General features: G+C 68.2%; 50 protein-coding genes and 1 riboswitch. Of the genes, 24 read left to right on the forward strand and 26 right to left on the reverse strand.

Translation table 11 applies throughout. The annotated features are described in order from the left end of the window. Positions 1 to 849 (reverse strand): LysR family transcriptional regulator (locus N7590_RS10660; protein ID WP_279935476.1); only part of this gene is annotated, 849 nt, incomplete at its 3' end. Between the two features lie 96 nt (positions 850 to 945). On the opposite strand from N7590_RS10660, the gene N7590_RS10665 reads away from it, so the two are divergent. From N7590_RS10665 to N7590_RS10675, 3 genes are all read left to right on the forward strand, one after another. Further along, the gene (locus N7590_RS10665; RefSeq protein ID WP_032128753.1) at positions 946 to 1,356 is read left to right on the forward strand and encodes a DoxX family protein; all 411 of its coding nucleotides are present in this window, start codon (positions 946 to 948) and stop codon (positions 1,354 to 1,356) included. Positions 1,357 to 1,387: 31 nt separating this feature from the next. Beyond that, a complete protein-coding gene (locus tag N7590_RS10670) occupies positions 1,388 to 2,176 on the forward strand; it encodes a class III extradiol ring-cleavage dioxygenase (protein ID WP_164242044.1) in 789 nt (262 codons plus the stop codon). A 117-nt stretch (positions 2,177 to 2,293) separates the two neighbouring features. Further along, on the forward strand, positions 2,294 to 3,943 hold the full coding sequence (locus N7590_RS10675; RefSeq protein ID WP_008267158.1) for a Na+/H+ antiporter: 1,650 nt from the start codon (positions 2,294 to 2,296) through the stop codon (positions 3,941 to 3,943). Positions 3,944 to 4,027: 84 nt separating this feature from the next. On the opposite strand, the gene N7590_RS10680 is transcribed toward N7590_RS10675, so the two are convergent. Next, positions 4,028 to 4,276, reverse strand: coding sequence for a DUF3297 family protein (locus N7590_RS10680; protein ID WP_012509930.1), 249 nt, complete (start codon positions 4,274 to 4,276; stop codon positions 4,028 to 4,030). Positions 4,277 to 4,366: 90 nt separating this feature from the next. Between N7590_RS10680 and N7590_RS10685 the strand changes: the two genes are divergently transcribed. After that, entirely contained in the window at positions 4,367 to 4,909 is a 543-nt protein-coding gene (locus N7590_RS10685) for a hypothetical protein (protein WP_053509770.1), read from the forward strand. 122 nt (positions 4,910 to 5,031) lie between these two features. Here the strand turns inward: N7590_RS10685 and N7590_RS10690 are convergent, their stop codons facing one another. The 5 genes from N7590_RS10690 to msrB (N7590_RS10710) all read right to left on the reverse strand — a co-directional run bounded on the left by N7590_RS10690 (position 5,032) and on the right by msrB (N7590_RS10710) (position 8,297). After that, complete coding sequence (locus tag N7590_RS10690) at positions 5,032 to 5,307, reverse strand: DUF4031 domain-containing protein (RefSeq protein WP_004153991.1); 276 nt, start codon at positions 5,305 to 5,307, stop codon at positions 5,032 to 5,034. Between the two features lie 13 nt (positions 5,308 to 5,320). Beyond that, entirely contained in the window at positions 5,321 to 5,833 is a 513-nt protein-coding gene (locus N7590_RS10695; RefSeq protein ID WP_164242042.1) for a hypothetical protein, read from the reverse strand. 108 nt (positions 5,834 to 5,941) lie between these two features. After that, positions 5,942 to 6,880, reverse strand: coding sequence for a flagellar motor protein MotB (motB, locus tag N7590_RS10700; protein ID WP_164242040.1), 939 nt, complete (start codon positions 6,878 to 6,880; stop codon positions 5,942 to 5,944). A gap of 3 nt (positions 6,881 to 6,883) precedes the next feature. Beyond that, positions 6,884 to 7,738: a flagellar motor stator protein MotA gene (motA, locus tag N7590_RS10705; RefSeq protein WP_008264562.1), complete on the reverse strand. Its 855-nt coding sequence runs from the start codon at positions 7,736 to 7,738 to the stop codon at positions 6,884 to 6,886. A 91-nt stretch (positions 7,739 to 7,829) separates the two neighbouring features. Further along, positions 7,830 to 8,297, reverse strand: coding sequence for a peptide-methionine (R)-S-oxide reductase MsrB (msrB, locus tag N7590_RS10710; RefSeq protein WP_004153995.1), 468 nt, complete (start codon positions 8,295 to 8,297; stop codon positions 7,830 to 7,832). A gap of 138 nt (positions 8,298 to 8,435) precedes the next feature. On the opposite strand from msrB (N7590_RS10710), the gene N7590_RS10715 reads away from it, so the two are divergent. Further along, positions 8,436 to 8,807: a classical arabinogalactan protein 4 gene (locus tag N7590_RS10715; protein WP_164242038.1), complete on the forward strand. Its 372-nt coding sequence runs from the start codon at positions 8,436 to 8,438 to the stop codon at positions 8,805 to 8,807. Positions 8,808 to 8,913: 106 nt separating this feature from the next. Beyond that, positions 8,914 to 9,096, forward strand: coding sequence for a hypothetical protein (locus tag N7590_RS10720; protein WP_053448666.1), 183 nt, complete (start codon positions 8,914 to 8,916; stop codon positions 9,094 to 9,096). Between the two features lie 55 nt (positions 9,097 to 9,151). Here the strand turns inward: N7590_RS10720 and N7590_RS10725 are convergent, their stop codons facing one another. Beyond that, a complete protein-coding gene (locus tag N7590_RS10725) occupies positions 9,152 to 9,631 on the reverse strand; it encodes an Lrp/AsnC ligand binding domain-containing protein (protein WP_004140558.1) in 480 nt (159 codons plus the stop codon). A 149-nt stretch (positions 9,632 to 9,780) separates the two neighbouring features. Here N7590_RS10725 and N7590_RS10730 point away from each other — a divergent pair, with 149 nt between their 5' ends. Together N7590_RS10730 and alr are read left to right on the forward strand one after the other, a co-directional pair. Further along, positions 9,781 to 11,085: a D-amino acid dehydrogenase gene (locus N7590_RS10730; RefSeq protein ID WP_053448667.1), complete on the forward strand. Its 1,305-nt coding sequence runs from the start codon at positions 9,781 to 9,783 to the stop codon at positions 11,083 to 11,085. Further along, complete coding sequence (gene alr / locus N7590_RS10735) at positions 11,064 to 12,134, forward strand: alanine racemase (protein WP_164242036.1); 1,071 nt, start codon at positions 11,064 to 11,066, stop codon at positions 12,132 to 12,134. Before N7590_RS10730 ends, alr begins: the two co-directional genes overlap by 22 nt. 191 nt (positions 12,135 to 12,325) lie before the next feature. Here the strand turns inward: alr and N7590_RS10740 are convergent, their stop codons facing one another. Continuing rightward, positions 12,326 to 12,892, reverse strand: a complete 567-nt coding sequence (locus tag N7590_RS10740; RefSeq protein ID WP_008264508.1) for a DUF3016 domain-containing protein — start codon at positions 12,890 to 12,892, stop codon at positions 12,326 to 12,328. A 251-nt stretch (positions 12,893 to 13,143) separates the two neighbouring features. Between N7590_RS10740 and N7590_RS10745 the strand changes: the two genes are divergently transcribed. Together N7590_RS10745 and N7590_RS10750 are read left to right on the forward strand one after the other, a co-directional pair. Next, a complete protein-coding gene (locus N7590_RS10745) occupies positions 13,144 to 15,129 on the forward strand; it encodes an ATP-binding protein (RefSeq protein ID WP_230078925.1) in 1,986 nt (661 codons plus the stop codon). Between the two features lie 43 nt (positions 15,130 to 15,172). Then, on the forward strand, positions 15,173 to 15,466 hold the full coding sequence (locus N7590_RS10750; protein WP_164242032.1) for a DUF3247 family protein: 294 nt from the start codon (positions 15,173 to 15,175) through the stop codon (positions 15,464 to 15,466). A gap of 78 nt (positions 15,467 to 15,544) precedes the next feature. On the opposite strand, the gene N7590_RS10755 is transcribed toward N7590_RS10750, so the two are convergent. Then, positions 15,545 to 15,808 (reverse strand): hypothetical protein, encoded by a 264-nt coding sequence (locus tag N7590_RS10755; protein ID WP_005407925.1) that lies wholly within the window; start codon positions 15,806 to 15,808, stop codon positions 15,545 to 15,547. Between the two features lie 157 nt (positions 15,809 to 15,965). Between N7590_RS10755 and N7590_RS10760 the strand changes: the two genes are divergently transcribed. Genes N7590_RS10760 through N7590_RS10770 form a run of 3 tightly spaced genes read left to right on the forward strand, consistent with a single transcriptional unit; the run spans position 15,966 to position 18,408 of the window. Next, entirely contained in the window at positions 15,966 to 17,030 is a 1,065-nt protein-coding gene (locus tag N7590_RS10760) for a class I SAM-dependent methyltransferase (RefSeq protein WP_164242030.1), read from the forward strand. Continuing rightward, positions 17,027 to 17,728 carry a pseudouridine synthase gene (locus tag N7590_RS10765; protein WP_099484190.1) on the forward strand — a complete coding sequence of 234 codons (702 nt, stop codon included), beginning with the start codon at positions 17,027 to 17,029 and terminating at the stop codon, positions 17,726 to 17,728. Before N7590_RS10760 ends, N7590_RS10765 begins: the two co-directional genes overlap by 4 nt. Further along, on the forward strand, positions 17,725 to 18,408 hold the full coding sequence (locus N7590_RS10770) for an HAD family phosphatase (protein WP_164242028.1): 684 nt from the start codon (positions 17,725 to 17,727) through the stop codon (positions 18,406 to 18,408). The genes N7590_RS10765 and N7590_RS10770 overlap by 4 nt, the downstream gene beginning before the upstream one ends. A gap of 112 nt (positions 18,409 to 18,520) precedes the next feature. Here the strand turns inward: N7590_RS10770 and fabB are convergent, their stop codons facing one another. Then, entirely contained in the window at positions 18,521 to 19,729 is a 1,209-nt protein-coding gene (fabB, locus tag N7590_RS10775; protein ID WP_008268699.1) for a beta-ketoacyl-ACP synthase I, read from the reverse strand. After that, complete coding sequence (gene fabA, locus N7590_RS10780; protein WP_004154008.1) at positions 19,729 to 20,244, reverse strand: 3-hydroxyacyl-[acyl-carrier-protein] dehydratase FabA; 516 nt, start codon at positions 20,242 to 20,244, stop codon at positions 19,729 to 19,731. Before fabA ends, fabB begins: the two co-directional genes overlap by 1 nt. 191 nt (positions 20,245 to 20,435) lie before the next feature. Between fabA and dinB the strand changes: the two genes are divergently transcribed. Then, complete coding sequence (gene dinB / locus N7590_RS10785; protein ID WP_053448674.1) at positions 20,436 to 21,530, forward strand: DNA polymerase IV; 1,095 nt, start codon at positions 20,436 to 20,438, stop codon at positions 21,528 to 21,530. 293 nt (positions 21,531 to 21,823) lie between these two features. Here the strand turns inward: dinB and N7590_RS10790 are convergent, their stop codons facing one another. Further along, the gene (locus N7590_RS10790) at positions 21,824 to 22,735 is read right to left on the reverse strand and encodes an MBL fold metallo-hydrolase (RefSeq protein ID WP_164242464.1); all 912 of its coding nucleotides are present in this window, start codon (positions 22,733 to 22,735) and stop codon (positions 21,824 to 21,826) included. Between the two features lie 103 nt (positions 22,736 to 22,838). Next, positions 22,839 to 23,477, reverse strand: coding sequence for an NAD(P)H-binding protein (locus tag N7590_RS10795; RefSeq protein WP_164242465.1), 639 nt, complete (start codon positions 23,475 to 23,477; stop codon positions 22,839 to 22,841). A 108-nt stretch (positions 23,478 to 23,585) separates the two neighbouring features. Between N7590_RS10795 and N7590_RS10800 the strand changes: the two genes are divergently transcribed. The 3 genes from N7590_RS10800 to gph all read left to right on the forward strand — a co-directional run bounded on the left by N7590_RS10800 (position 23,586) and on the right by gph (position 26,024). Next, the gene (locus tag N7590_RS10800) at positions 23,586 to 24,515 is read left to right on the forward strand and encodes a LysR family transcriptional regulator (RefSeq protein WP_164242466.1); all 930 of its coding nucleotides are present in this window, start codon (positions 23,586 to 23,588) and stop codon (positions 24,513 to 24,515) included. After that, entirely contained in the window at positions 24,512 to 25,303 is a 792-nt protein-coding gene (locus tag N7590_RS10805; RefSeq protein WP_164242467.1) for a class I SAM-dependent methyltransferase, read from the forward strand. The genes N7590_RS10800 and N7590_RS10805 overlap by 4 nt, the downstream gene beginning before the upstream one ends. A 64-nt stretch (positions 25,304 to 25,367) precedes the next feature. After that, positions 25,368 to 26,024, forward strand: a complete 657-nt coding sequence (gene gph / locus N7590_RS10810; protein ID WP_164242468.1) for a phosphoglycolate phosphatase — start codon at positions 25,368 to 25,370, stop codon at positions 26,022 to 26,024. 99 nt (positions 26,025 to 26,123) lie between these two features. On the opposite strand, the gene btuB is transcribed toward gph, so the two are convergent. After that, entirely contained in the window at positions 26,124 to 27,968 is a 1,845-nt protein-coding gene (btuB, locus tag N7590_RS10815) for a TonB-dependent vitamin B12 receptor (RefSeq protein ID WP_164242469.1), read from the reverse strand. A 116-nt stretch (positions 27,969 to 28,084) separates the two neighbouring features. After that, positions 28,085 to 28,308, reverse strand: a riboswitch (cobalamin riboswitch). 141 nt (positions 28,309 to 28,449) lie between these two features. Between btuB and N7590_RS10820 the strand changes: the two genes are divergently transcribed. Beyond that, positions 28,450 to 29,028 carry a histidine phosphatase family protein gene (locus tag N7590_RS10820; RefSeq protein ID WP_164242470.1) on the forward strand — a complete coding sequence of 193 codons (579 nt, stop codon included), beginning with the start codon at positions 28,450 to 28,452 and terminating at the stop codon, positions 29,026 to 29,028. A 91-nt stretch (positions 29,029 to 29,119) separates the two neighbouring features. Here N7590_RS10820 and N7590_RS10825 read toward each other — a convergent pair whose 3' ends face one another. Both N7590_RS10825 and N7590_RS10830 read right to left on the reverse strand, forming a co-directional pair. Continuing rightward, positions 29,120 to 29,482 (reverse strand): TfoX/Sxy family protein, encoded by a 363-nt coding sequence (locus N7590_RS10825; protein ID WP_053509731.1) that lies wholly within the window; start codon positions 29,480 to 29,482, stop codon positions 29,120 to 29,122. Beyond that, positions 29,479 to 29,961 carry a GAF domain-containing protein gene (locus N7590_RS10830; protein WP_004154035.1) on the reverse strand — a complete coding sequence of 161 codons (483 nt, stop codon included), beginning with the start codon at positions 29,959 to 29,961 and terminating at the stop codon, positions 29,479 to 29,481. Before N7590_RS10830 ends, N7590_RS10825 begins: the two co-directional genes overlap by 4 nt. Before the next feature lie 68 nt (positions 29,962 to 30,029). On the opposite strand from N7590_RS10830, the gene bioD reads away from it, so the two are divergent. After that, positions 30,030 to 30,707 carry a dethiobiotin synthase gene (bioD, locus tag N7590_RS10835; RefSeq protein ID WP_164242471.1) on the forward strand — a complete coding sequence of 226 codons (678 nt, stop codon included), beginning with the start codon at positions 30,030 to 30,032 and terminating at the stop codon, positions 30,705 to 30,707. 65 nt (positions 30,708 to 30,772) lie between these two features. Here the strand turns inward: bioD and N7590_RS10840 are convergent, their stop codons facing one another. Genes N7590_RS10840 through msrB (N7590_RS10855) form a run of 4 tightly spaced genes read right to left on the reverse strand, consistent with a single transcriptional unit; the run spans position 30,773 to position 35,413 of the window. Next, entirely contained in the window at positions 30,773 to 32,221 is a 1,449-nt protein-coding gene (locus tag N7590_RS10840; protein WP_164242472.1) for a PLP-dependent aminotransferase family protein, read from the reverse strand. Between the two features lie 44 nt (positions 32,222 to 32,265). After that, the gene (msrA, locus tag N7590_RS10845; RefSeq protein WP_279935479.1) at positions 32,266 to 33,054 is read right to left on the reverse strand and encodes a peptide-methionine (S)-S-oxide reductase MsrA; all 789 of its coding nucleotides are present in this window, start codon (positions 33,052 to 33,054) and stop codon (positions 32,266 to 32,268) included. Positions 33,055 to 33,068: 14 nt separating this feature from the next. Next, positions 33,069 to 34,835 carry a cytochrome c biogenesis protein CcdA gene (locus N7590_RS10850; RefSeq protein ID WP_164242473.1) on the reverse strand — a complete coding sequence of 589 codons (1,767 nt, stop codon included), beginning with the start codon at positions 34,833 to 34,835 and terminating at the stop codon, positions 33,069 to 33,071. 2 nt (positions 34,836 to 34,837) lie between these two features. Further along, on the reverse strand, positions 34,838 to 35,413 hold the full coding sequence (gene msrB, locus N7590_RS10855; protein WP_164086235.1) for a peptide-methionine (R)-S-oxide reductase MsrB: 576 nt from the start codon (positions 35,411 to 35,413) through the stop codon (positions 34,838 to 34,840). A 143-nt stretch (positions 35,414 to 35,556) separates the two neighbouring features. On the opposite strand from msrB (N7590_RS10855), the gene N7590_RS10860 reads away from it, so the two are divergent. Both N7590_RS10860 and N7590_RS10865 read left to right on the forward strand, forming a co-directional pair. Next, complete coding sequence (locus N7590_RS10860; protein WP_053448687.1) at positions 35,557 to 36,276, forward strand: response regulator transcription factor; 720 nt, start codon at positions 35,557 to 35,559, stop codon at positions 36,274 to 36,276. Then, entirely contained in the window at positions 36,273 to 37,742 is a 1,470-nt protein-coding gene (locus tag N7590_RS10865) for a HAMP domain-containing sensor histidine kinase (protein WP_164242474.1), read from the forward strand. The genes N7590_RS10860 and N7590_RS10865 overlap by 4 nt, the downstream gene beginning before the upstream one ends. On the opposite strand, the gene N7590_RS10870 is transcribed toward N7590_RS10865, so the two are convergent. Both N7590_RS10870 and N7590_RS10875 read right to left on the reverse strand, forming a co-directional pair. After that, positions 37,739 to 39,085, reverse strand: coding sequence for an ATP-binding protein (locus tag N7590_RS10870; protein ID WP_164242475.1), 1,347 nt, complete (start codon positions 39,083 to 39,085; stop codon positions 37,739 to 37,741). The genes N7590_RS10865 and N7590_RS10870 overlap by 4 nt on opposite strands. After that, a complete protein-coding gene (locus N7590_RS10875; protein ID WP_164242476.1) occupies positions 39,082 to 39,771 on the reverse strand; it encodes a winged helix-turn-helix domain-containing protein in 690 nt (229 codons plus the stop codon). The genes N7590_RS10870 and N7590_RS10875 overlap by 4 nt, the downstream gene beginning before the upstream one ends. 346 nt (positions 39,772 to 40,117) lie before the next feature. Between N7590_RS10875 and asnB the strand changes: the two genes are divergently transcribed. Next, on the forward strand, positions 40,118 to 42,019 hold the full coding sequence (asnB, locus tag N7590_RS10880; RefSeq protein WP_053448691.1) for an asparagine synthase (glutamine-hydrolyzing): 1,902 nt from the start codon (positions 40,118 to 40,120) through the stop codon (positions 42,017 to 42,019). 904 nt (positions 42,020 to 42,923) lie between these two features. Here asnB and N7590_RS10885 read toward each other — a convergent pair. Beyond that, complete coding sequence (locus N7590_RS10885; RefSeq protein WP_049455872.1) at positions 42,924 to 43,271, reverse strand: phasin family protein; 348 nt, start codon at positions 43,269 to 43,271, stop codon at positions 42,924 to 42,926. Positions 43,272 to 43,386: 115 nt separating this feature from the next. After that, positions 43,387 to 43,749 carry a 6-carboxytetrahydropterin synthase QueD gene (gene queD / locus N7590_RS10890; protein ID WP_053448692.1) on the reverse strand — a complete coding sequence of 121 codons (363 nt, stop codon included), beginning with the start codon at positions 43,747 to 43,749 and terminating at the stop codon, positions 43,387 to 43,389. Between the two features lie 193 nt (positions 43,750 to 43,942). Between queD and N7590_RS10895 the strand changes: the two genes are divergently transcribed. Together N7590_RS10895 and N7590_RS10900 are read left to right on the forward strand one after the other, a co-directional pair. Beyond that, the gene (locus N7590_RS10895; protein WP_164242477.1) at positions 43,943 to 46,582 is read left to right on the forward strand and encodes a TonB-dependent receptor; all 2,640 of its coding nucleotides are present in this window, start codon (positions 43,943 to 43,945) and stop codon (positions 46,580 to 46,582) included. Between the two features lie 74 nt (positions 46,583 to 46,656). Next, the gene (locus N7590_RS10900) at positions 46,657 to 49,251 is read left to right on the forward strand and encodes a M14 family metallopeptidase (RefSeq protein ID WP_164242478.1); all 2,595 of its coding nucleotides are present in this window, start codon (positions 46,657 to 46,659) and stop codon (positions 49,249 to 49,251) included. 516 nt (positions 49,252 to 49,767) lie between these two features. On the opposite strand, the gene N7590_RS10905 is transcribed toward N7590_RS10900, so the two are convergent. Then, positions 49,768 to 51,183, reverse strand: a complete 1,416-nt coding sequence (locus N7590_RS10905) for a DEAD/DEAH box helicase (protein ID WP_053448695.1) — start codon at positions 51,181 to 51,183, stop codon at positions 49,768 to 49,770. Positions 51,184 to 51,539 lie beyond the last annotated feature (356 nt).

The following is a 51,539-nucleotide window of genomic DNA, read 5'->3' on the forward strand; positions in this document are numbered from 1 at the left end:
GCTGCGCACCTTCGGTGCCAGATGGCTGCGGCTGGTATAGACCGCGAAAATGCCGATCGGCGAGGCCTCCCACTCCGGCAGCACGCGCACCAGGCGGCCATCGGCCAGCGCGTCTTCCAGCAGGAAGTCCGGCTGCAGGATCACGCCCATGCCGGCGATCGCCGCTTCGCGCAGCACGTCGCCGTTGTTGGCGTGCAGCAGGCTGCTTACCGCCACCTTCACTTCACCGCCGGGCCCCTGCAGCGGCCAGTGATCGCCAGCGGCCCAGTAGCTGTAGCTCAGGCACGCGTGTGCCGGCAGATCCTGCGGGGTCTGCGGTGTGCCACGCGCCGCCAGGTACGAGGGTGCGGCACACAGGCTTACCCGCGATTGGCCCAGGCGGCGCGCGATCAGCGTCGGCCCGGGCTCGCGGGTGATGCGGATGGCCACGTCGTAGCCTTCCTCGACCATGTCCACCAGCCGGTCGGACAGGGCCAGGTCCAGCTCCACCTGCGGGAAGCGTTCGCGGTAGCTGGCCAGCAAGGGCCCGAGGCGGGCGATGCCCCAGCTGACCGGTGCGTTGATGCGCAGCGTGCCCGACGGTTCCAGCGCCTGCGCGCCGATGCTGGCTTCCAGCGCATCGAATTCGGCCAGCAGGCGCACGCACTGGGCGTAATAGGCCGCGCCGGCGCTGGTCGGGCTGACCCGGCGCGTGGTGCGGTGGAGCAGGCGGGTGGACAGGCGCTTCTCCAGCGCGGCGACCTGGCGGGTCACCCCGGCCGTGGACAGGCCCAGCGCCTGCGCGGCGGCGCTGAAGCCGTTGCGCTCGACCACGGCCACGAACACGCGCATCGCCTCAAGGGTGTCCATTGTTGCGCCTTTTGAAATAAATATGGTCAAACGATCGTATTTATCGGCCCGTGAAGGCGCAATAACCTGTGCCTACTCCCTTCAAGGTGCTTTCCGATGCACACCACGACCGCTCCTGTTTCGCCGCTGGCACCGTACGGCGCCACCCTGCTGCGCCTGGCCTTGGGCGTGCTGTTCCTGGTCCATGCACTGACCAAGCTGCTGGTGTTCACCCCGGCCGGTACGGCGGCGTTCTTCGAGTCGCTGGGCCTGCCCGGCGTGCTCGGTTACCTCACCATCGGCGTCGAACTGGTGATCACCGCCGCGCTGCTGCTGGGCATCTACGCGCGCTGGGTCGGCCTGGTCGGCGTGCCGCTGCTGCTGGGCACCATCGTCACCGTGCATGGCGCCAACGGCTTCGGTTTCGCCAATGCCGGCGGCGGCTGGGAATACCCGGCGTTCTGGGCGCTGGCGCTGGTGGTGCTGTTCCTGGTCGGCGATGGCAAGTGGACCCTGCGTTCGCGCTGATCGCCGCCTGACCCTGCAACTGGAGAATTCCATGTCCCGCCTGCCTTCGTTGTACATCTCGCATGGTTCGCCGATGACTGCCCTGCATCCGGGCCAGGTCGGCGTGCGCCTGGCCGAGCTGGCGCAGGACCTGCCGACGCCGCGCGCCATCGTGATGGCCTCGGCGCACTGGCTGGGCCGGCAGCCGCTGGTCGGTGCGCATCCGCAGCCGCCTACGATCCACGACTTCGGTGGCTTCCCGCGCGCGTTGTTTGAACTGCAGTACCCGGCGCCGGGTGATCCGGCGCTGGCCGAAGAGGTGGCCGACCGCATCGCCGCCGCCGGCCTGCCGGTGGCCCTCGACCCGCAGCGCGGCCTCGATCACGGCGCGTGGGTGCCGCTGCGCTTGCTGCGCCCGCAGGCCGACATCCCGGTGGTGCCGGTGTCGATCCAGCCGCTGCTCGGCCCCGAGCACCAGTTCGCGCTGGGCCGCGCGTTGGCGCCGCTGCGCGAGCAGGGCGTGCTGCTGGTCGGCTCGGGCAGCATCACCCACAACCTGCACGACTGGGGCGACTGCCAGGACGGCAAGGAAGCGCCGTACGTGCGGCCCTTCATCGAGTGGGTCGAGCAGCGCCTGGCCACCGATGATCGCCAGGCCCTGTTCGACTACCGCAGGCAGGCGCCGTTCGCCGAACGCGCGCACCCGACCGACGAGCACCTGTTGCCGCTGTTCTTCGCGATGGGCGCGGCGGGCGAGGGCGGCTTCGGTGCCCAGCGCATCGATGCCGGTATCGATGCCGGATTCCTGGCCATGGACCTGTATCGCTTCGACGGGGCATGAGCCGGGGCTGACGCGCGACGGCCGCGTTGGTCGCGGCCGCGGCGGCGTGTGGTAGTTTTTCCCGGGTTTCCGGCGCTGGCTCCCGAGCCTCCCCGCGCGCCGCTTCCTGGAAGAAGCATGCATACCATCGAAGTCGTCCTGGCGATGCTGGTGGCCGTTGTCGCCAGCGGCTACCTGGTTCGTGTCCTGCCGTTCTCGTTGCCGCTGCCACTGGTGCAGATCGGCCTGGGCGCGGTGATCGCCGGGGTGTTCAACCGCGGCCACGCGCTGGAGCCGGAAGTGTTCTTCCTGCTGTTCCTGCCGCCGCTGCTGTTCCTCGATGGCTGGCGCATTCCCAAGCAGGGCCTGTTCCGCGACAAGGGCGCGATCCTCGAACTGGCCTTCGGCCTGGTGGTGTTCACCGTCATCGGCGCCGGGTTCCTGATCCACTGGCTGATCCCGGTGATGCCGCTGGCGGTGTGCTTCGCGCTGGCGGCGATCGTGTCGCCCACCGATCCGGTGGCGGTCGGTGCGATCGCCTCCAAGGCGCCGATTCCCAAGCGCCTGATGCACATCCTGGAAGGCGAGTCGCTGCTCAACGATGCGTCCGGCCTGGTCTGCTTCCGCTTTGCGGTGGCGGCGGTGATGACCGGCACGTTCTCGCTGGCCACCGCCTCGCTGACCTTCGTGTGGGTGGCGGTGGCCGGCCTGGCGGTGGGCGTGGCGGTCACCCTGGGCGTATCGACCTTCCAGCGCTGGCTGTGGCGCCGCTTCGGCGAAGAGCCGGGCGCGGCGATGCTGGTCAACCTGCTGATCCCCTTCGCCGCCTACCTGCTGGCCGAAGAGATCCATGCGTCGGGCATCCTCGCCGCGGTCGCCGCCGGTATCGCGATGAGCTACGTGGAGCTGACCGGCCGCGTCTCCGGCAGCATGCGCGTGCAGCGTGCCGGGGTCTGGAACATGCTGCAGTTCAGCTTCAACGGCATCATGTTCGTGCTGCTGGGCGAGCAGCTGCCGGGCATCGTCGAGCGCGCCACCACCACCATGAACGAGAGCGGCCACCAGAGCGCATGGTGGCTGCTGGTGTACGTGGTGGTGATCAACCTGGCCCTGGTCGTGCTGCGCCTGCTGTGGGTGTGGCTGTCGCTGCGCTGGAACCTGCTGCGCGCACGGCGCCGCGGCCTGGAGCGGGGCGAGGCGCCGAACTGGCGCATCGTGGTCGCGACCTCGGTGGCCGGCGTGCGCGGTGCGATCACCCTGGCCGGTGTGCTGACCCTGCCGCTGTTCCTGCCCGATGGCAGCGCGTTCCCGGCCCGCGACCTGGTGATCTTCCTGGCCGCGTCGGTGATCCTGTTCTCGCTGCTGGGCGCCAGCATCGCGCTGCCCCAGCTGTTGAAGGGCCTGCAGCTGCCGGCCGATTCGGGCGAACGCAAGGAAGAGGACCTGGCACGCCGGCTGTCGTCGAAGGCGGCGCTGGCCGGGGTCGAACGCATGCGCCAGCAGATGGTGATGAACCAGAACACCGAGAACGTGCAGCTGTACAACGACGCCGCTTCGCGGGTGAGCCTGCTGTACCAGCGGCACCTGGAAAAGGACAGTGACGGCCCCGACGTGGACCCGGACAAGGTACGCCGCATGGAACAGGGCTATCGCCAGCTGCGCAGCGCCGGCCTCAATGCCGAGCGCGAGGAACTGTTCCGGCTGACCCGGCGCGGGGTGATCTCCGACGAGATCTCACGGCGCCTGATCCGCAACCTGGACCTGCTGGAATCGCGCAAGCGCGAATGACCCTGAAATGTAGAGTCGAGCCATGCTCGACTGCTCTTCTGGTGCAAAGAGCAGTCGAGCATGGCTCGACTCTACAAGATCCGGTTACTCCGGCTTCGTTTCCAGGAAATACGCCTCGACCTTGCCCTTGACCTTGATGGTCATCGGGTTGCCGCGGCGGTCGCGGGCCTTGCCGGCCTGCACGCGGATCCAGCCTTCGCTGACCGAGTATTCCTCGACGTTGTCGCGCTCGACGTCGTTGAAACGCACGCCGACGCCGCGCTCCAGCGCCTGCGCATCATGGAAGGGGCTGGCCGGATTGATCGCCAGGTGGTCGGGAGGGGTATCGCTCATCGCTTCATTCACAGTGACGGCCACCAAGGCCGGCTTCAGTGGCACAGGATAAACCGTAGAATGCCGGCCTGCCCCAGAGGAAGTTCCGCCATGCCCGACAACAGCGACTATTTCGACTTCGAGGAAGACATCCACGACTTCGACGAGGAGGGCTTCGAGGCGCGGGTCTGGAACCTGCTGGTGCTGATCAACCCGGGCGATGAGGAGCTGGCGCTGCAGCAGTTCAACCGCTGGCGCGAGCAGCTGGCCGAGGACGGCCAGCCGCTGGAAGCGGACAGCGACTGGCTGCCGGCGCTGTTCACGGCCATCGCCTGGCAGTCCGGTTTCGAGGTGGAACGCGACGACCTGGAATCGCTGCAGTCGGCAGTGAACGAGCTGTCGGCGCGCTTCAACCTGCAGCTGGACTGGGGTGGCGACCTCGACGACGAGGACTTCGCCGAAGGCCTGGACGGCGTGCAGCTGATGTCCACCGCCTTCGACCGCCTGCGCGAGCACAACTACACGCTGTGGAGCGTGGATGCTGGCAGCGACGGCTTCAGCGGCGTGATGGCGCTGACCCGCGACGATGACGCGATGTTGGCGCTGTGCTCGCTGCTGAACGTGGAAATCCGGCTGGGCAGCGACCCGTTCTGAGCGGGGGAGGTGGGGGCGGAGCCCGCCCATGGGTGGATGCCAACCTTGGTCGGCATGCCCTGTGCCTGATGTGCGGACCAAGGTCCGCACCCACCACAGCAAGTGGTAGCCACCAACGCAGCCTACGGCCGGTACTGCGCCCGGGCGTTGGCGATCACTGCCTTGACCAGTTCGCGGTCGGCGTGCCGGGAAATGGCCCGTGCACCGAGCGCGATCGCCTGCGCGCGCAGCTCTGCTGTGACATCGTAGTGGGCGCCGCTGGCCTTGTTCTGGAAGGCCCGCGGCGGAATGCCGAGCTGCGCCGCCATCGCGTGCAGCTCGGCCAGGGTGTCGGCCATCAGGTGCGCCCAGCGCTGACCGCGCCAGGGATGCACCGCGTCATCGACGTAGACCGTCACCGCCGCGGCCGGTTCAGGCCTGCGGCTTGCTGTCGCTGTCAGCGGCCGGGGTGGCCTCGGCGTCGGCAGCAGCGGCTTCGGCCACGTCGCCTTCAGCGGCTGCGTCTTCCTCGCCTTCGGCGTCTTCCTCGCCCTCGGCGGCTTCGACGCCCTCGAACTCGGCGACCAGCTTGCCCAGGTACTCGTCAGCGGTCTGGCCGGACTCTTCGGCCAGGGTGTCCAGCAGCTTCTGCAGCAGCTCGGAGTATTCCAGGTTGACCTTGCGGCCTTCCTTCTCCTGCACGTTGGCCAGGTGCTTGAGCATGGCCAGCATCGGCACCGGGTTTTCGGCATTGCCCATGGTCTGGCCGCCGATGGCCAGCAGCCACTCGCGGCCCTGCAGGCCGATGGCGGCGACCACCTGGCCGTCTTCGCTGGTCAGCACGGCGTGGTTCTGCACCTGCTGCTGGGCGTTCAGACGGAGGAACGGGCGCTTGCCCTGCTGCTTCTTGCGCTTGTCGCGCTTGGCCTTGGAGTTCTGGGACATGAGGTGGGGTCACCTGGATACGGAAAGACCGCCATTGTAGCGGGTGCTGCAGGGTGCGCTCGCCGGCCATGGCTTGGGTGGGTGCGGACCCTGGTCCGCACCCACAGATTACTTTGCCGGCCCCTGCGCAGCCTGCACATCCGGGTCGGCGCTGGGTGCCGACAACCCTACCTGCGGGCCGGCCCCGGCCAGCGCGGCGGCTTCGGCCGCCTGGGTCATCACCACGATGCTGATGCGGCGGTTGATCGGGTTCTGCGGGTCGGCCTTGTCGAACAGCACCGACGAGGACAGGCCGACCACGCGGGTGATCTTGCTGTCCTCCAGGCCACCATCGATCAGCGCGCGCCGTGCGGCGTTGGCGCGGTCGGCGCTCAGTTCCCAGTTGCCGTAGCCGCGGGCGGCCGAATAGGCGGTGATGTCGGTATGCCCGGTCAGGCTGATCCGGTTCGGCACGTGGTTCAGGTACTCGGCCAGCTCGTGCAGGATCTGCTGCGTGTACGGCTTCAGCGTGGCGCTGCCGAGGTCGAACATCGGCCGGTTCTGCTTGTCCACGATCTGGATGCGCAGGCCTTCCGGGGTCAGGTCCAGCAGCAGCTGGTCCTTGAACGGCTCCAGCGCCTGGCTCCTGCTGATCGCTTCCTGCAATTCCTTCATCAGCTGCTCGAGCTGCTGCTTGTCGCGCTGCTGCTGGTCCACCGGCTGCGGCACCGCCTCCTTCTGGTTCTGGAAGGGATCGTTGCTGTTGCCGCGGGAAACGTCGGTGGCACCGCCGAGCTTGATCATCGAGGTGCTGGCACCGCCCGGGCCGGCCATGCCGGGGGCGGGCGTGGCGCTCTTGCCGCTCAGCGGGCTGGGATTGCGGAAGTACTCGGAAATGGCCGCGCGCTCGGGCTTGCTGGTGCTGGCCATCAGCCACAGCACCAGGAAGAAGGCCATCATCGCGGTCACGAAGTCGGCATAGGCGACCTTCCACGAGCCGCCGTGGTGGGCGGCGTGGCCGGCCTTCTTGACCCGGCGGACGATGACGGTGGGCTTGGTCTCGGCCATGGCTTACTTGACCGTCTTCAGGTGCTGCTCGAAATCGGAGAAGGCCGGGCGCACGTTCGACGGCAGCGTCTTGCGGGCGAACTCCAGCGCGATCTTCGGGTTGTAGCCGCGCAGGCAGGCCAGCAGGGCGGTCTTCACCGACTCGTAGATGCGGCTGTCCTGCTCGGCACGGGCTTCCATCGCCGCCGCCATCGGGCCGACGAAGCCGTAGCCCAGCAGGATGCCGAGGAAGGTGCCGACCAGCGCGCCGGCCACGTGGCCGCCGACCTCGACGATGTCACCGCCGATCGAGCCCATGGTGATGACGATGCCCAGCACTGCGGCGACGATGCCGAAACCGGGCAGTCCGTCGGCGACCTTGGTCAGCACCTGCGACGGCGCCATGGCCTCGGCATGGTGCTTTTCCAGCTCCAGTTCCAGCAGCGGTTCCAGCTCGTGCGGCTCGATGTTGCTGCCGATCATCAGGCGCAGGCAGTCGGTGATGAAGTCGATCAGGTGGTGGTCGGCCTGCACCTTGGGGTAGTTGCCGAACAGCGCGCTCTCGGCCGGACGCTCGACATGGTCTTCCAGCGCCATGAAGCCTTCGCGGCGCGCCTTGTTGAGCAGTTCGTACAGCAGGCTGAGCACATCGATGTAGTCCTGCTGCTTGTAACGCGGGCCCTTGAACACGCCGACCATGGCCTGCAGGGTCTGCTTGACCGTCTTGGCCGGGGTGCCGACCAGGAACGCGCCCAGTGCGGCACCGCCGATGATGACCAGCTCGTAGGGTTGCCACAGCGCCCCCAGCCGACCGTGTGCGCCGAGGTAGCCGCCCAGCACGCTGATGATGACGACCAGGAATCCAACGATGATGAGCATGGCGCGACGCAAGGAGCGGGGATATCTCCTTGTCGGCCCTTCACCTGGTTTTCTGAAGAGGGAATTCTGTGAAATCGGTCGGCGGGGTGTTTCAGCCCGCCACACCGGCCTCCGCACCGCCACGCCGCAGCGGATCAGGCCACGGCTCGCCATTGCCGGTGAATGAAAGTGAGACCGAGTTCAGGCAGTGGCGTTCGTAGGTGGGCGGCGGACCGTCCGGGAACACATGGCCCAGATGGCTGCCACAGCGGGCGCAGGTGATCTCGGTGCGGACCATGCCGTGGCTGGTATCGCGGATTTCGCGCACATGCGCCGGGTCGAACGGGGCGAAGAAGCTGGGCCAGCCGGTGCCGGAATCGAACTTGGTGCTGGAGCGGAACAGCGGCAGCGCACACAGCCGGCAGCAGTAGACACCCTCGCGCTTGTTGTCGAGGAAGACTCCGCAGAACGGCGCTTCGGTGCCGTGCTGCAGCAGCACGCGGCGCTCCTCGCTGCTGAGGCCGGCAATCAGCGCCTCGGTCTGGGTGGCGGTGGGGGGCGTCAGGTCGAAGGCAGTCATGCCGGCTCTCCGTGGGTGGTGGCCTGGGGATGCCTGCGGAAATGGGGGTGGCGGCCCGGCCTTGCAAGTGTGATGGCCGTTCATGGGCGGCACACAGGCGCAGGCGCAAGGTGAACGCGATCCACGCCGGAGCGTGCCATGAAACCGACCCTTCCCCTGCTGCTGATCGCCCTGCTGCCCGCGCTGGCGCTGGCCCAGGTGCCGACTGCCGATCCGACCGCCACCCGCACCACCACCACCGTGGCCCCCGCGCCGGTGGTACCGCCGCCGCAAGCGGCCCGCCCGCAGCCCCAGGTGCTGCCGTCACCGCAGCCGGCGCAACCGATCAAATCCACCGGTCCGGCCCGGATTGCACCCACCCCGGCGCCGAAGCCGGCCGACAAGGTCTACGACCGCAATGGACGCATCGTCCCCGGTGTGCGCCCGGCCGGTCCGAACCGCGTGTTCGATTCGCGCACCGGCCGCTATTACGACAGCGTGCCGCAGGGCGACGGCCAGCAGATCCGCTAGCGCCGGCCTGAACGCACGAAAACATCCGCGCGCGGATCACTGCTTTTTCGCCTGCGATTAACCGTCCCGGGACCACTTTGGCGGTGCGCCGGCATCCCGTCGTCGCATGTCCTTCGTCCATTGGATCGCGATCATGAAAAACCAGCAGAACCGTCATCCCGGCAAGGAACCGCAGGGCCGCAACCCGCAGCAACAGCAGCAGCAACAACAGCAGATGGAACCGCAGCAGTCGCACAAGGGCGGCAAGCAGCAGGAGCAGCGCTCGCAGAAGCACCCTCAGCAGCGCTGACGGGCCCGGGGTCGGATCCCGCATTGCGGGCTCTGGCCCCAACCGCGTTGAGCCCTCAGTCCGGAATCGGCAGGCTCAGCGTCTCCTTTACTTCCTCCATCACGATGTAGCTCTTCGATTCACGCACATGCGGCAAGGTCAGCAACGTGCTGCCGAGCAGCTTGCGATAGGAGGCCATCTCGCTGATCCGCGCCTTCAGCAGGTAATCGAAGTCGCCCGACACCAGGTGGCACTCCAGCACGTTGGGCAGTTTCAGCGCCGCGCGCCGAAACTCCTCGAAGATGTCGCCGGACTTGTAGGCCAGGCTGATCTCCACGAACACCAGCAGGCTGGCCTTCACCGCCGCCGGGTCGAGGTGGGCGTGGTAGCCGGTGATCACTGCTTCGCGCTCGAGCCGGCGCACGCGCTCGGTGCACGGGGTGGTCGACAGCCCGACCCGCTCACCCAGCTCGGTGAAGGAAATGCGGCCCTCGGCCTGCAGGATGCGCAGGATCTTGCGGTCGATCTTGTCCAGTTCGCGGGTACGGGTGGCCATGGTCGTCAACCTTGGGGAATGAATTGCAGGAGAACATCCTGCCGGTTGATTTCAAATCAGGCAAATCAACTGGTATCGGCTGTCTATACTTCCCCAATTATGGTCCCGGCACGCTCCAGTGCAGGGAATGATCGGGTTGGAGAAGTCCCATGCGAGTCCTAGTTCTCGGCAGCGGCGTGATCGGCACCACCAGTGCCTGGTACCTGCGACAGGCCGGGTTTGAAGTCACGGTCATCGACCGCCAACCCGGTCCGGCGCTGGAAACCAGCTTCGCCAATGCCGGGCAGCTGTCGTTCGGCTACACCTCGCCGTGGGCCGCCCCGGGCGTGCCGAAGAAGGCCATCGGCTGGCTGTTCGAGAAGCACGCGCCGCTGGCGATCAAGCCGGGCATGGACCTGGCCCAGTACCGCTGGCTGTGGCAGATGCTGCGCAACTGCACACACGAGCGCTATGCGATCAACAAGGCGCGCATGGTGCGCATGTCCGAGTACAGCCGCGACTGCCTGAACGAGCTGCGCGCGCAGGTCGGCATCGAGTTTGAGGGCCGTGACCTGGGCACCACCCAGCTGTTCCGCACCCAGCAGCAGCTGGATGCCTCGGCGCAGGACATCGAGATCCTGGCCCAGTACGGCGTGCCGTACGAGGTGCTGGACCGCGCCGGCATCATCCAGGCCGAACCGGCCCTGGCCCATGTCGATGGCCTGGTCGGCGCGCTGCGCCTGCCGCGTGACCAGACCGGCGACTGCCAGCTGTTCACCCGCCGCCTGGCGCAGATGTGCGTGGATGCCGGCGTCGAGTTCCGTTTCGACCAGGACATCACCGGCCTGGAGTTCGATGGCGACCGCATCAGCGGCGTGCGCATCGGCGGCACGCTGGAAACCGCCGACCGCTTCGTGGTCGCACTGGGCAGCTACTCGCCGGCGCTGGTCGCACCGCTGGGCATGCGCCTGCCGGTGTACCCGCTGAAGGGCTACTCGCTGACCCTGCCGATCACCGATCCGGCGATGGCGCCCACCTCGACCATCCTTGATGAGAGCTACAAGGTGGCGGTGACCCGTTTCGACGACCGCATCCGCGTTGGTGGCATGGCCGAGGTTGCAGGCTTCGACCTGTCGCTGTCGCAGCGCCGCCGCGAGACCCTGGAGCTGGTGGTCAGCGATCTGTACCCGAAGGGCGGCGACCTGTCGCGCGCGCAGTTCTGGACCGGCCTGCGCCCGGCCACGCCGGATGGCACGCCGGTGATCGGCGCCACGCCGTTCCGCAACCTGTACCTCAATACCGGCCACGGCACCCTGGGCTGGACCATGGCCTGCGGCTCGGGCCGTTACCTGGCCGACCTGATGAGCGCGCGCCAGCCGCAGATCAGCACCGAAGGCCTGGATATTTTCCGCTACGGCCAGTACGGTCACGCCCCGCAACACGAGAACCGCACATGCGTCCTGCCCGCGCGCTGATCGATCTGGGCGCCCTGCGCAGCAACTACCGGCTCGCCCGTGAACTGGGCGGTGGCAAGGCCCTGGCGATCATCAAGGCCGATGCCTATGGCCACGGTGCGGTGCGCTGTGCACAGGCGCTGGAAGGCGAGGCCGATGGTTTCGGCGTGGCCACCATCGAAGAGGCGCTGGAACTGCGCCAGGCCGGCATCCGTGCGCCGATCCTGCTGCTGGAAGGCATCTTCGAGCCCAGCGACATGGCGTTGGTGGCCGAGCACGATTTCTGGTTCGCGGTGGGCGCATCGTGGCAGCTGGAGGCATTGGCTGCCTTCGACAGCCCGCGCCCGCTGACGGTGTGGCTGAAGCTGGATAGCGGCATGCATCGCCTGGGCCTGGACGTGGACAGCTTCCGCGCCGCGCATGCACGCCTGTCGGCACTGCCGCAGGTCGAGCGCATCGTGCTGATGACCCACCTGGCGCGTGCCGACGAGCTGGACAGCGAACGCACCCACGAACAGGCCGCGACCTTCGCCCGCGCCATCGACGGCCTGGAAGGCGAGACCAGCGTGTGCAATTCGCCGGCGCTGCTCGGTTGGCCGGATGTGCGCAGCGACTGGGTGCGCCCGGGCCTGATGCTGTACGGCGCCAACCCGCTGCCGGAGGCTTCGGAGATCACTGCGCGGCTGCGCCCGGTGATGACCATGCAGTCGAAGGTGATCGCCGAGCGCTGGATCGAGGCCGGCGAGCCGGTGGGCTATGGCGCCCGCTTCGTGGCGAAGTCGCGCACCCGCGTGGGTGTGGTCGCGCTGGGTTACGCCGACGGGTATCCGCAGTTCGCCCCGAACGGCACCCCGGTGCTGATCGACGGCCAGCCCGGTGGCCTGATCGGGCGCGTGTCGATGGACATGTTGACCGTGGACCTGACCGCGCATCCGCAGGCAGGGATCGGTAGTGTCGTGGAACTGTGGGGTACCGCGCCGACGTTGTCTGAACTGGCACCGCGCTGTGGCGTAAGTGCCTATCAGCTGCCCTGTGCGGTCAAGCGCGTGGCGCGCGTATATCAGGACTGAGGTGCTGCCGGCCAGCGGCCGGCACTACCTGGACGCCTGGCGTCCACGGCTCTGGTAGCGGCCGACCTTGGTCGGCGCGGTGAATGCGTGTCGACCAAGGTCGACACCTACCGGGTCGAACGACCTCGACGCTCGGCTCTGGTAGCCGCCGACCTTGGTCGGCGCCTACAGGTGCGTCGCGCGGCGCGGAATTACCGCGCTGCGGTCGCCTGGCTGGTCAGCTGACGCTTCACCCAATCATCGATCAGGCGCTTCTCGTAACGCAGCGGATCGCTTTCGCTCCTCAGCCCCAGGTTGTGCAGGTAGCCGCTGTCGCTCAGCTTGGCTTCGCCCTCATCGACGATGCGGCCGCTGGCATCCTTCAGCGTGTACTGCAGGGTGATCCGCGGCGGATAGATGTCGCGCATGATCCGGATGTCGCTGCCGCGCGGGCCGTGCCAGGGCTCATAGTCGCCAGCACGCTTGATGTCGACCAGGGTCACGTCCAGGGTCTGCCCGGACTGCAGCGGCTTGGCCGCCGTGGTCTGCACGTAGCGGGCCAGCTGCTGCACCCAGTCGCCACGTTCGGCTTCGAAGCGGTTGGTGCTGCGGCGGATTTCGGTGAAACCGGCCGGATCGTCCCACTTCACGCTGACCGGGCCATCGGCCTGCAGCGCGCGTGGGGCCTGCGGATCGGTGACGGTACGCGGCGCGGCGTTCGCGGCGCCGGCCATGAGGGCGCCTGCCAGCAGCAGGGCGGTGGCCAATGTGCGGTTCATGACGGTCTCCTGCGCCCCATCGTTGGGGACGGTTCTGTCTATCTATGGATCGAGTGTGATCCCGCTTCCGGGCCACCGCAACGGCCGATTGCGTCATGCGCAAGAGCGGTTGCCGCCAATTCATCGTCGTCAACCCTGACTGACGGCGCTTGACGCTGTGAATACGCTCTCTGGAAGATGCTGTGTTTCCAATCCGGCCCGTCCAGACGCCCTTGTCCACACTGCCGCCCCTAGTGGAGCGCCCACCGTTGATGGTGCCGGCGCCCGAACCCGACCTGCATCATGGCGTGCTTGAGCGCATCAACGCCGGCTTCTGCGTGATCCAGGTGCTGTTCGAGGGCGATCGTGCGGTCGACTATCGCTTCATCGAGGTCAACGACGCCTTCGAGCGACACACCGGGCTGAAGGACGCGCGCGGCCAGCGCATGTCGGTGCTCGAGCCCAATCATGAGCAGGACTGGTTCCGCATCTACGGCGAGGTCGCCCGCAGCGGCCGTCCGGCGCAGTTCGAGATGGAAGCGCGCGCGTTGGGCCGTTCGTTCGCGGTCGATGCGGTGCGCGTGGGCCGTCCCGGCGAAGACAAGGTCGGCATCCTGTTCTTCGACATCACCGCGCGCAAGCAGATGGAAGTGGAACTGGGCGAGAGCGAAGCCCGCTTCAGCGCGCTGGCCGATGGCCTGCCGATGCCGGTGTGGGTGCTGGACGAGCGCGGCCACGCCCGTTTCGTCAACAGTGCCTTCAGTGAGTTCTTCGGTGGTGACGAGACGCGCGTGCCGGAAGACGTGTGGCGCGGCCTGGTCCATCCCGATGACGCCTCGGTGTTCGAGTACGAACTGCAGGAGGCACTGAAGGCGCAGCGTTCCATGCATGCCCTGGTGCGTGCGCGCCGTGCCGATGGCCAGTGGCGCTGGCTGGAGATGAACGCCCGGCCGCGCTTCTCGCGCATGGGACGCTTCATCGGCCTGGCCGGCAGCAGCCCGGACGTGACCGAACGCCGCGAGATCGAGCTGGCCCGCGAGGAGCTGCTGCAGTCCGAGCGCGCCGCGCGCAGTGCCGCGGAAAACATGGCGCGGCTGAAGGACGAATTCCTGGCCACGCTTTCGCACGAGCTGCGCACGCCGCTGACCACCATCCTGGGCTGGAGCGAGTTGCTGCTGCAGCGCGTGGACAACACCAGCCCGCTGTTCAAGGGCCTGAACGTGATCGCCAACAGCGCCGGCGCGCAGAAGCGGCTGATCTCGGACATGCTCGACCTCAGCAGCATGCTGCTGGGCAAGGTGCAGCTGGAAGTGGAAGTGCTGGACCTCAATCTGCTGCTTGGCGAAGCCATCGGCGCGCAGGAACTGGTGGCCGAAGGCAAGGCGCTGGACGTTCACCTGCAACTGCCCGAGCAGCCCAGCCTGGTGCTGGGCGATGCCACCCGCCTGCAGCAGGTGCTGTGGAACCTGCTCTCCAATGCCATCAAGTTCACCCCGGCCGAAGGCCGCATCGACCTGCAGCTGCAGGCCGACGGCAACCACTGGGTGATCACCGTGCATGACACCGGCGACGGTATCGCGCCTGAATTCCTCAATCACCTGTTCAGCCGTTTCCGCCAGGCCGATGGCACCACCACGCGCCGTCACGGTGGCCTGGGCCTGGGCCTGGCGATCGTGCAGCAGCTGGTCGAGCTGCATGGCGGCACCGTGACCGCCGCCAGCGAAGGCCACGGCCACGGCGCCACCTTCACCGTGCGGCTGCCGCAGCACATTCCGGATGCCGAGCGCCGTCCACTGCGCGAAGTGATCAGCGGGCCGATCCTGGAGCCGGTGATCGTCGAGCCGTATCCGCTGCGCGGCATGCACGTGCTGGCGGTGGAAGACCAGCCGGAAGTGCTGGAGTACCTGCGGCGCATGCTGGAAGAGCAGGGCGCCAGTGTCTCTGCGGCCAGTTCGGCCGGCGAGGCGCTGGCGCTGCTGGCCGATACCGGCCACCTGCAGTTCCACGTGATGCTGACCGACATCGGCATGCCGGGCATGGATGGCTATGGCCTGGTGCGCACGCTGCGCGAGGACATGGGCGTGGATGCGGCGACCCTGCCGGCGGTGGCGGTGACCGCGCTGGCGCGCGCCGATGACCGCCGCCGCGCGCTGGCATCGGGCTTCCAGGAACACGTGGCCAAGCCCTATTCGGTGGCGCAGCTGGTGGCCGCCGTACGCAAGGTGCAGGTGCCGCGCGCAGACAGCGCGCTGCACTGAGCATTCACGGCCGATCGGCGACCCTGCATGCAGGAGGTCGCCGATGTCCCGCATAGCTCCCCGCATCCATACCGATCCGGCGCAGATCGCGCGCCTGGAAGCCCTGTTGCCACATCTGGAAGGTGAAACGCAGGTGCAGCTGACCCTGCATGACGGTCGCCGCCTGCTGGGTACCGTGGCGGTGAAACCCACGCTCCAGCAGTACCGCAACGATGCGGGCGATGAAGGCAGCAATGGCCAGCTGCGCCTGGATGACTACGACACGCCGGTGCAGCAGCACCACGTCTGGCTGGATGAGATCGCCAGCGTCGACCGCCTGCCACCCAGGGCGCCCTGATCCGATGTAGCGCCGAGTCCTCGCGCGGCGCTACCGCCCGAGCGCGGGCTCGGGCGCTACTCGGGCGCTACAGGGGGATCAATGCTCGAACAGCGTGGGCGTCGCCTCGAAGCGGCGCGCATAGGCGCGTTCTTCCGCGACCCGGGCCACCTCATCGTCGGCCAGGTCGGGCGCGCCGTACACCGCATAGGCCACGCTGCCGTCGGCGCCATGGCCGACCTGGTGCAGCCGGTAGCGCGAGTGGCCGCCGCCGGTGTCCTCGGGGTAGTGCACGGGCGGATGGCTGCCTTCCAGGTCCATTTCACTGTTGTCGACCACGCCACCGACGAACAAGGCTCGCATGCAGGTTCTCCTGGGTTTGCGGGGGAGCCTCTACCCTGAACGTTTCAATGTTGCTGGCACATCAAGGCCCCGTTGGGGTTTCGCAAAGTGGCCCGCCGGGGCCGGACCGGCCAAGCCGGTACAATGGACGGCCCTCACGCTTGAAGTACCCGCGCCGATGGCCTCCAGCGACGACGCTCCCCTGCAGACCCTGTTCCTGCCGTTCTCCCAAGGCGCCCTGCGCTGGCCGGAGGGCCCGGTGGCCTTCCTGCGTGCCCGCGACGGCTGGCCGTTGCGCGAAGCGGCCGGCCACCGCGAGGTGCACTGCGAGCAGAGCTTCGCCCCGTTCGCGCAGCCGTTGCAGCAGGCCGCCGGCTGGACCGTCAGCGGCCAGCTGGATGACGTGGCCGGCAAGGGCCGCTACCCGCTGGTGCTGGTGCTGCCGCCGCGCCAGCGCGAAGAGGCCCGTGCGCTGTTCGCCCGCGCGCTGGCGCTGGTAGCCGACGGCGGTCGCATCGTGGCCTGCCAGTCCAACAACGAAGGCGCACGCTCCGGCGAGGGCGACCTCAAGCAGCTGACCGGCCTCGGCGGCAGCCTGACCAAGAACCACTGCCGCGTGTACTGGACCGCGCCGATGCAGGGCCAGCACGATGCTGACCTGGTCAAGCGCTGGTCGGCACTGGACGCGGTGCGCCCGATCGTCGGCGGCCGTTTCCTCAGCCGCCCGGGCGTGTTCGCCTGGGACCGCATCGATCCGGCCTCGGCATTGCTGGCCGAGCACCTGCCGGCCGACCTGGCCGGGCGTGCCGCCGACCTCGGTGCCGGCTACGGCTACCTGTCGCGCGAGCTGCTGGAGCGTTGCCCGAAGATCACCGCGCTGGACCTGTACGAGGCCGAGCAGCGCGCGCTGGCACTGGCCGAGCTGAACCTGGCACCACCGCCGCGCCCGCTGCCGCTGCGCTTCCTGTGGCAGGACGTCACCGCCGGCATCGAGCCGGGCTACGACGTGATCATCAGCAACCCGCCGTTCCACACGCCCTCGCGCGCCGATCGCCCGGACATCGGCCAGCGCTTCATCGCCGTGGCCGCGCAGGCGCTGCGCCCGGGCGGACGCCTGTACGTAGTGGCCAACCGCCACCTGCCCTACGAGCACACCCTCAACGACAGCTTCGGCGCGGTGCGCGTGATTGCCGAGCGCGACGGTTTCAAGCTGGTGGAAGCGGTGAAGGGGAAGGGCAAGTGAAGCTGGTCAAGCTCATCGCCAACCTGGGCTATGGCAGCCGCAAGCAGGTGCAGTGGATGTTCCGCGAAGGCCGCGTTACCGACGCCGACGGCGAGGTGCTGTACGCCGACGACCAGGTGCCGCACGAGGCGATCCGGGTTGATGGCGAGCCGCTGGACCCGCCGGTGGGCCTGTCGATCGCGCTGCACAAGCCGGCCGGCTACACCTGCTCGACCAAGGACACCGGCCGCCTGATCTACGACCTGCTGCCGCCGCGCTTCCGCGACCGCGACCCGGTGCTGTCCACGGTCGGCCGCCTCGACCGCGATACCAGTGGCCTGCTGCTGCTGACCGACGATGGTGGCCTGCTGCACCGGATCATTTCGCCGAAGTCGAAGCTGCCCAAGGTCTACGAAGTGGAACTGAGCGACGACCTGCGCGGCGATGAAGTGGCCCTGTTCGCCAGCGGCACGCTGATGCTGGAGTCCGAGAAGACGCCCCTGCTGCCGGCTGAACTCGAGGTGCTGGACGCGCGCCGCGCGCGCCTGGTGCTGCACGAAGGCCGCTACCATCAGGTGCGCCGCATGTTCGCCGCCACCGGCAACCACGTGCAGGCCCTGCACCGCAGCCGCGTTGGCGGGCTGGACCTGCAGGGGCTGGACGAAGGGCAATGGCGGCAGCTCACCTCCACCGACCTGGATACGCTGTTCGCTCCATGACCACTATCGCTGCGCTGCCGTTCCTGCCCGACGCCGTCATCTTCGACATGGACGGCCTGATGATCGACAGCGAGCGGGTCGCGCTGGCCTGCTGGAGCGAGGCCGCCGACGAATTCGGACTGGGCCTGGACAAGGCAGTGTTCCTGCGCATGGTTGGCCTCGGCGATCGTGACACGCACGCACTGCTGCGCGCGCAGGGCATCGAAGACAGCGTGATCGAAGCGGTCGCGGCACGCTGCCATGACCTGTATGAAGCACGCACGCAGACCGGCCTGCCGCTGCGGCCGGGCATCCTGGAGCTGCTGGAACTGCTGAAGGCGCACGCGGTTCCGCGCGCGGTGGCGACCACCACGCGGCAGCCGCGCGCCAACCGCAAGCTGGCCGCGGCGGGCCTGCTGCCCTACTTCGATGCGGTGATCACCAGTGGCGACGTGGCGCGGCCGAAGCCGGCGCCGGATATCTACCTGTTGGCTGCACAGCGGCTGGGTCAGGCGCCGGAGCGCTGCCTGGCGCTGGAGGACTCACCGGCCGGTACGCGCGCCGCATTGGCGGCCGGCATGACCGTGATCCAGGTGCCGGACCTGGTGCACCCGGACGAAGAGTTGCGCGCACTGGGCCATCGCATCGTCGGCTCGCTGGTGGACGCGCACGCACTGCTGCTGCCGCTTCTGCCAAGGTAACGGTAGGTGCCAACCTTGGTTGGCACACTTCACCGCTCTGGTGGATGCCAACCTTGGTTGACACACCCCAATGCCCCGGTGGGTGCCGACCGTTGGTCGGCACACCTTCCCCTCACACCCGCCCGAACACCAGCGCGGCGTTGGTGCCACCGAAGCCGAAGCTGTTGGACATCACCGTATCCAGCCTCTGCTCGCGGCTTTCGCGCAGGATCGGGAAGCTCTCCACCTTCGGGTCCAGCTCGGCGATGTTGGCTGAACCGGCAACGAAACCATCGCGCATCATCAGCAGGCAGTAGATCGCCTCGTGCACGCTGGCCGCGCCCAGCGAATGGCCGGACAGTGCCTTGGTCGAGGACAGCGGCGGCACCGCATCGCCGAACACTTCGCGGATCGCGTTGAGCTCGGTGACGTCGCCCAGCGGGGTCGAGGTGCCGTGGGTGTTGAGGTAGTCCAGCGGGCGATCGATGCCCTGCAGCGCCATCTTCATGCAGCGCACGGCGCCTTCGCCGGACGGCGCCACCATGTCGGCACCGTCGGAGGTCACGCCGTAGCCGATCAGTTCGGCATGGATGTGCGCACCGCGTGCGACGGCGTGGTCGTAGTCCTCCAGCACCAGCATGCCGCCGCCACCGGCGATGACGAAGCCGTCGCGATCCTTGTCGTATGGGCGCGAGGCGCTGGCCGGGGTTTCGTTGAAGCTGGTCGACAGGGCACCCATCGCGTCGAACATCACGCTCATCGACCAGTGCAGGTCTTCGCCGCCGCCGGCAAACATGATGTCCTGCGCGCCGTGGCGGATCATGTCCGCGGCCGCGCCGATGCAGTGCGCCGAGGTCGCGCAGGCGGCCGACAGCGAGTAGCTGACGCCCTTGATCTGGTAGGCGGTGGCCAGGCAGGCCGAGACCGTCGAGCACATCGTGCGCGGCACCATGTACGGGCCGACCTTGCGCACGCCACGTTCGCGCAGCAGGTCGACCGCGCCGATCTGCCATTCGCTGGAGCCGCCACCGGAGCCGGCGATCAGGCCGGTGCGCAGGTTGCTGACCTGCTCGGGGCTGAGCCCGGCATCGGCGATGGCATCGCGCATGGACAGGTAGGCAAAGGCCGCCGCATCGCTCATGAAGCGCTTCTGCTTGCGGTCGATCAGCGCGTCCAGGTCGAGGTCGACACGGCCGCCGACCTGGCTGCGCAGCCCGGCTTCGGCGTGGTCGGCCAGCGTGGTGATGCCCGAACGGCCTTCGCGCAGCGCGGCCGAGACGGTATCCAGATCATTGCCGAGGCAGGACGTGATGCCCATGCCGGTGATGACGACGCGACGCATCAGAAGCTCCCGGTTTCGGTGAACAAGCCGACGCGCAGGTCGCGCGCGCTGTAGATTTCGCGGTCATCCACGTACATGCGGGCGTCCGACTGGGCCATCACCAGCTTGCGGTTGATGACCCGGCTGATATCGATCTCGTAGCGCACGAGCTTGGCATCCGGCAGCACCTGGCCGGTGAACTTCACTTCACCGCAGCCCAGCGCGCGGCCCTTGCCGGGGGCGCCCAGCCAGGTCAGGAAGAAGCCGGTCAGCTGCCACATGGCATCCAGGCCCAGGCAGCCGGGCATCACCGGGTCGCCGATGAAATGGCAGCCGAAGAACCACAGGTCCGGGCGGATATCCAGTTCGGCGCGTACCATGCCTTTGCCATGCGGTCCGCCGTCCTCGCGGATTTCGGTGATGCGGTCGAACATCAGCATCGGATCGTTGGGCAGACGGCCGGCGGCGGCGCCGAACAGTTCACCGCGTGCGCTGGCCAGCAGCTGGTCGCGGTTGAACGCGTGGAGACGAGTCATGGAAAGCGCAATCCTGGAAGCGAAAACGAGGCAACAATCCGTCGAGGATGCACGACGGTTGCAGCGGGAATCAAACCGCCGCACCGTACGCGTGCGTAGTGTTTTCCGCCCAGATCGCGCATCCCGTTGATGCACAACGACCATACTTCGCCGTCTGGACCGGTACGGTACGGGTATGATGTCGGCCAACCATGAACGCACTGCGCAAGATCATCCACGTCGACATGGACGCCTTCTACGCGTCGGTGGAGCAGCGCGACGATCCGTCACTGCGTGGCAAGCCGGTGGTCGTGGCATGGCGCGGCGCCCGATCGGTGGTGTGTGCGGCCTCCTACGAAGCCCGCGTGTTCGGCGTGCGCTCGGCGATGCCGGCGCTGCGTGCCGAACGCCTGTGTCCGGATGCGATCTTCGTGCCGCCGGACTTCTCGCGTTACAAGGCGGTGTCACGCCAGGTGCGCGAGATCTTCCTGCGCCATACCGATCTGGTCGAGCCGCTGTCGCTGGACGAGGCCTACCTGGACGTGACCGAGCCGAAGAGCGGCATCGAACTGGCCACCGACATTGCCCGCACCATCCGCACGCAGATCCGTGAAGAAACCCAGCTGACCGCTTCAGCCGGGATCGCGCCGAACAAGTTCCTGGCCAAGATCGCATCGGACTGGCGCAAGCCCGACGGCCAGTTCGTGATTCCACCGCAGCGTGTGGACGCGTTCCTGCTGCCGCTGCCGGTGAACCGGGTGCCCGGCGTGGGCAAGGTGATGGAAGGCAAGCTGGCCGCGCGCGGCATCGTCACCTGTGGTGACCTGCGGCAGTGGGCGCTGGTTGATCTGGAAGAGGCGTTCGGCAGCTTCGGCCGCAGCCTGTACAACCGCGCACGCGGTGTGGACGAGCGGCCGGTGGAACCGGACCAGCAGGTGCAGTCGATTTCTTCGGAGGACACCTTCGCCGAAGACCTGCTGCTGGAGGACCTGAGCGAGGCGATCGTGCAGCTGGCGGAGAAGACCTGGCATGCCACCCGCAAGACCGAGCGCGTCGGCCACACCGTGGTGCTGAAGCTGAAGACCGCGCAGTTCCGCATCCTTACCCGCAGCTTCACCCCGGAGCGCCCGCCGGAATCGATGGAAGAACTGCGCGACATCGCCCTGGCCCTGCGCGCCCGCGTCGACCTGCCGGCCGAAACCCGCTACCGCCTGGTGGGTGTCGGCCTGGGCGGTTTCCGCGAGAAAGAGCCGGTGGTGCAGGGCGAATTGTTCGAGCACGGAACGAACGATTCTGAAGGCAATTGATCGTTCGCCGTCGAACATTTCGATTCCGCAACGAACGGCAGTCGAGCATGGCTCGACTCTACAAAAAGCTACAGATCGCAGAGAACTGTCGAAGGCGGGGTGGGTGCGGTTGAGGGGGCGTGAGCCGCATGGATGCGGCGACCGAGCTTACATGGACGTACTTGCAGCGGCCCCCGCCACCGGACCTACCCCGCCCACCCTCAGGAAACCAGCTTCTGCTCCGGCTGTTGCCGGCCAGCGGCCGGCACTACCGCGGGTGCAGGGCGCAGCCCTGCAAAAGAAAACCCCCTACCTCATGGCCACTGCATCTCGCCCTTGGCCACCTTCGCACTCAGCTCCAGCGACTCCACTCCGGCCAGCTTCGGATAGCGCGCCTGCATCGCCTTCACCAGCGCCGCGCTGTCCCTGGCCTTTGCCGTCTCGGCATCGAAGGCGCGGATGTAATCTGCGGTGAAGCGCAGTGCACTGGCATCCAGCGCCGCACCGGGGGCGTAGTGTCCTGGCACCACCACTTTCGGCTTCAGTGCCTGCAGGCGCTGCAGGGTCTGCAGCCAGTCGGCGTGTGATTGCGGCGTCTGCGTATCGGCCATCCACACATGCTCGCCCGCCACTACCGGAATGCCGCCGACGATCGCGCGCAGCGACGGCACCCACAGCACGCTGCGGTCCGGGGTCGGGCCATCCAGGCCGATCAGCGGCAGGCGCTGGCCTTCCAGCTGCAGCGCGTCTTCCTCCAGCACCTGCGGCACCACGATGCGCGCGGGGACATCGGCCCCCATCTTCGGTCCCCAGTAGGCCAGCTTGCCGGCCTGGGTCTGCTGGATGTGGGCGACGGTCTGCGCGGTGGCGACGATGCGCGCCTGCGGGAACGCATCCTGCAGCGTGGCCAGGCCGAAGTAATAGTCCGGGTCGCCGTGGCTGATGTAGATCGTGGTCAGCTGCTTGCCACTGGCGCGGACCAGGTCCACCAGCCTGCGCGCGTCGCTGGCGCCGAACTGCGCATCAACCAGCATCGCGTCATGGCGGCCTTCAATCAGCACCGAGGACACCGAGAACATCGCCTGCGGGCCGGGATGGAAGGTACGCAGGTGCAGCTGGGTTTTCGCCGCCATGGACGGCGACGCGGCGGCCGGTGCGGCCAGCAGCGGGGCACTGGTGAAACTGGCGGCCAGGGCGAGGGGGAGCAGCAGGGCAGCGGTACGCATGGGGATGTCCTTGTGGGGATATCGTGCCGAGCATCGGCTCGGCGCTACAGGTGGGTAGCGCCAGGCCATGCCCGGCGAACGGGCAGGCCCGCGCACGCCATGATCAATACGCCGCAGTGATGATCTGCTTCGGGTACTTGTGTGCTTCCAGCTCGGCGACGAAGGCTGCGCCATAGTCGGCGTAGCTGATGCGGCTGTGGCCGCTGGCATCGGCGAGGAATGCTTTGGGCTGCACGCGGTACTGGCCACGCTCTTCGCCCGGGCCGATTTCGGCGGCCGGCGAGAAGAAGGTCCAGTCCAGCTCCTCCACCGCCTGCAGGCGCTTGAAGGCTTCGCGATGGGCCAGCGCGTACGGCTTGTAGGCCTCCGGGAAGTTCGGGGTATCCACCAGCTGCACGCCGGGGGCGACTTCCAGGCTGCCGGCGCCGCCGACCACCACCAGGCGCGGCACACCGGCCTTGCGCGCGGCGGCAGCCAGCTGTGCGGCCACCTCGCCGACGCGGCCGATGTCATCGCCCGGGCGCGGGCCGTAGGCGCTGGCCAGCACGTCGTGGCCGGCGATGGCGGCAACCAGCGCATCCGGGTCATCCAGCGAAGCGATCACCGGATGCGCGCCGGCCAGCTCGGCCGGAAGATCCTGCGCGCTGCGCACGATGACGGTGAGTTCGTGGCCGTGGGCCAGCGCGTGGCGGGCGATCTGGCGGCCGATGTTGCCGGTGGAACCAACGAGGGCGATCTTCATGGCAGGACTCCGTGGGGCGGTGTGGGGTGGGAATGGGGCCACTCTAGGCCGCTGCAGTCGCTCGAAAAACAGCGTATAACGCGCTTGTTTGTTGCATGGATCGAGCATATGGACCGATTGACCGCCATGACCGTGTTCGTCGAGGTGGCCGAGCGCGGAAGCCTGACCGCGGCCGCCGAGGTGCTGGACATGTCCCGGGCGATGGTCAGCCGCTACCTGGCCGAGGTCGAAGGCTGGCTGGGGGCGCGCCTGCTGCACCGGACCACCCGCCGGGTCAGCCTGACCGGTCCGGGCGAGGCGGCGTTGGCGCGCTTCCGGCAGATGCTGGAGATCGGTGAGGCGCTGCAGGGCGAGCTCGCCAGCGATGATCCCGAGCCGCACGGCACGCTGCGGGTGACCGCCAGCGTGTCGTTCGGGCAGAGCCATCTGGCGCGTGCAGTGGCCGGTTTCGTCGCGCGCCACCCGGCGGCGCGCATCGAGCTGCTGCTGGTCGACCGCACGGTGAACCTGGTGGAAGAGCGGGTGGACCTGGCGGTGCGTATCGCGCGGCAGATCGACCCCAGCCTGATCGCGCGGCGGCTGGCCACCTGCCGCTCGGTGCTGTGCGCGACGCCCTCCTACCTGCAGGCGCACGGCACGCCGACCGCCCCCGAGCACCTGGCCAGGCACAACTGCCTGACCCACCACTACGTCGGCAAGAGCCTGTGGCAGCTGCACCGCGACGGCCGTTCGTTGTCGGTGGCGGTGGGCGGCAACATCAGCGCCAACGAGGCCTCCCTGCTGCTGGAGGCGGTGCGTGCCGGTGCCGGCATCGCGATGCTGCCGACCTACCAGGTGGCGCCGCTGCTGCGCAGTGGCGAGTTGATCGAACTGCTGCCGGAATTCAGCCTGGACGAACTCGGCATTCATGCCGTGTACGCATCACGGCGCCAGCAGCCCGCTATCATGCGGCGATTCCTGGACTTCCTGGGCGAGTGTTTCGCCAGCCCGGCCTTCCAGGACCTGGATTGGCGCCCGCCGGGCAAGGAGAACACATGAACCATGGACAGGCCCTGATCGATCACAACCGTGCTGCCTGGGACCGCCAGGCCAGCGAGGTGCGCGAATGGTCGCGCCCGGTTGAAAGCTCAACCATCGCCGCCGCGCGCGAAGGGCGCTGGCAGGTGCATCTGACGCCGCGTGCACTGCCGCTGGACTGGCTGGGCGATGTGCGCGGCCGCCGCATCCTGTGCCTGGCATCGGGCGGGGGCCAGCAGGCACCGGTGCTGGCCGCGGCCGGCGCTGATGTCACCGTGTTCGACCTGTCCGACGGGCAGCTGGAACAGGACCGCCAGGTCGCGGCGCGTGATGGCCTGCAGCTGCGCACGGTGCAGGGCGACATGCGCGACCTGCACGTATTCGCCAACGACAGTTTCGATGTGGTGTTCCAGCCGATCTCCAACCTGTACGTACCCGACGTGCGCCCGGTGTGGGGCGAGTGCCATCGCGTGCTCGCGCGCGACGGCATGCTGATGGCCAGCTTCTACAACCCGATACTGTTTGTCGGCGCGCGCGATCCGCAGCTGGATGCGCAGGGCTTGATCCGGCCGCAGTACGCCATTCCCTATTCGGATCTGGAAGACCTGGCGCCGGTCGAGCGTGAGGCGAAGCTGGCGCGCGGCGATGCGCTCACCTTCGGCCACAGCCTGACCGAACTGATCGGTGGCCAGCTCGACGCCGGCTTCGTCATCGATCGCTTCATGGAAGACTGGCAGCCGCAGCCGCGCTTCTTGATTGATCGCTACCTGCCCACCTTCCTGGCCACCCGCGCGCGCAGGATCGGCTGAGGCGGGCCTGCAAAAAGAAGGGCGACGTACAATGGACGGCCCCACGTTGCACAGGTGCCGTCCCTTGTCGTATCCCTATCCGCTGGTCGTGTTCGACCTCGACGGCACGCTGGTCGACAGCGCGTCCGATATCGCCGAAGCACTGAACCGCACGCTGGAAGACATCGGTGTGGCGCGCGTGCCGCAAACCACGGTGCTGGGCTGGATCGGCGATGGTGTGCGTCGCCTGGTGGAGCAGGCCGTGCATGCCGCCGGCCGCGAGGTCGATCTGGCCGCGGTGATGCCGGTGTTCATGGTGCACTACCGGGAATGCCTGCTGCGCAGCCCACGCCTGTTCGATGGCGTTGCCGACGCATTGGCACAGCTGCGTGCGCGCAACGTGCCGCTGGCGATCTGCACCAACAAGCCCGAAGCGCTGGTGCCTCCGCTGCTGCAGCACCTGGGCATCGGTGATGCGTTCGCGCTGGTGCTGGGCGGCGACTCGCTGCCGCAGCGCAAGCCCAGTGGTGAACCGCTGCGCCACATCGCTGCGCACTTCGGGTTGCCGGTAGATGCCTGCCTGATGGTCGGTGATTCGCTCACCGACTATCGCGCCGCTGAAGAGGCCGGCATGCCGATCGCGCTGGTGCGCTACGGCTATCCGCGTGGCCTGGATCTGGCCTCCGCACATGCGGTGGCCGTGATCGACGACCTGCGTGAGTTGCCGGGGTTGCAGCGCTGATGCAGCGGGTAGTGCCGGCCGCTGGCCGGCAATCCGGGGCGCTCTGCCGGAGGTCATGATGCTGCCGGCCAGCGGCCGGCACTACCATGACCGTTGCGGTCATTTCGGCTGGTAACGCACGCTCAGCTGGTACTCGCGGCCGGGCTGGTTGTACCACGCCACGGTCTCGTACCTGCGGTCGAACACGTTGGCCGCACGCGCCAGCAGCGACCACGACGGCGTCAGCGCGTACTCGGCACGCAAGTCCAGCGTGCCGTAGCCGCCGACCTTCACCGAGTTGCCGGCGTTGTCATAGCGCTTGCCCGCGCCCTGCACGGTCAGGCCGGCGCGGAAATCGCCGAAGCGGCGATCGATGTCCAGGCGCGCGGTCTGCTGCGCGCGGCGCGGCAGCCAGTTGTCGAACTGGGTGCTGCCGCGGGTGCGGTTGCGCGGGTTGGTGTAGCTCAGCTGCGCGTTGATATCGAAGCCGGCCAGCAGCACGCCACCGGTCAGCTCGGCGCCACGGATACGCGCCTTCTCCACCTGCTGCATCTTCATCGTGAGCGCATCGTAGGTGATCAGGTCATCGATGCGGGTCTCGTACACGTCCAGGCCCCAGTGCCAGCCCTGGCCCTGCTGTGAAACGCCAAGGTTGGCGCTCTTGGACTTCTCCGGCTTCAACGTCGGCACGCCGCTCCACGGGTCGTACAGGTCGCTGAAGGTCGGCGCCTTGAACGCGGTGCCGTAGCTGGCGTTGACGCGCAGGCCGTGGTCCAGTTGCATCGCCCAGCCAACGCTGCCGGTGGCGTGGTTGCCGAACTGCTGGTTGTCGTCGTTGCGTGCGCTGGCCTGCAGCTGGTGGCGGCCGAAGCGGCCCTGGTACTGCACGAACACGCCGGTGTTGCGGCGGCTGTCAACGAGGTAGCCCGCGCTGCTGCCATCCAGGTTGTCTTCGCTCCAGTCCACGCCGGCGCTCAGCAGCTGGCCTTCGGCCAGGCCGAAATCGCCTTGCAGCGAGGCGCTGTCGCGGTGGGTCTGCGCGCTGCCGCGTGCGCCGAAGTCGCCGAAGTTGTCCGACTCGTTGTCGCTGCGGCCGACGTTGGCAGTGAACGCCACGCGTTCGGAGGGGGTGTAGCGCACCTTGCCGGCCAGCACCTGCTGGCGGGTTTCGGAGTAGTTGTAGTAGCCGTCGTAGTGGTTCCTGCCGTCGGCGCGCAGCGCGCTGCCTTCCACGTTCCACTGGTCGTTGAAGGTGTAGCCGCCACGCAGGCTCTTGGACAGGTTGCGGTAGCCGTCGCGGTCGTGTTCGTCGGCAAAGCAACCGGCAGTGAACACCGAGGAAGAGCCGCGGCAGGCATCGATGCCATCGGAATGCTGGTAGGCGATGTCGGCGCCAAACCAGCCGCGTTCGGTCCCGCCACCAATGCCACCGCTGGCCTCGCGCAGGCCGTTGCTGCCACCGCCGAGCTGGAAGTGCGGGGCGAAGTCACCGGCGCTGCGGCGGGTGAAGATCTGGATCACGCCACCGATGGCATCGGCGCCATACAGGCTGGACTGCGGTCCGCGCACGATCTCCACGCGCTCGATCTGCGCCAGCGGCAGGTCCTGGTACATGGCCAGGCCGAGGTCGGCGCTGTTGATGCGCACGCCGTCGACCAGCACCACGGTGTGGCCGGAGTTGGTGCCGCGCAGGAACAGCGAGCTCTGCTTGCCAAGTCCGCCGGCGTTGGTCAGGTTGATGCCGGCGCGGCCGCGCAGCAGTTCCTGCAGCGAGGTGGCCTGGCTGGATTCGATCTGCGCGCGGTCGATGACCTGGGCCGGCGCGATGCTGTCCTGCAGGGCGATCGGCGTGCGGGTGGCGGTGACCAGCACCTGGTCGAGCGCGGTGGTGTCATCGGCGGCCTGCGCCAGCGTGGGCAGCGTGGCCAGTACGGCCAGGGTGAGCATTCGGGTCTGCAGCTTCATCGGGGGGACTCCAGGTGCCACGCACGCCCGCGCAGCGAAGGGGAGGAGTCGCGAAGCCAGGCACGCGCCGATGCCACGGCCGACGCCGTGCTCATCCAGCGCCATGCCCACCGCATCGCGACCTGAGGCTTCCGGGCCGGTCTCCGGGCTTGCCGCCGAGTGGCGCGAGGCCACCGTCCAGGCGCCTTCCCATGCGCGTGGCACAGTGGCGTTGTTGCCTGGAACTGACGTGCTTACCGTTGCGGGGGCAGCGCCGGCCTGGCGTTGAATCACGCGTCACCGGCTTCCCGTTTCAACCTGCCGGCCAAGGCCGCAGGTCACCTGGAAGTGCGCGCAGTCTACGCCATCCCCGGCAGCCGTAGGGTCGAGCTTGCTCGACTGCCTTTGCTGTGCCCTTAGAATGGTCCCTCGATCCCGTGGTGCCGTTGCCGATGTCCGCCCGTTTTCCGCTGTTCCCGCGTTGCCTGTACGGGGCGCACGCATGATCCTCGACCTGGTCCGCCATGCCGGCAACGGTCGCGATGAGTTCCTCGATGGCCGCACCGATCCACCGCAGCTGGCGCCGCTGCCACAGGAACTGGTCGACGCCTACGCCGCACAGCCGTGGGAGCGGGTGATCAGTTCGCCGCGGCTGCGCTCGCTGCATACGGCGATGGCGCTGGCCACTGCACGCGGCCTGGATGTGGAGGCGGACGAAGAGTGGGAAGAACTGGATTTCGGTGATTGGGACGGGCAGTCCCTGTTCGATCTGCCGGAAGACGCGCTGGCGGCGTTCCATGCCGACCCGCACGCGTTCCCGCCACCGAACGGCGAGAGCTGGGGCCATTTCGAGCGGCGCATCGCACGCGCGCTGGATCGCCTGCTTGATGACGATGACCCGCTGCCGACACTGGTGGTCAGCCACGGTGGCCCGCTGCGCATGGTGCTGTCGCAGGTGTGCGGCCTGCCGATGTCGCTGTGCTGGGCGCTGCGCATCGACCACGGCACGCGCCTGCGGGTGCGGCTGGAGCGCGGTGACGCGGGCCTGGTGGGCGAACTGCTGGAACTGCAGCAGCCCTGAGCGCACCCGCCGGGCATGGCCCGGCGCTACCGATCCCGCATCACAGTGGTAGTGCCGGCCGCTGGCCGGCATCCCCAGGAACGCGGAGGGCTCAATCCTCGTCGGCGCTCTCGGAGACGCTGTCTTCAGCGTCATCGTCGGCATCGAAGCGTTGCTCATGCACCGGGCCCGAAGCCGGGCCGGCTGCCTTCAATGGATGCGCGGCGATGCGTGCTTCGTAGTCCTGCACCAGCGCTTCGCGCTGCGCCTCGCTCAGTTCCTGCCAGTGGCAGTCCAGCAATGCGCCTTCCAGCGAGTACAGCAGGTTCAGGCTGGGCTTGAAGCCCGCCCGCTTGACCTTGACGAAGGCGCCGACCGCACCGATCGCGACCAGCTCCTCGCGGCTGCGCAGGCCGACCTGGCGCAGCCACGCCGCACTCTTGGGGCCGATGTTGCGCAGCTTCGGTGCGCTCATCCCAGGGCCTCGACGAACACGCGGGCGATGGCTTCCAGCCCGGCCTGGTCCTCGGCATCGAAGCGGCCAACCTTCGGGCTGTCGATGTCGAACACGCCGATCAGCTCATCACCGCGCAGCAGTGGCACCACCAGCTCCGAGCGCGAGGCCGAGTCGCAGGCGATGTGGCCGGGGAAGGCATCGACGTCGTCCACGCGCTGGGTCACGCGCTGGCTGGCGGCCGCGCCGCACACGCCCTTGTCCAGCGGGATGCGCACGCAGGCGGGCAGGCCCTGGAACGGGCCGACCACCAGTTCCTTGCCGTCGTAGAGATAGAAGCCGACCCAGTTCAGGTCGGGCAGGGCGTGATAGACCAGTGCGGAGAGGTTGGCCGCGTTGGCGATGCGGTCGGACTCGGCGTAGACCAGGCCACGGGCCTGTTCCAGCAGCTGGGCGTATTGTTCCGGCTTGCTGCCGGTGAGCGAGGCATTGGCGAACATGCCCGCAGTCTAGCAAGCGTGCGCGGCCGGCGATAATGCACGCTCTGTTGCCCTGCTGGAGCCCATCGATGCCGTTGCCCGCCACGCTGCCACCTGCCCTGTTCGTCACCGGTACCGACACCGAGATCGGCAAGACCGCGGTCAGCACCGCGCTGCTGCACACGCTGCGCCGCCGTGGCCTGCGCGCGGTCGGCATGAAGCCGGTGGCCAGCGGCAGCGAGGATCTGGGGCAGGGCCTGCGCAACGAAGACGCGCTGGCCCTGCAGGCGGCCAGCTGGCCGGTACCGGACTATGCCGACCTGAACCCGTATGCGCTGCGGCAGCCGCTGGCACCGGAGCTGGCCGCTGCCGAAGATGGCGTGCAGGTGGAGCTGGCGCCGATCGTGGCCGCGTTCGCGCGCCTGCGTGCGCAGGCCGATGTCGTGGTGGTGGAGGGCGTTGGCGGCTGGTTGGCGCCGGTCTCGGCCACGCTGGACCAGCTGGACCTGGTGCGCGCGCTGCAGTTGCCGGTGCTGCTGGTGGTGGGCATGCGGCTGGGCTGCGTCAACCACGCGCGGCTGACCGCGCAGTCGCTGCAGGCCAGCGGTGTGGCGTGCCTGGGCTGGGTCGGCAATCACATCGACCCGGCGATGCAGCGCCAGGACGAGAACATCGCCACGTTGAGGCAGCGCCTGCCGATGCCGTGCTGGGGACGGCTGCCGCACCTGCCGGGGGCAAATGGCGAAGCGCTGGCCGCGCACCTGTAGTGCCGGCCGCTGGCCGGCAATCCCGGGATCGCTGGGTGGATGCAGTTGCCGGCCAGCGGCCGGCACTACCGCGTTGCAGCCGCCAGCTCGCGCGCGATCGCACCCAGTCGCTCCACCGCACCGATGAAGCGCGCATCCAGGGTCTGGCAGCACGACAGCCGCAGGCAATGCCGGTAGCGGGCGCCGCGCGAATAGACCTGGCCGGGCATGAACACGATGTCTTCCTGCAGCGCATGCTCGAACAGTTCGCGCGTGTCCACGCCCGGCAGTTCCAGCCACAGCAGGAAACCGCCCTGCGGCTCGGTGGCGCGGGTGCCCGCCGGGAAGTGCTCGGCCACCAGCTGGCGCAGCCGTCCCACCTGCTCGCGATACAGGCGACGCATGCGGTGCAGGTGGTGCTCGTAGCTGCCCGCCTCCAGGTAGGCTGCCACCGCATCGCCGAGGAGTTGCGGTTCGCCGCCGGTGGACTGGAACTTCAGCAGCGCGATGCGTTCGGCGAAGCGGCCACCCTCCAGCCAGCCGATGCGATAGTCCGGGGCCAGGGTCTTGGAGAAACCACCGACCACCATCACCCATCCGTCGCGATCGAAGGCCTTGAGCAGGGGCGCGGGCGGTTCGCAGAACTGCAGCTCGGCATACACCGCATCTTCGATCAGCGGCAGCTGGCGTGCATTGACCAGTTCGGCCAGTCGCTGCTTGGCGGATGTGGGCATGGTGCAGCCCAGCGGGTTGTGCACGGTCGGCATCACCACCAGCGCGGCCAGCGCCGTGTGTTCGAGCAGGGCCTCCAGGGCATCGACATCCAGCCCCTGCTGCGGGTGGGTGGGCAATTCGATGGCCTGCAGGCCGAGGGTGGCCAGCAGGGGATACAGGTTGAAGTAGGAGGGCGCCTCGATGCCGACCGCATCGCCGGACCGGGTGACGGCACGCAGCGCCAGCTGCAGCGCTTCCATCGCGCCATGGGTCAGCAGCAGGCGGTCGCTGTGGGTGTGCAGGCCCATGCGCGGGCCGCGGCGCACGATCTGTGCCAGCAGCCGCGGCGAGCCATTCGGGCGCGCATAGGTTTCCACCGTCTGCTGGCCATGACGCAGCACCTGTGCAGTGTGCCGGGCAAGCTGCGCCCCGGGATAGAACTGGCGACCACGGGGGCCGGCGAAGGCCAGGTCGATCACGCCGGGTCGGCGCTGTGCCTCCAGCACACGGGCCATCAGCGCCTGCTGCAGCGGCGCGGTGGGCGCCGACGGCGTATCGCGCAACGAACGTTCGGGCACCGACAGGCGCGGTGCGACCTCGAAGCCGGCCTTGGGCCGTGGAATCACCAGGCCGGCATCTTCCAGCTGGCGATAGGCCGCGATCACGGTGTTCAGGCTGAGCCTGCGCTGCAGCGCCATCTGCCGCAGCGAGGGCAGGCGGCTGCCAACGGGAAGGCGACCGCCGTGGATGGCCTCGGCCAGTTCATCGGACAGCCGCTGGTAGCGGGGAGGGATCATCGCGCTCTGGTCATCTGTATCCATCGAAGTTCCCGCCAACTGGAGCTGTACCCCTGACGTTGGCGAGCCTAGCATGTCGTTGTCGGACGGGCCTGATCGGGGCGCGGCCGATACTTCCCAAGCGCACGGCGGGATCGCCGTGCGTCTTTTTTCGGTAGTGCCGGGAACTGCTTGCCCAGCGCCGCCAGCTTCGGTGCGTCGTAGTAGCGGATGTAGGCCGCCTGCGGGTAGTTCGTCATGTAGTTCTGGTGATAGCTCTCGGCCGGGTAGAAGCGCTGGCCGCTGCCCAGCTGGGTGACGATCGGTGCGCGGTAGCTGCCGGCCTGGCCGAGCTGGGCGATGTAGGCGCGGCTGGCGGCTTGCTGGCGCGCGTCGTCGCTGAAGATCGCCGACCGGTACTGGCTGCCGTGGTCCGGCCCCTGGCGGTTGAGCTGGGTCGGGTCGTGCACCACCGAGAAGAACACCTGCATCAGCTGCCCGTAGCTGACCTGGCGCGGATCGTAGTCGATCTTCACCGCTTCGGCGTGACCGGTCTGGCCGCTGCTGACCCGCTCATAGTGTGCGTTGGCGGCGCTGCCACCGATGTAGCCGGACACCGCATTGCTCACGCCCTTGACGTGCTGGAACACGCCCTGCACGCCCCAGAAGCAGCCGCCGGCAAACACCACGCTGGCGTGAGTGGCGTCATCGCGGAACGCCGCATCGCCGGTGGGTACCGGCAGCGCCTTGGCCTGCGCGCTGGCTTCGACCGGTGCGGCGATCGCGCCGTGGTCGACCAGCAGCACGCCGGCGATCAATGCGGTGGCTACAAGACCGGCAACACCTGCAGCAATACCCTGTTCAAAGGAGAGTTTCATCGTGTCCTCCCGGTTCAACCAAAGGTGAAGGCGTAGGCCTGCACGCCCGCATCGAGGAATTCGATCTCGAAGCGGTGCGGGCCGACCGTGCCGCGCTGGCGCACCAGCTGGAACAGGCGGTGTTCGTTGACCACGCCACTGCCATCGGCGCCGACGTCACTGCCGGCATCGGTGGCGGGCAGTGGCTTGCCGTCCAGCCACACGCGGAAGCGCACCGGCTTGCCGTCCTGGCCCGGTGCCAGCACCAGGTGCAGGTCGCGCGCATGGAACTGGAAGGCGATGCGGCCGCCGGCGCGCTGCAGTTGCGCGGCTTCGTCGGTGATCGTCCACTGCCCGGACAGGCCCCACTGGTTCAGCGCCAGGGCGGTGGGCAGCGTGTAGTCGAACGCGGTGTCGCTGCGTTGCCCGCCGGGCGAGGCGAACTGTTCGGCACGGGCGTGGCCCAGGTAGGTTTCCGGCGAGCGCAGGTTGCCCATGTCGGCCTGCGCGGCAACGCCCTGCAGGTCGGCCGCGGCGGGATCGGCTGGCGGCGGAAGGTGGGTCTGGCCGGCTTCGGTCAGCAGCCGGCGGATCACCTGTTCCGAGCGCGCGTAGTTGCCTTCGCCGAACTGGTGGCCGCGGATGTTGCCCTGCGCATCGACGAAGTACTGCGCCGGCCAGTAGCGGTTGTTGAACGCACGCCAGATCGTGTACTGGTTGTCCAGCGCCACCGGGTACTCGACCTTCAGCTGCTGCACCGCCTTCATCACATTGCGTGGGTCACGCTCGAAGGCGAACTCCGGCGTGTGCACGCCGATCACCACCAGGCCGTGGTCGCGGTAGCGGCGCTCCCATTCGTGCACGAACGGCATCGCGCGCAGGCAGTTGATGCAGGAGTATGTCCAGAAGTCGACCAGCACCACCTTGCCGCGCAGCTGCTGGGCGGTCAACGGCGGGCTGTTGAGCCAGCCGGTGGCGCCATCCAGCGCGGGCAGGGTGCCCTCCACCGGCAGCGGTGCATCGGCACCGGCATTGGCGCCGGCCATCATCATCGGCGGTGCCGCCGGTTGTGCGCCGGGTACCGCGTCCAGCAGGCCCTGCTCGATGTGCGCGGTGCTGACCGTGGACAGGCGGGTCAGCAGGCCGGTGTCCCAGCCGAGGCCGATCGCCACGACGGCCAGCAGCGCGGCCACGCCCAGCACCTTGCGCAGCACATCACCCACGCCGAGCCGCGCCTGCATCGCGCGGAACACCCGGCCGCCGATCCATACCGCCAGCGCCAGCGCGGTGATCGCGCCCAGTGCATAGGCCAGCAGCAGCGCAGTGGTGCCGACGCTGGCGCCGTGCAGGACGGCGCCGGTCAGCACCAGGCCCAGAATCGGCCCGGCGCATGGCGCCCACAGCAGGCCGGTGGCGATGCCGATCAGCAGCGAGGTCCCTGCGCCACCGCGTCCTGCGGCGTCAGCGGCATCGGCGCGTGCGCTCAAGCGTGCACCCACGCGCTGGAACGGGGCCAGCAGATGGTCTGCCAGTCGCGGCCACAACAGTGCCAGCGCGAACAGCGCCATCAGCACCAGGGCGATCCAGCGGCCGACCTGGTTGGCCTGCGCCACCCATTGGCTGCCCACCGCCGCCAGGCTGGCCACCACGGTGAAGGTGAGCGCCATGCCCAGCAGCAGCGGCAGCGTGCTGCGCATGAAGGGACGGTCGGCGCGCGCGAACACGAACGGCAGCACCGGCAGGATGCAGGGGCTGAGCAAGGACAACGCACCCCCGAGGTAGGCAAGCAGCAACAGCAGCATGGTCAGGCTCCGGACGTGGGGGAAGAACCGACCGGCACCCGCCAGCCGTCGGCGGTGCCGCCATCGGCCGCACCGGGAACGAACACCAGCGCTGCACCGTTCATGCAGTAGCGCAGCCCGGTCGGGCGCGGGCCGTCATTGAAAACGTGGCCGAGATGGCCGCCGCAGCGGCGGCAGTGCACCTCCACCCGCAGCATGCCGAAGGTGACGTCGCGGTCTTCGCCGATGGCGTTGTGCAGCGGCGCCCAGAAGCTCGGCCAGCCGGTGCCGCTCTCGAACTTGGTGGACGAGGAGAACAGCGGCAGCGCGCAGCCGGCACAGGCGAACGTGCCCTGCCGGTGCTCCTTGTTGAGCGGGCTGCTCCATGGCCGCTCGGTGGCCTGCTGGCGCAGCACCGCGTACTGGGCCGGGGTCAGGCGCTGGCGCCAGTCGGCGTCGCTGTGCATGACCTCGAACTGGCGCGCCGGGCGCGCTTCGGCAGCGGCCGGCGCGGCGCGGCTGCACGCGCCGAGGCCGAACAGGCCGGCAGCGGTGGCGACACCGCCCAGGCCCAGCAGATGGCGGCGGGTGAGGGTCATGGCGGACTCCGGGAAGGGACGACGGGGCCATGCTGCGCCCGCCCGGGTCAACGAATCCTCACGCAGGATTCAATTTTTCGTGAGGTATCGGCGACCATCCCGCGCCACAATGCGGGCAGCCCCCCACTGGCCCCGAGCTGCCGATGTCCGCCAAACGCGTGCTGATCGTTGAAGACGATGCCCACATCGCCGACCTGCTGCGCATGCATCTGGGCGATGAAGGCTATGACGTGGCCCACGCCGCCAGCGGCGATGCGGGACTGCGCCTGCTTGAACAGGACGGCCCGTGGGATGCGCTGGTGCTGGACGTGATGCTGCCCGGCGTGGACGGCCTGCAGGTGTGCCAGCGCGCACGCGCGATGGCGCGTTATGTGCCGATCATCATCATCAGTGCACGTGGCAGTGAAACCCAGCGCATCGTCGGCCTGGAACTGGGTGCGGACGACTACCTGGCCAAACCCTTCTCGATGCCGGAACTGGTGGCACGGGTGCGCGCGCTGCTGCGCCGCGCCGAGGCGATGGCGCAGAGCGCCCGCATCGATGCCGGCGCGATCGAACTGGGCGGGCTGCAGCTGGACCCGGTTGCACGCACCGCGTCGGTGGAGGGCACTGCGCTGGAACTGACCCCGCGCGAATTCGACCTGTTGCTGTTCTTCGCCCGTCATCCGGACCAGGTGTTCGCGCGAATGGAACTGCTCAACCAGGTCTGGGGCTATCAGCACGATGGCTACGAGCACACGGTCAACACCCATATCAACCGGCTGCGCAGCAAGATTGAAACCGACCCGGCCAATCCGCGGCGGCTGCTGACGGTGTGGGGACGCGGCTACAAGCTGGTCGATCCGGCCGGGGCGGCGGCATGATCAGGCCGAACCTGTGGCAGAAGCTGGCGGCGGTGATCGCCGCACTGATGCTGATGTGCTGCATGGCGCTGCTGGCGCTGCAGATGCGTGCCAACACCCGCCACGAACAGGAAGTGGTGCAGCGGCTGTCGCTGGGCCTGGCCGAGCACATCGCCCAGCGCAGCGAGCTGATGGACACCAGCGGCATGCGCGACGCCGCAGTGCGCGCCTTGTTCGGCCAGTTGATGGCAGTCAACCCCAGCGTCGAGGTCTACCTGCTGGACGACCAGGGCCGCATCCTCGGCCACGATGCGCCCAGCGGCCATCTGGTACGCAACCGGGTGGACGTGGCGCCGTTGCGCCGGCTGCTGGCCGGCGCGCCGCTGCCGATCCTCGGCGACGATCCGCGCAGCGCGGATGGCCGCAAGGTATTCAGTGCCGCGCCGTTGATCGTGCAGGGCCGTCAGGCGGGTTACGTGTACGTGGTGCTGGTCGGCGAGCACCGGCAGATGCTGGCCGACGACCTCGCCGCCGGTAGCCAGTGGAACACCACCTGGTGGTCGGTGATGCTGGTTGGCAGCCTCGGCCTGCTGGCCGGGCTGGTGGCGTTCTACTGGGTGACCCGCCCGCTGCGGCGGCTGACCCGGCGCATCCAGGCCTTCGACATCGACGCACCGACGCCACTGCCGCCACCGGAGCCCCTGCGCCCCGGCGAGCGCGACGAGCTGGTGATCCTTGAGCACGCGCACGCGCAGATGGCGCAGCGGCTGGGCGAACAATGGCAGCAGCTGCGCCAGCAGGACCTGCAGCGGCGCGAGCTGGTGGCCAACATCTCGCATGACCTGCGTACGCCGTTGTCGTCGCTGCATGGCTATCTGGAAACGCTGGCGTTGAAGGACGCCACGCTGTCACCGGACGAACGCCGTCGCTACCTCGGCATCGCCCTGGCGCAGAGCGCCAAGGTCGGTCGGCTGGCGCGCGCGCTGTTCGAGCTGGCGCGGCTGGAGCATGGCGAGGTACGCCTGGAGTGGGAGGTCTTCGCGTTGCCGGAGCTGCTGCAGGACGTGCTGCAGAAGTTCGAGCTGGCCGCGCAGGCGCGCAACCAGCGCCTGCATGCCGACTTCCCGCCGGGCCTGCCGCTGGTGCGCGCAGACCTGGGCCTGGTCGAGCGTGTGCTGACCAATCTGCTCGACAATGCGTTGCGGCATGCGTCGGAGGGAGGCCGGATCGAGGTGTGCCTGCGCGCGACACCCGACAGCGTCGAGGTCAGCGTCGCCGACGATGGCCCCGGGGTGGCGCCAGCGCTGCGCACGCAGCTGTTCCAGGCACCGGCCGCGCTGGGCGCGCGCCGCGGCGAGAACGGTGGTCTCGGTCTGCTGATCGTGCAGCGCATCGTGCAGCTGCACGGTCGTCGCATCGAACTGCGTGACAGCGAACGTGGCGCACTGTTCGTGTTTGCCCTGCCGCGCGCGGAACCGGCGGGCTAGCAGGCCGTATCGCCTTCTACTACGCCGCCGGTTTCCAGCGGCAGGTGCAGGCGGATGCAGGCCCCGCCCAGGTCTGAATCGGTTACCTCGACGTGGCCGCCATGCTTGTCGGCCACTACCTGCACCAGCGCCAGGCCAAGCCCGAAGCCGGGGCTGCCCGGGTCCAGCCGCACGTAAGGCTGCAGCACCTGGCCGCGCAGTTCCGGCGCGATGCCGGGGCCGTCATCCTCCACCTGCAGGCACAGCCAGCCGTCGTCCACCGTGCTGGCGATGCGGATCTGCCGGCGCGCATAGCGCAGCGCATTGCCGAGCAGGTTGCGCAGCGCCAGTTCCAGCATGTGCCGGTTGACGTTGACCAGGCCCACCGGCGACAGCACCTGCTGCACTGGCATCGGCAGGGGGGCGAACTGGGCGATCACGCCGCGCACCAGCGCCGCCAGCTGCAGCCGCTGGCGGGTCAGCTGGTGGCAGCGGCCGAGGGCAGCGTACTCGACGCCGGCGTCGGTGAGGTGCTGCAGCCGGTCGACATCGGTGCGCAGGCCGCCCAATGCATCGCGCTGGAGCTCATCCAGCGCGGTGTCCTCGAGGTCGGCCAGGCCGAAACGCATCCGCGCCAGCGGGGTACGTACCTCGTGCGCCACGGCCTGCGCCAGCACGCGCTGGCTTTCCAGCAGCTGCTGCAGCTGTTCGGCCATGTGGTTGAAGGCATTGGCCAGTGGCCGTACCAGCGCGGTACCGGCACGCGGCGCGCGCGTGTCGAGCTGGCCATCGCGCATCTGACGCGCCGCCTGGGCCAACTGCGAGACGTCGCGCCACAGGCGGTAGACCATCACGTACATCGGCAGGGCCACGGCCACCATCAGGATCAGCAGCAGGATCGCCACGCCGGACACTTCGCTGTCCTGCCATCCCTCCTCAGGCAGTGCTTCGTCCAGCGGCCCCAGCATTACCGCGTAGTCGCTGTCGCCGATCCGCTGCAGGCTGCGCATGTGCTCCAGGTCGATCTGCACACGGCCGTTGTTGAACGGCGGGCGCTGGCTGGCAGGCAGTTCCTTCACCGCCTCGGCCAGCGGCACCATGCGCAGCGCGTAGGCGAAATCGGCGTCGAGTTCGCGCGCCAGCACCGGCCACTGTTCGCGCGGGGTTTCGGCGAAGCGGTGCTGCAGCAACGCATGGGTGCCGCGCATCTCGGCCTGCAGGCCGGCTTCGGTGCGGTCTTCCAGCAGCGCGTCCCACGCCCACAGGCCAAGCACGATCAGCAGCAGGTGGGCGACCAGGAAGCCGATGCCATAGCGCAGGAAGTGGAAGGCGTGGCCGCGCATCGCCGAGGGCGTGCGCTTCATCCCCATGCCGAGCGGCTGAACAGGTAGCCGCGTCCGCGGACGGTCTTGATCCGTTCCGGTTGTTCCGGGTTGTCGCCCAGCTTGCGTCGCAGGCGCGAGATGCGGGCATCAATCGAGCGGTCCAGCCCATCGAAGGCGATCCCGCGCAGGCCGCGCAGCAGCGCGTCGCGGTCGAGGATCTGGCCGGCGTTGCTGGCCAGCAGGAACAGCAGGTCGAACTCGGCGGTGGTCAGTTCCAGCAGGGCACCCTGCAGGTGCACATTGCGCGTGGACGGGTCGATGCTCAGCTCGCCGAAGCGCAGGCTGCCGTCGCGCGGCTCGACCCGGCGGTGGCGGCGCAGGTGGGCGCGCAGGCGGGCCAGTAGCACCCGCGGTTCGATCGGCTTGCCGATGTAGTCGTCGGCGCCCAGTTCCAGCCCCAGGACCTGGTCGATGTTGTCGGTACGGGCGGTCAGCACGCAGATGATGCCGTCATAGTGGGGCCGGATCTGCCGACACACTTCGAAACCATCCTGGTCGGGCAGGCCGACATCGAGCAGGACCAGGGCCGGTTTTTCGGCCAGGATCCGGGTCACGGCGCGCTCGCCGCTGCGCTCGTGGGCGACCTGGTAGCCATGCCGCTGCAGATAGTCACTGACCATCGTACCCAGGCGGGCATCGTCTTCGACCAGTACGATATCCAGCATTTTCAAGGCCTCCGTGGACGCAAACGTACCGCCACGGCACGAGCGCGGCGATGCTATCCCAGCCATCGGGCCGCCCGGGTCCAGGGGGCGGGCGCCATTCAGCCGGGGTTGCTGGCGCACGGGCCGGGTCTCAGCCCCGGCAACCACTTGGCGCCAAGCATAGCCGGTTGCCGTTACAAAACGTTACCTTCATCACACGTCTGGTGACGATCGCTGACAGCAATGCGACTGACGCGGGGCGGGCGCGGGCCGAGCATGGAGTCTCCTCCGTTCCGCGTGCCGTTCCCATGTCGCCCGCCAACCTCTGCCTGCCGTGCCTGTCCCGCCGCCACTGCGGAGGTGCCCGATGAGCGGCGTGGTCGGGGCCTGGCTGCCGCCCGCCGAAGACGAGCACCTGCTGCAGCAACTGGCGCCGATGCTGCGCGCGTTGCAACAGCGCGGCCGGGGTCGCATCGGCTACTGGACCGATGCCGAGGCCGGCCTGGCACTCGGCCATTGCCGGGCGCCGACCGATACGCCCCTGCAGCCGCTGAGCTCGGACTGCGGCCGCTACGTGCTGTGCCTGGACGGACGCCTGTACAACCGCGCCGACCTGCAGGCCCAGCTGCGCGATCTGCCGCGCAACTGCAGCGACGCGCGGCTGCTGTTGCAGGCGATCGTCGAGTGGGGCGTGGAGCGGGCGCTGTCGCGCATCGAGGGCGCCTTTGGTTTCAGCGTATGGGACCGCGAGTCGCGCGCGCTGTGGCTGGCCCGCGACCCGGTGGGCGAGCGGCCGCTGTACTACGGCTGGCACCAGGGCAGGTTCCTGTTCGCGTCGGAACTGAAGGCGCTGCAGGCGTTTGAGGGTTTCTCGCCAAGCATCGACCAGGATGCCCTGAGCCTGCTCCTGCGCCATGACTACGTGCCGGCGCCGCACACCATCTACCGTGGCATCCACAAGCTGGTGGCCGGCGCGATGTTGCGCATCGACATGAATGACCATGCTGCGGGGCACTCCAGCATGGCCGCGCAGGGCGGTTCGCGTTACTGGTGTGCACGCGATGCGATGCACAGCGCGCTGCAGGAACCCCTGCAGCCGGCGCCGAGCCTGGAGCAGGCCACTGACCAGCTGGAGGCGGTGCTGCAGAAGGCCATCGCTGCACGCATGCACTCGCCGCTGGCCTGCGGCGCGTTCCTGTCCGGCGGCACCGACTCCTCGCTGGTGACGGCGATGATGCAGGCGCAGTCGACCCTGCCGATCGAAGCGTGGACGGTCGGCTTCGACGATCCGGGCCACGACGAGAGCGATTGGGCTTCGCAGGTGGCGCGCCACCTGGGCGTGCAGCACCACCTGCACCGGATGGACGCGCGCCAGGGCCTGGACCTGCTGCAGCGGCTGCCGCAGGTCTGGTGCGAGCCGTTCGCCGACGCCTCGCAGCTGCCGACACTGCTGGCCAGTGAACTGCTGGGTGCGCGCAAGCCGGTGGCATTGACCGGTGACGGTGGCGACGAACTGTTCTTCGGACATCCCAGTTATGGCCGCGCGCTGCGCAATGCGCGCCTGTGTGGTGGCCTGCCGGACTGGGTACGTGACCTGGCGCGGCGCAGCGGCAACCGCATGAACGTCGAGCGTGGCCGCCTCGGTGGCTGGCGCGCACTGGTGGCCGAGGTCGCCGCCAACGATGTGGAAGGTCATTACCTGCAGCGCGTGACCCGCTGGCGGCAGCCGGCGCAGGTGGTGCTGGGCGCGCGCGAACCGGTGACGATCTTCCAGCAGCAGGACACGGCGCTGCCGGCCGAGGCGCGCATCCAGCTGCTCGATTTCCGCATGGATCTGGCCGAAGGCATTCTCGCCAAGGTCGATCGCGCGGGCATGGCGGCGGGCGTTGAAACCCGTGCGCCGCTGCTGGACATGGAGGTGGTGCGCCTGGCCTGGCGCCTGCCGCAGCATCTGAAGTACCACGATGGCGAGCACAAGCTGATTTTGAAGCACCTGCTGGCGCGCTACCTGCCCGAGCCGCTGGTGTACCGCCCCAAGCGCGGCTTCGGCCCGCCAATGGCGCGCTGGCTGGCGGGTCCGCTGCGCGATTGGGCGGAGGCGCTGCTGGATCCGCAGCTGCTGCGCAACCAGGGCTGCTTCGATGCGGTGCGCGTGCGCGGCATCTGGGAGGCGTTCCTGCGCGGCGAGCGCAAGTGGCACACGCACTTGTGGAACGTGCTGATGTTCCAGGCGTGGCACCAGCATTGGCACGGTGGTCGCGGGCGCTGAGGTTCCTTCGCGGATTGTTCTGCGCGGCGCAGGGCGCAGGCCCTTGCGTACGAATGTCCTCCGGCGCCGGCCGTTGGCCGTCACCTCCTCCTTTACTTCGTACGCAAGGGCCTCCGCCCTGCGTTCGGAGTTCGTCGGCGCCTCCTTGAAAGGCTGCCGCGAGCACTGCGCTTTACCTCCCGTAGGCCGAGCCTCGTCGGAGCCCACGCGTTCGCGGCAATTGCGGACGAAGACGTGCTTGTGGCGGATTGTTCTGCGCGGCGCAGGGCGGAGGCCCTTGCGTGCGAATGTCCTCCGGCGCCGGCCGTTGGCCGTCACCTCCCCCTTTACTTCGTACGCAAGGGCCTCCGCCCTGCGTTCGGAGTTCGTCGGCGCCTCCTTGAAAGGCTGCCGCGAGCACTGCGCTTTACCTGCCGCAAGCCGAGCCTCGTCGGGGCCCATCCGTTCGCGGCAATTGCGGACGGAGACGCGCGTGTGGCGGAATCATTCTGCGCGGCGCAGGGCGGAGGCCCTTGCGTACGAATGTCCTCCGGCGCCGGCCGTTGGCCGTCACCTCCTCCTTTACTTCGTACGCAAGGGCCTCCGCCCTGCGTTCGGAGTTCGTCGGCGCCTCGTTGAAAGGCTGCTGCGAGCACTGCGCTCCACTCACCGCACGCCGAGCCTCGTCGGGGTAGGCAGGGGTTTGGGCAAAGTAAGGGAGGAGGTGACGGCCAACGGCCGGCGCCGGGGGACATTTGCCCAGGCCCCTGCCTGCCCCGGCGGGGCCCTTCAGTTCGCAGAGCGTCCAGACGAAGAAGCGCTCTTCCATCCAGACAACAGGCAAAAAAAGACCCGGCAGAGGGAGGGATCTGCCGGGTCCGGATTGCGTGGGGGGAGGGACCCACGCAATGAGCGTTGCGTCGCGTCAGTGGCTGTTCGCGTCCGCGCTTGATTCGTTGTAACCCTGCACCAGTTCGGACCAGGCCTTGCCGGCCTGCAGGCCGAGGCCGACCACGTCCTGCTGGGCCTGGCCCAGCCGCTGCAGGTTGTCCTGCCACAGCTGCGTGCCCTTGCTGAGCACCCCGGCCGCATCGTCGCTGCGGGCCAGTTCACCCAGCCAGCCACCGGTCGCGGTCAGGTTCCGCTCCAGCGCCTTCAGCTGCACGCCGAACATGCTTTCGGCGTTCTCCAACGCCAACCGGTTCGCACGCGTTGCCGCGGCAGCAAGCTGGCGGGTGGCATCACTGAAGCGATCGCTGAAGGCGGCGGCCATGGGCATCAGAGTGTGACTTGATGCAATGCAGCATACGCCGTTGATGCCGCATTGCAACAAAAATAACGAAGGCGCCCATGGCGCCTTCAGAAAACCTTTCAGATCAATGATTTGATCAGATGGCCGGGCCACGGTAGCGGCAGCCGGAGGTACAGGTCTCGTGCACGGTGATCTCGCTCAGCGCCGGCAGGCTGGGCTTGAGCTCGTTCCAGATCCACACCGCCAGGTTCTCGCTGGTCGGGTTCTCCAGGCCGGGGATGTCGTTGAGGTAGTGATGGTCCAGGCGCTCGTAGATCGGCTGGAATGCCGCCTTCACGTCACCGAAATCCATGATCCAGCCCGTCTGCGCGCCGGGCTCGCCCTCGACCTTCAGTTCCACCCGGAACGAGTGGCCGTGCAGGCGCGCGCACTTGTGCCCCGGCGGCACGTTGGGGAGGCGGTGCGCCGCCTCGAGCATGAAGACTTTGAAGATTTCCATGGCGGCGATTGTACGCCGCGGCTGTCGCCTCTGGCCGGGTGGATGTTGGTTGCTCGTGAAGAAACTCTTTTCATCCGGATGAAGAGATGATAGCTTCTCTTATATCCGTATGAAGAGATGTTATTGGCCGGACCCCGGCCAGGCATGGACTACTGCGGAACTTCGTCGTCCTTACCACCTCCCCCACATCGTCATGCCCAAGCACACCCTGCTCGTGGCGGCCCTGGCCGTCGCTCTGGCCGCGCCTTTGTCCGCCGCCGCCGAATCCTCCGCCGATGCCAGTGGCGAAGCCAGCACCCTGGCCGCCGTGCGCGTCACCGGTTCCAACATCAAGCGCACCGATACCGAAGCCTCCAACCCGGTGCAGGTGATCGGTCGCCAGCAGCTGGAACAGACCGGCAAGGCCACCGTGGCCGATGTGCTGCGCTCGATCTCGGCCAATACCGGCAACGCCAGCAACGAAACCACCAACAACGGCTGGGCCTCCGGCTCGGCTGGCATCGGCCTGCGTGGCCTGTCGCAGAAGAACACGCTGGTGCTGCTCAACGGCCGCCGCCTGGCCAACTACGGCTTCCCGGCCGGCGGCCTGTCCGACACCTTCGTCGACCTCAACGCGCTGCCGCTGGTCGCAGTGGAGCGCATCGAAGTGCTCAAGGACGGCGCCTCGGCCGTCTACGGCTCCGATGCGGTGGCTGGCGTGGTCAACATCATCACCCGGCAGAACTTCGAAGGCGCCGAGATCGGTGGCAGCTTCGGCGGCGCCGACCAGGGCGGCCTGCACGAGCAGAACCTGAAGTTCGTCGGCGGCCTCGGTGATCTCGACACCGATGGCTACAACATCCTGTTCAGCCTGCAGGGCTACAACCGCGAGCGCCTGGACCAGGACGAACGCAACCTGACCAGGAGCGGCATCTACACCGACAAGCCGGGCGGCCGCTGGAACGGCTGGTCGGCCAAGGGCGCGCGCTACCTGGTGAACGGCGTGTCGGTGCCGATGCTCGATGCCAACGGCAACTGCCCGACCGGCACCACCCGCGTTGCCAGCGCGCCGATCGACGGCCTGGCCGGCGATACCTGCGGTTTCAACCAGGCGCCGTTTACCACCCTGATTCCGTCGACCAAGCGCTACCAGGCCTACGCCAACGGTACCTTCCGCCTGAACGACAACGTCGAAGCCTTCGGCGAAGTGCTGTACAGCCAGATCAAGAGCACCGCGTGGTTCGGCAGCAGCCCGTTCTTCACTCTGGAAAGCGGGCGCTTCGCACTGAACGCGGACAGTGGCCTGGCCGAGCCGGTGTCGTCGCTGCTGCCGGCCAACAATCCGTACAACCCGTACGGCCGCGCGATCCCGATCGAGTACACCTTCTTCGACCTTGGCGGCACCCTCAAGACCAACCGTTCCACCGCCTATCGCGGCGTGTTCGGCCTGCGTGGCACCACCGCGAAGTGGGACTGGGAAGTGGCCGCGTTCGGGGCGCGCAGCAGCGAGCGCGAGAGCGTGTCCGGTGGCTTCGCCAACCGCTGGGCGCTGGCCGATGCACTGGCCACCGGCAGCTACAACCTGCTCAACCCGGCAGCCACGCCGCAGTCGGTGCGTGATGCGATCAACATCGCCACCCTGCGTCCGGCCGAGTCCAAGCTGCAGGGCATCGACGCGAAGATTTCCGGCAGCCTGGGCCACACCTGGGCCGGTGAGATCGGCTTCGCCGCCGGTGCCGAGTGGCGCCGCGAGAAGCTGGACTCCAACAATCCGTGGCAGATCGATGCCGGCCTGCAGGTGCGCCCGGCCATTGCCGAAGTGCATGGCCAGCGCCAGGTCAGCGCCGCCTACGCCGAAGTGAACGTGCCGCTGGCCTCGACGCTGGAATTGTCCGCGGCCGCACGTGCCGACCACTACGATGACTTCGGCAATGCGTTCTCGCCGAAGCTCGGCCTGCGCTGGCAGCCGCTGGACGTCCTGCTGGTGCGTGCTTCGGCCTCGAAGGGCTTCCGCGCGCCGTCGCTGTCGGAGAACTCCAACAGCACCAGCATCGCCTACGGCAGCGTGGTGGATCCGCGTGACCCGGACGTGCCCGGTTCGCGCCAGAACCCGACCTTCTTCACCGTCGGCAACAATGCACTGAAGCCGGAGCGCACCAAGAGCGTGAACTTCGGCGTGGTGCTGTCGCCGTGGGCCAACACCAACCTGAGCGTGGACTACTACCGCATCCAGCTGGACAACCTGGTCGGCACCAACAACACCCAGACCCTGGTCAACGACAACGTGGCCGGCGCCGTGCAGCGCGACGAGCGCGGCAAGCTGCAGGCGGTGTACAACCGCTACCAGAACCTCAGCGAACTGAAGACCTCGGGCATCGATGTCGAGCTGCGCCAGCGCATCCCGACCGCAGCGCTGGGTGACTTCACCGTGTCTTCGGCCTACACCCACGTGCGTGACTACCGTCGCCCGACCGTGGTCGGCGGCCCGCTGGTCGACTACGCCGGCAGCAACCTCGGCGCGACCCTGCCCAAGGACAAGGCCACCACCACGCTGGACTGGAAGCATGGCGACTTCAACGCGGCGGTGACCTGGTACTACACAAGCAGCTACCGCCAGGAAGCCAGCACCGCGGCCAAGGCCGTGCAGCAGCGCGTCGGCAGCTACAGCCAGTACGACCTGTACCTGGCCTACACCGGCGTCGACAAGCTCACCGTGTACGCCAAGGTGCAGAACCTGGCAGACAGGACGCCGCCGTACGACGCCTCGTTCCCGGGCATCCGTGCGCCGTACGACTTCAGCCAGTACGACCTGCGCGGCCGCTACTTCACGCTGGGCTTCGACTACCGCTTCTGATCCACCCACCGCGGCCGGCTACCCAAGGGAGCCGGCCGCGCGACTACCTGCCGTTGTGTTCCAGGGGAGCCACCGTGTCCTTGCATCGCCGTGCCGTTCTTCCGTTGCTGATCGCCGCAGTCACTGCACTGTCCTCGCCGCAGCCGGCGCAGGCACAGAGCGCGTACTTCTTCCCGCAGGCCACCGAAGCGGCCGCATTCGATACGTCCATTCCCACACCGGAACAGTTCCTCGGCTATCCGGTCGGCAGCCGTTACACCCGGCATGACCAGCTGGTGGCCTACTTCCAGGAACTGGCGAAACGCTCGGACAAGATCAGCGTGCGCGAGATCGGCCGCAGCTACGAGGGACGCCCGCTGTTGATCGCCACGGTCACTGCGGCGGGCAACCAGGCGCGACTGGAACAGATCCGCCAGCAGCACGCGACCCTGGTCGATCCGGCGCAGCCGCGCAGCGCCGCCGGTGACAGCCCGGTGGTGGTGTGGCTGGGCTACAGCGTGCACGGCAACGAGACGTCCAGTGCCGAAGCCGCGATGCTGACCGCGTACTACCTGGTGGCCAACCAGAGTGCCGACACCCAGCGCTGGCTGCAGCAGGCAGTGGTGCTGTTCGACCCTGCGCAGAATCCGGACGGCCGTGATCGCGCGGCCAACTGGCACAACGCCTGGGCCTCGGACCCGGCTTCGGCCGATCCGGCCGACAAGGAACACGTCGAGCCGTTCCCGCAGGGCCGCACCAACCACTACTTCACCGACCTCAACCGCGATTGGCTTGCGCTGACCCAGCAGGAGTCGCGGCCGAAGGTGGAGGTGTTCCACCAGTGGTACCCGAACGTGCAGATCGACTTCCACGAGATGGGCAAGGACAGCACCTACTACTTCGAGCCGTCGCCGAAGAGCATGCACAGCCCGTTGATCCCGGCGGCATCGTACGAATTCAACAAGACCCTGGCCAAGTACCACGCGCAGGCGCTGGATGCATTGGGCTCGCTGTACTACACCGGCGAGAACTTCGACAACTTCTCGCCGGTCTATGGCTCCACCTATCCGGACTTCCACGGCGCGGTCGGCGTGACCGTCGAGCAGGCCAGTTCACGGGGCCGCGTGCAGGAATCGGTGAATGGCCTGCTGGCGTTCCCGTTCACCATCCGCAACCAGGTTGCTACCGGGCTGGGCACGGTGCGTGGTGCAGTGACCGAGCGCAGCGGCCTGTTCGACCTGCAGAAGCAGTTCTTCCAGAGCGCACTGAAGCAGGCCGCGCAGCAGCCGGTGAAGAGCTTCGTGTTTGGCGATGCGCATGACCCGGCACTGACCCGCCGCCTGCTGGAATTGTTGCTGCTGCATCGCATCGAGGTGCGCGCGCTGGATCGTGCGGTCACCCTGGATGGGCAGCACTTCGCGCCGGGCAACGCCTACGTGGTGCCGGTGCAGCAGGCGCAGTTCCGGCTGGTGCATTCGATCTTCGCCGAGACGCCGCCGATCAAGGGCGACGTGTTCTACGGCAGCACCAGCTACGCGATCGCACCGGCCTACGGCGTGGCGTTCGCGGGCAGTCGCAGTCGCATCGACGGTGGCGCCCGCATCGCGGAGCTTCCATCGGTACAGGGCGAGGTGCGTGGCGGCCAGGCCGGTTTTGCCTATGTCATCGACTGGCGCGACTACAACGCGGGCCGGGCGCTGGCGGTGCTGCAGGGCAAGGGCTTGAGTACACGCGCAACCTTCCAGCCGTTCACTGCCGCCACCGCACAGGGCGAGGCGGACTTCGCTGCCGGCAGCATCGTCATTCCTGTGGCCGGACAACCGCTGCAGGGCGTGGCGCTGCTGGATGCGGTACGTGCTGCCGCACGCGTTGCAGGCGTGCAGGTGCATGCGCTGTCCAGTGGGCGCAGCCGCGAGGGCGTTGACCTCGGCAGCGATGGCGTCAAGGCGCTGCGCAAGCCTGCCGTGGCACTGGTGATGGGCGAGGGTGTGGCGGCCACCGAGATTGGCTCGGCTTGGTTCCTGCTCGACCAACAGCTGCGGTTGCCAGCCAGCAAGCTGGACCCGCAGCAGCTGGGCAAAGTGCCGCTGGATCGTTACACCACCATCGTGCTGTCCGGCGGTACCTATACCGGCGTCGATGCCACCGCGGTGGCTGCACTGAAGCGCTGGGTGCAGGCCGGAGGCTCACTGGTGACCTACGGCAGTGCTTCGAAGTGGGCGATCGAACAGAAGCTGGCCGACGGCGAGATACTCGGCAAGGACGAAGATGCCGCTGGCGAGAGTCGTCGCGCGTTCGGTGACCAGCGCGACATTGCCGCGATCGAGCGGGTCAGCGGCAACATCCTCAGTGCCGACGTGGACACCAGCCATCCACTGGCGTTCGGGGTGCCACGCCGGCAGCTGTCGATCAACAAGGAAAATACGGTGACGCTGCAGCCGAGCGCGAACCCGTTCTCGACCGTGGTGCGCATCGACACGCCGCCGCGGGTGAATGGTTACCTGTCAGAGCGCAACCGCACGCGGGTGGCGGGCAGCGCGTGGCTGCTGGTGTCGGCGCAGGGGCAGGGCAACGTGGTGCTGTTTGCCGATGATCCGGCGCATCGCAAGTACTGGCACGGGACGGATCGACTGCTGATCAACGCGATCTTCTTCGGGAATCTGGTGAATCCGAGTAAAGCGCGGGGTTGAGGCGTTTGGCGCCGAGTTGTTGCTGAGTTTGGGAGGCAGGGGGCCTCATCCAGGACACGCCGTAAACCCATCCATGGGGGCTCGGTGGCGCCATCCATGGCGCCAACGGTCCTGCGCAGCCCACCCGGCCTCCCCTCGACGGTTTCCTGCGGGCGCGGATGCATCAAACCCAAGGCGGGAGCAAAAGCAAAAGCAAAAAGCCGTCGGCTTCGGCTTTTGCCTTTGAATTTGATCTTTCTTCTCCCGGCTACCCGGCGGGACAAGCAGGCGCAGGCAATGCTTGAAGCGGATGGGCGTGGGGCCAGCGCAAAACCGTGAGGCGCATGGATGCGCCGACCGAGCCCCCATGGATGGGTTTACGGCGTGTTTTGCGCTGGCCCCACGCCCATCCGCCCTCAGCACAACGCACCGCCTGCTTCTACTCACGGTAGCCAGCAACAAAAAAGGACGGCACCTCAGCGCCGTCCCTCGATAGCCCCCCGCGCAGCGGGAAGCACAACAAACCCTCAGCTGCGATCAGCCGGCGCGACCGCCGCCGTTGCCACCCTGGCCGCGGCCACGGCCGCCCCCATTGCCGCCACCACCACGACGCTGGCCCGCGCCTGCACCCGCACGCTGCTGGCCATTGCCACCGCCCTCGCGACGGCCGCCGCCGGACTTCTTCGGGCCCGCATGCGCATGGCGCGGTGCGTCACCGTGCGGACGGCGCGCGTGGTTCTTGCGCGGTGCGCGCTCGCCGGTATCGTGCTCGGCCTTGCCCGGTGCACTGTTGCCCCAGCGGATCGGCGTCTGCAGCTCGAAGCCCGGCACATCGCGGATGTCCATGTCGCGGCCCAGCAGGCGCACGATGGCACGCAGCAGCTTCACTTCATCCTGCGCCACCAGCGAAATCGCCTGGCCGGTGGCACCGTTGCGGCCGGTACGGCCGATGCGGTGCACGTAATCCTCGGCCACCATCGGCAGGTCGAAGTTGATGACCTTCGGCAGCTCGTTGATGTCGATGCCACGCGCGGCGATGTCGGTGGCCACCAGCACGGTCACGCGGCCCGCCTTGAAGTCGCCCAGTGCACGCAGGCGCTGGCCCTGGCTCTTGTTGCCGTGGATCGCCGCGGTCTTGATGCCCGACTTTTCCAGGAACGTGGCCAGCTTGTCGCTGCCATGCTTGGTGCGTGCGAACACCAGGGTCTGCTCGCGGCTGTCCTGCGCCAGCAGGTGCAGCAGCAGGTCGCGCTTGCGGCCGGCATCGACCGGGTGCACGCGGTGGGTGATGGTTTCGGCCACGGTGTTCTTCGGCGTCACCTGGATCTGCTCCGGGTTGCGCATGAACTCCAGTGCCAGCTGGCGGATGTTGTCCTCGAAGGTGGCCGAGAACAGCAGGGTCTGGCGGTTCTGCTTCGGCAGCTTGGCCAGGATGCGCTTGATCGACGGCAGGAAGCCCATGTCGAGCATGCGGTCGGCTTCGTCCAGCACCAGCAGTTCAATGCCGGACAGGTCGATGCTGCGACGCTCCAGGTGGTCGATCAGGCGGCCCGGGCACGCCACCAGCAGGTCCACGCCGCGGCGCAGGATGTCCAGCTGGTTGCCCATGCCGACGCCGCCGTAGATGCACGCGCTGGGAATGCGCAGGTACTTGCTGTAGCCGCGCAGGCTGTCATGCACCTGGGTGGCCAGTTCGCGGGTCGGAGCCAGGATCAGCGCGCGCGGCTTGCGCGGGCCGCTGCGCACTTCCTGCGAGGCGGTGCCCAGGTGCTGCAGCAGCGGCAGGCCGAAGGCGGCGGTCTTGCCGGTGCCGGTCTGAGCGCCGGCCAGCAGGTCGCGACCGGCCAGCGCCAGCGGGATCGCCTGCTGCTGGATCGGGGTCGGGTTTTCGTAGCCCTGCTCGGCGAGCGCACGCAGCAGGAAGGGCGCCAGGCCCAGCGATTCAAAAGACATTGAGTTTGCTCCAAGTACAAGAAACGCCTGTCCGACTGGACAGACGGGGGCAGATCAAACTGATCGGCTGACTCGGAGCGTTCCCGTGAACCGCGCTGCGAGAATTGGGTGCAGCCGGCACGAAGCGCAGGCTGGAATGCGTGACGAACGGCGTCGGAGTGGGGGCGGGCGAAGAGGGCGGACCCAGGTCGCCGGCGATCCCGGAGGGAAACGGACGGCCGCTGCAGACCCCGCAAGTCTAAACGATGTTTGAGACTTCACGCAAAAAGGCCTGTTCAGGTAGGGGGCTGCCTGCAGGGCTTGCAGCCCTGCACCCGCAGAGGCCAGAGCCAAGGCCGGAGCAAGATCAAAAGCCG

The organism is Stenotrophomonas sp. GD04024, assembly GCF_029837545.1.
Lineage (GTDB): Bacteria > Pseudomonadota > Gammaproteobacteria > Xanthomonadales > Xanthomonadaceae > Stenotrophomonas > Stenotrophomonas forensis.

Coding starts and splice junctions, on each gene's coding strand:
- N7590_RS10665 (WP_032128753.1), top strand. CDS start 946: ATGCACACCACGACCGCTCCTGTTTCGCCGCTGGCACCGTACGGCGCC.
- N7590_RS10670 (WP_164242044.1), top strand. CDS start 1,388: ATGTCCCGCCTGCCTTCGTTGTACATCTCGCATGGTTCGCCGATGACT.
- N7590_RS10675 (WP_008267158.1), top strand. CDS start 2,294: ATGCATACCATCGAAGTCGTCCTGGCGATGCTGGTGGCCGTTGTCGCC.
- N7590_RS10680 (WP_012509930.1), bottom strand. CDS start 4,276: ATGAGCGATACCCCTCCCGACCACCTGGCGATCAATCCGGCCAGCCCC.
- N7590_RS10685 (WP_053509770.1), top strand. CDS start 4,367: ATGCCCGACAACAGCGACTATTTCGACTTCGAGGAAGACATCCACGAC.
- N7590_RS10695 (WP_164242042.1), bottom strand. CDS start 5,833: ATGTCCCAGAACTCCAAGGCCAAGCGCGACAAGCGCAAGAAGCAGCAG.
- motB (WP_164242040.1), bottom strand. CDS start 6,880: ATGGCCGAGACCAAGCCCACCGTCATCGTCCGCCGGGTCAAGAAGGCC.
- motA (WP_008264562.1), bottom strand. CDS start 7,738: ATGCTCATCATCGTTGGATTCCTGGTCGTCATCATCAGCGTGCTGGGC.
- msrB (WP_004153995.1), bottom strand. CDS start 8,297: ATGACTGCCTTCGACCTGACGCCCCCCACCGCCACCCAGACCGAGGCG.
- N7590_RS10715 (WP_164242038.1), top strand. CDS start 8,436: ATGAAACCGACCCTTCCCCTGCTGCTGATCGCCCTGCTGCCCGCGCTG.
- N7590_RS10720 (WP_053448666.1), top strand. CDS start 8,914: ATGTCCTTCGTCCATTGGATCGCGATCATGAAAAACCAGCAGAACCGT.
- N7590_RS10725 (WP_004140558.1), bottom strand. CDS start 9,631: ATGGCCACCCGTACCCGCGAACTGGACAAGATCGACCGCAAGATCCTG.
- N7590_RS10730 (WP_053448667.1), top strand. CDS start 9,781: ATGCGAGTCCTAGTTCTCGGCAGCGGCGTGATCGGCACCACCAGTGCC.
- alr (WP_164242036.1), top strand. CDS start 11,064: ATGCGTCCTGCCCGCGCGCTGATCGATCTGGGCGCCCTGCGCAGCAAC.
- N7590_RS10740 (WP_008264508.1), bottom strand. CDS start 12,892: ATGAACCGCACATTGGCCACCGCCCTGCTGCTGGCAGGCGCCCTCATG.
- N7590_RS10745 (WP_230078925.1), top strand. CDS start 13,144: ATGGTGCCGGCGCCCGAACCCGACCTGCATCATGGCGTGCTTGAGCGC.
- N7590_RS10750 (WP_164242032.1), top strand. CDS start 15,173: ATGTCCCGCATAGCTCCCCGCATCCATACCGATCCGGCGCAGATCGCG.
- N7590_RS10755 (WP_005407925.1), bottom strand. CDS start 15,808: ATGCGAGCCTTGTTCGTCGGTGGCGTGGTCGACAACAGTGAAATGGAC.
- N7590_RS10760 (WP_164242030.1), top strand. CDS start 15,966: ATGGCCTCCAGCGACGACGCTCCCCTGCAGACCCTGTTCCTGCCGTTC.
- N7590_RS10770 (WP_164242028.1), top strand. CDS start 17,725: ATGACCACTATCGCTGCGCTGCCGTTCCTGCCCGACGCCGTCATCTTC.
- fabB (WP_008268699.1), bottom strand. CDS start 19,729: ATGCGTCGCGTCGTCATCACCGGCATGGGCATCACGTCCTGCCTCGGC.
- fabA (WP_004154008.1), bottom strand. CDS start 20,244: ATGACTCGTCTCCACGCGTTCAACCGCGACCAGCTGCTGGCCAGCGCA.
- dinB (WP_053448674.1), top strand. CDS start 20,436: ATGAACGCACTGCGCAAGATCATCCACGTCGACATGGACGCCTTCTAC.
- N7590_RS10790 (WP_164242464.1), bottom strand. CDS start 22,735: ATGCGTACCGCTGCCCTGCTGCTCCCCCTCGCCCTGGCCGCCAGTTTC.
- N7590_RS10795 (WP_164242465.1), bottom strand. CDS start 23,477: ATGAAGATCGCCCTCGTTGGTTCCACCGGCAACATCGGCCGCCAGATC.
- N7590_RS10800 (WP_164242466.1), top strand. CDS start 23,586: ATGGACCGATTGACCGCCATGACCGTGTTCGTCGAGGTGGCCGAGCGC.
- N7590_RS10805 (WP_164242467.1), top strand. CDS start 24,512: ATGAACCATGGACAGGCCCTGATCGATCACAACCGTGCTGCCTGGGAC.
- btuB (WP_164242469.1), bottom strand. CDS start 27,968: ATGAAGCTGCAGACCCGAATGCTCACCCTGGCCGTACTGGCCACGCTG.
- N7590_RS10820 (WP_164242470.1), top strand. CDS start 28,450: ATGATCCTCGACCTGGTCCGCCATGCCGGCAACGGTCGCGATGAGTTC.
- N7590_RS10825 (WP_053509731.1), bottom strand. CDS start 29,482: ATGAGCGCACCGAAGCTGCGCAACATCGGCCCCAAGAGTGCGGCGTGG.
- N7590_RS10830 (WP_004154035.1), bottom strand. CDS start 29,961: ATGTTCGCCAATGCCTCGCTCACCGGCAGCAAGCCGGAACAATACGCC.
- bioD (WP_164242471.1), top strand. CDS start 30,030: ATGCCGTTGCCCGCCACGCTGCCACCTGCCCTGTTCGTCACCGGTACC.
- N7590_RS10840 (WP_164242472.1), bottom strand. CDS start 32,221: ATGGATACAGATGACCAGAGCGCGATGATCCCTCCCCGCTACCAGCGG.
- msrA (WP_279935479.1), bottom strand. CDS start 33,054: ATGAAACTCTCCTTTGAACAGGGTATTGCTGCAGGTGTTGCCGGTCTT.
- N7590_RS10850 (WP_164242473.1), bottom strand. CDS start 34,835: ATGCTGCTGTTGCTGCTTGCCTACCTCGGGGGTGCGTTGTCCTTGCTC.
- msrB (WP_164086235.1), bottom strand. CDS start 35,413: ATGACCCTCACCCGCCGCCATCTGCTGGGCCTGGGCGGTGTCGCCACC.
- N7590_RS10860 (WP_053448687.1), top strand. CDS start 35,557: ATGTCCGCCAAACGCGTGCTGATCGTTGAAGACGATGCCCACATCGCC.
- N7590_RS10865 (WP_164242474.1), top strand. CDS start 36,273: ATGATCAGGCCGAACCTGTGGCAGAAGCTGGCGGCGGTGATCGCCGCA.
- N7590_RS10870 (WP_164242475.1), bottom strand. CDS start 39,085: ATGAAGCGCACGCCCTCGGCGATGCGCGGCCACGCCTTCCACTTCCTG.
- N7590_RS10875 (WP_164242476.1), bottom strand. CDS start 39,771: ATGCTGGATATCGTACTGGTCGAAGACGATGCCCGCCTGGGTACGATG.
- asnB (WP_053448691.1), top strand. CDS start 40,118: ATGAGCGGCGTGGTCGGGGCCTGGCTGCCGCCCGCCGAAGACGAGCAC.
- N7590_RS10885 (WP_049455872.1), bottom strand. CDS start 43,271: ATGGCCGCCGCCTTCAGCGATCGCTTCAGTGATGCCACCCGCCAGCTT.
- queD (WP_053448692.1), bottom strand. CDS start 43,749: ATGGAAATCTTCAAAGTCTTCATGCTCGAGGCGGCGCACCGCCTCCCC.
- N7590_RS10895 (WP_164242477.1), top strand. CDS start 43,943: ATGCCCAAGCACACCCTGCTCGTGGCGGCCCTGGCCGTCGCTCTGGCC.
- N7590_RS10905 (WP_053448695.1), bottom strand. CDS start 51,183: ATGTCTTTTGAATCGCTGGGCCTGGCGCCCTTCCTGCTGCGTGCGCTC.